Here is a 40,476-nt window from a genome sequence, read left to right as displayed (position 1 = left end):
CGCGGGCGCGCGCCGGGGCGGCCGGCGGCGCCCCCCCCCCGGCGCCCGCCCCCCCCCCCCCCCCCCCCCCCCCCCCCCCCCCCCCCCCCCCCCCCCCCCCCCCGCGGCGCTGCGGCGCGAAGGGGGTGAGGGCCGTCAGGCACCGCGCCTCCGAAGCAGCCAGAAGCCGCCGACACCTCCCGCGACCAGCGCGAGACCGCCGGCCAGCTCCGCCGGGTCCTCCACGACCGAGCCGCCGAGGCCGGTCTGCACGGCACCGTGCGGGGCGACCTGCTGGCTGCCGGCGCCGGACTGCCCGAGCGAGCCGGCCCACTCCCCCGCCGCCTTGCCCCAGTCGCCGAGGCTCTTGTCGGGAGTGGTGGTGGCGGCGACGGTGGTGACCGTCACGGTGGTGGAGAAGGCGCCGCCGTCCGGGCAGGTGCCGTCGACCTTGCTGTCCCCGGAGTGCTGGGAGGCCAGCCGGGCGGAGCCGGTGTGCTTGCCGTCGGAGCCCAGGGTGAGGGTCGCCGGGCCGCCCTCGAAGGCGGCGGAGCGGGCGGTGATGGTCTTGGCGTCGGGCTTGTCCGACTTCTCGCAGGAGACCGTGACCGTCACGGTCTGGCCCGGTGCGGCCTGGGACGGGCTGACCGAGGCCGCGCCGTCCCTGGCGGAAGCGAGGGGGGCCGTCAGGCCGGTCAGCGCCGTCGCGCCGATCAGGGCGGCGGCGGCCGTACGCAAGGGGCGCATGCCGGAACCTCCGGGATTCTCGGGCGCAGCCGGGGACTCCCATGTCCACGTAGTCGATCAACTGCACCCGGTCATTCACCGACGGTAGGCACGCGCCCCGCGATCAGCCAGCGCTCAGGACCGTTCGGGTTACGGCCCGTCTACCCGGGGTCACCGGCGACGGGCCCCCGGGCACGGCTCGGCGGCTGACTCATCCGGTGCCACTCAGCCGGCTGACTCATCCGCGCGGCTCACAGGTCGAGGTCCACCACGACCGGCGCGTGGTCCGAGGTGCCCTTGCCCTTGCGGGCCTCGCGGTCGACGTAGCTGTCGGTGACGGCGTCGGCGAAGGCCTTGTTGGCGTAGGTGAGGTCGATCCGCATGCCCCGGTTCTTGGGGAAGGCCAGCTGGCGGTAGTCCCAGTAGGTGTAGGGGTGGTCGTACTTCAGCGGGCGCGGCACCACGTCCTGCAGGCCGATCTCGCCGAGGGCCTCCAGCGCGGCGCGCTCGACCGGGGTGACGTGGGTGAGGCCCTCGAAGGCGGCGACGTCGAAGACGTCCTCGTCGGCCGGGGCGATGTTGAAGTCGCCGAGGACGGCGAACGGACGGGGGCCGGCGGCGTCCTCGACGGAGGCCTTGCGCAGCGCCTCCAGCCACTCCAGCTTGTAGTGGTAGTGCGCGTGGCCGACCTCGCGGCCGTTGGGCACGTAGACCGACCAGACCCGGACCGGGCCGCAGGTGGCGGCGATGGCGCGCGGCTCGACATCGGGCAGCAGGGCGCCGTCGGCGAGGTAGCCGGGCTGGCCGGGCAGGTCGCGCACGACGTCCTCCAGGCCGAGCCGGGAGACGATGGCGACGCCGTTCCACCGGCCGGTGCCGTGCGCGGCCGTCTCGTAGCCGAGCTCGCGGACCTCGTCGTACGGGAAGGCGTCGGCCGCGCACTTGAGCTCCTGGAGGCAGAGCACGTCGGGCTTGGCGCTCTCCAGCCACTCCAGGAGCTTGGGCAGCCGCGCGGTGACGGAGTTGATGTTCCAGGTGGCGATGCGGACGGTCACGGCGGGCGGCCTTCCCGGTGGTTCGGTACGGACGGAGGTACGGACGGAGGTACTGGCGGAGGTACGGACGGGGCGGGCCGACCCTCGTGAGGGAGGCCCACCCCGAACATACCGCCCGCCACTGACAATCCGGACGGCTCAGCACACGGGCGCCGACCCGGTCAGCACACGGGCGCCGACCGGGTCAGCGTGCGGACCGGACCACCGCCGCCGCGCCGCCGCCGCGCCGCACGGGTTCGGCGGCGGCCACCCAGCGTCCGTCCGGCAGCCGTTCCACGCCGGTGGCGGCGCCGATCTCGGCCACACCGGTGAAGGCGTGTCCGAGTGCCTCCAACTCGGCCCGCTCGGGCAGTGCCAGGAAGGCGGGCTCGGCCTGGGTCGCGGCGGTGTTGCGCTGACTGGCGCGCGGCGCGGCGATCGCCTGTTCCAGGCTCAGGCCGCGGTCCAGCCGTCCGAGCAGCACCTGCAGCGTGGTGGTGATGATAGTCGCGCCACCGGGGCTGCCGGTGGCGAGGAAGGGCTCGCCGTCGCGCAGCACGACGGTCGGGGACATCGAGGAGCGCGGCCGCTTGCCCGGGCCTGGCAGGTTGGGGTCGGGAACGCCGGGGGCGAGCGGGGCGAAGTCGAAGTCGGTCAGCTCGTTGTTGAGCAGGAAGCCCCGGCCGGGAACGGTGATTCCGCTGCCGCCGGTCTGCTCGATGGTGAGCGTGTAGGAGACGATGTTGCCCCAGCGGTCGGCGACCGTCAGGTGGGTGGTGTTGGGGCCCTCGTACGGCTCGGCGACGGCCTGGCCGGTGTCGGCGCAGTCCGCCGGGTGGCGCGGGTCGCCGGAGGCGAGCGGGCTGGTGAGCGCGTGGTCGGGGCTGATCAGGCAGGCCCGGGAGGCGGCGTAGCGCTCGGAGAGCAGTTGCTTGGTGGGCACGTCGACGGCGGCCGGGTCGCCGACCCAGCGGTTGCGGTCGGCGAAGGAGATCCGGGAGGCCTCCAGGAAGTGGTGGTAGTACTGCGTGCTGCTGTAGGCGGAGACGTCGCCGCCGTCCTCCAGGATGTTGAGCGCCTCGCCGACGGTGGTGCCGCCGGAGCTGGAGGGGGCCATCGAGTAGACGTCGTAGGCGCCGTGGGCGACGTGCGTGGGCGCCTGGTCGCGGACCCGGTAGGCCGCGAGGTCGGCGGTGTCGACCCTGCCGGGGCGGGCGTTGCGGCCGGAGGCCGGGTCGACCGGCGGGTGCTGCAGGGTGTTGACGATGTCCTCGGCCAACGTGCCCCGGTAGAAGGCCTTCACGCCGTCCTTGGCGAGCAGCCGGTAGGTCGCGGCGAGGTCCGGGTTGCGCAGGACGCTGCCGACCTCGGGGGGCTTGCCGCCGGGCAGGTAGAGCTTGGCGGTGGCCGGGAAGTCCTTGAACCTGGCCTGGTTGTCGGCGGTCTGGCTGCGGAAGGTGTCGTCCACGACGAAGCCGCTGTCGGCGATCCGCTCGGCGGGTTCGAGGGTCTGGGCGAGCGAGCGGGTGCCCCACTGGCGGAGTGCGGCGTCCCAGGTGGCCGGGGTGCCGGGGACGCCCACGGAGAGGCCGCTGGTGACGGCGTCGGCGAAGGGCAGCGGTTTGCCGTCCTCCAGGAACAGCCCGGCGTCGGCGCCGCGGGCGGCGGTCTCGCGGCCGTCGATGGTGTGCACCCGGCCGGTGGCGTGGTCGTAGTAGACGAAGTACCCGCCGCCGCCGATGCCGGAGGAGTACGGCTCGGTGACCCCGAGGGCCGCCGCGGCGGCGACCGCCGCGTCCACGGCGTTGCCGCCCTTGCGCAGTACCTCGATCCCGGCGGCGGTGGCGTCCGCGTCGACGGTGGCCACCGCTCCGCCCCAGCCCACCGCCTCGGGCGCCTTCGGTGGCGGGGCCGCGGCCCCGGCCGGCAGCGCGGTGGACCAGATCAGTGCGGTGCTGAGCAGCAGTGGTGGTGCCAGACGGGTCAGAACCCTCATCCGAGCCCTCCTGAGTCGACGTCAACTCAGTTGTTCCACAGGCGGGGATGATCCGACAACCACACCATGCTGCTACCGGCGGGTAGTTGACGGGGCAGCGGAGAAGGATCCGGCTTCCGGCCTTTCGGCAGGTCACATTCCGGATGCGATCGTGGTCGATGAGATGAACAGTCGTTCATGCGACGGATAGGTTGCGCGGGAGCCTCACGACTTCCTCACAAAAAGGACCAGCCCCCTCCGTGTATCCGGCCCCGGCATCCCCGCACCCTGTCGCCGCCCCCGCCCGACGCCCCTGGTGGCAGCGGCGCGGCGTGCTCATCGCCAGCTTCCTCGTCTTCCCGTTCGCGGCGTTCCTGATCGCGTGGAGCCGGCCGAGGGCGCTCTGGAAGAAACTCCTCAGCACCGCGGTGGCCGCGGTCTGCTGCCTGGCCTGGATCGGCGCCTTGACCGACCCCAAGCCCGCTTCGCACACCCCCGCCCCGGCCGCGGCCACCGCAACGGCGATGGCGACGGCCGAACCGACCCCCACCACGGCCTCGCCCCCGACCACTCCGACGCCGACGCCGACGCCCACGGAGACGCCGTCCGCCGCCCCGACACCCACGCCCGAGCCCCCGGCTCCCACGCCCGCCGCCACCGTCCAGCAGCCCGGGACCGCCGCCCCTGCCCCGAAGCCCCCGAAGTCCGACCCGCCTGCCGCAACCCGACCGGCCGACGGCGGGTCCTCCACCACCGGCGGCACCTCGACCGGCGGGGGGTCGGCCACCGGCGGCGGCAGCAGCAGCGGTGGCGGTTCCTCGAGCAGCGGCGGATCCGGCACGGGCGGCAGCGCCGGAACCGTACACCCGGGCTCGTTCTGTTCCCCGGCCGGCGCCACCGGCGTCACCAGCAAGGGCACGCCGATGGTCTGCGGCGCCGGCAGCGACGGCCGCGACCGCTGGAAGGCCGCGGGCTGACACCGCAGAGCGAACAACTGCCAAGCGACAGCCGACAGCCGACAGAGTTCAGAAAACAGATGACGAAATCTGTTCGCTGAACTCTGTCGGCTGAAAGTTGTGCCCCCCTTACAGTGCGGTGCGCTCCACCCGGCGCCGCTTGATGGTGCGGAAGCGCCGGGCGACCTGGCGGGCGAGGTCGGCTGCGCCGACCAGGCCGGCGTCGTTGCCGAGGGCGGCGTGCACGATGGCGGCCTCGGGCCGGAAGCCGCGGCCGGTGAGGGTGCGGCGGAAGGTGTCGCGGGCCGGGCCGAGCAGCAGGTCGCCGGCCTCGGAGACGCCGCCGCCGATGACGAAGCGGCCCGGGTCCAGCCCTGCGGCCAGGTTGGCGATGCCGACGCCCAGCCAGGTGCCGACCTCGTACAGCAGCTCGATGGCGATCGGGTCGCCCTCCTGCGCGGCCTCGGTGACCAGCGGGCCGGTGATGCCCTCGACCGTCCCGCCCGCCCGGGCCAGCAGCGGCTGCACGACCGGGGATTCCTCGGCGACCAGCTCACGCGCGTCGCGCACCAGCGCGTTGCCGGAGGAGTACTGCTCCCAGCAGCCGCGGTTGCCGCACGGGCAGCGGTGGCCGCCGGGCAGGACCTGCATGTGCCCGAACTCGCCCGCCAGCCCGTACTTGCCGCGGTCGACGTAGCCGTCGCGCACCACGGCGCCGCCGATGCCGGTGCCCAGGGTGAGCATCACCATGTGGTCCTCGCCGCGCCCGGCGCCGAAGCGCCACTCGGCCCAGGCGGCCGCGTTGGCGTCGTTCTCCACGATCACCGGGAAGCGCAGCCGCGCACTGAGCACCTCCCGGAGCGGCTCGTTGCGCCAGTTGAGGTGCGGGGCGAACAGCACCCGGGAGCGGTCGGCGTCGACCCAGCCGGCCGCGCCGATGCCGACCGCGTGGACGTCGTGCCGGTCGGCGAGCTGCAGCACCAGCTCGACGATGACGTCCTCGACCACCTTCGGACTCTTGCTCTTGTCCGGTGTGTCGGTGCGCAGCTTCTCCAGCACCTTGCCCTCGCCGTCGACCACCCCGGCGACCACCTTGGTGCCGCCGATGTCGACGCCGATGGTGGGCAGTCGCAGTATCCCCGCGGGCAGGGCGCGGCGGCGGCGTTCGGCGCGCGGGCCGAGGCCGAGCAGGGTGGGCAGGACGGGCGGCCGGCTGCTGCCTTGAGGGCTGGTCACGACTGCGGGGGCTCCTCACGGGAGACGGGTGCGGAGGGACGGGCCAGCTCGTGTGACAGCTCGGCGAGGTCGGAGCCGCCGGCCATCTCGGTGGTGAGCTGTTCCAGGCTGATCTCGGCGCGCGGGTGGCTGCCCGCCATCCGGCCGCGCTTGAGCAGGGTGAAGTGGTCGCCGACCAGGTACGCGTGGTGCGGGTTGTGGGTGATGAGCACGACTCCGAGTCCGGCGTCGCGGGCGGCGGTGACGTACTTGAGCACCACCCCGGACTGCTTGACACCGAGCGCTGCGGTGGGCTCGTCCAGGATCAGTGCCTTGGCGCCGAAGTGCACCGCGCGGGCGATCGCCACGCACTGGCGCTGGCCGCCGGACAGGGTGCCGATGGGCCGGTCGACGTCGTGCAGGTCGATGCCCATCTTGGCGAGCGCCTCGCGGGTGGTGGCACGCATGCTCTCGGCGTCCAGCCGCAGGCCGCCCCAGCGGCGCATGCCCTGTTCGGAGCCGAGGAAGAAGTTGCGCCAGACCGGCATCAGCGGGACGACGGCGAGGTCCTGGTAGACGGTGGCGATGCCGCGGTCCAGGGCCTGGCGCGGGGAGTCCAGGCGGACCTCCTCGCCGCCGACGGTGTAGCTGCCCTCGTCGTGCCGGTGCAGCCCCGAGATGATCTTGATCAGGGTGGACTTGCCGGCGCCGTTGTCGCCGAGCACGCAGCTGATCTCGCCGGCCCGCAGGGTCAGCGAGACGTCCTGGAGGGCCCGGACGGTGCCGTAGCTCTTGCCGACGCCCTCGAGGGAGAGGAGTTCCTCGTTCATCGGAACCTCGCTCATCGGAACCTCGGTCCTCGAATCCCCGGTGCTCATCGCGGCCCCCGCTCGGCCCGGTGCTTGACGTAGGCGTTCAGCAGCGCGGCCAGCAGCAGCATCGCGCCGAGGAAGAACTTGAACCAGTCCGGGTTCCACTGGGCGTAGATGATGCCCTTGCTGGCCATGCCGAAGATCAGCGCGCCGAGCGCGGAGCCGACCACCGAGCCGTAGCCGCCGGTGATCAGGCAGCCGCCGATGACGGCCGCGACGATGTAGATCAGCTCGTTGCCGACGCCCTCGCCGGACTGCACGGTGTCGAAGGAGAACAGCAGGTGCTGGCCGAGCACCCAGGCGCCGAAGCCGACGCCCAGGTAGAGGAGGGTCTTGGTCCGGGCGACCGGCACGCCGACGGCGCGGGCGGCTTCCGCGTCACCGCCGACGGCGAAGATCCAGTTGCCGAAGCGGGTGCGCAGCAGCACCCAGCTGCCCACCACCAGCAGGCCGAGCCACCACCAGACGGTCGCCTTGATCGTCAGCCCGCCGACCGTGACCTCGGAGGCGAACAGTCGGCGGCAGGTCTCGAAGCCCTCCATGTCGGCGATCGACTTGGTGGAGACGGTGCCGGAGATCGCCTTGGTGACGCCCAGGTTGGCGCCGGTCAGCATCAGGAACGTGCCGAGGGTGACGATGAAGCTGGGCAGCTTGGTGCGGCCGAGCATCCAGCCGTTGAACCAGCCGATGGCCAGCGTGGTCGCGAGCGAGACCAGCACACCGACCCAGGTCACCGCGGTGAACTGGTAGGAGACCATCGAGGAGGTCAGCGCGGCGGTGGTGACCATCACACCGGCCGAGAGGTCGAACTCGCCGCCGATCATCAGCAGCGAGACCGGCACCGCCATGATCCCGATGGTGGACGCCGCGTAGAGCACGGTGCCCAGCGAGGAGAGCCGCAGGAAGGGCTCGGCGACGGCGGCGAAGACCACGAAGACCGCGACGGCGGCGATCAGCGAACCCAGCTCCGGGCGGGCGAGGAGCCGCCGCAGGGCCGCCGGACGGTCCTGGACGAGGCCGTCCTGGGCGAGGAGGTCCGAGCTCACCGGGTCCCCCTCGCCACGTACTCGGCGAGCGCGTCGGCGTTGTCCTTGGTCAGGATCTGCGGGCCGGTCTCGACCGGCTTGCCGCCGCCGAGCATGTCCAGGTTGGACTTGTAGAGCCAGAGCAGGTCGACGCCCTCGTAGCCCTGGAGGTAGGGCTGCTGGTCGACGGCGAAGCCGACGCTGCCGGACTTGAGCCCGGCCACCACCTGCGGGCCGAGGTCGAAGGTGTCCAGCTCCGCCGGGCGGTGGGTGTCCTGGATGGCCTGCAGCCCGGTGGCGGCCATCGAGCCGGAGAGGGTGAGCACGGTGTCGATGGCCGGGTCGGCCTGGAGCTTGGCGGAGATCGCGGCGCGGGCGTCGGGCATGTCGACGCCGTTGACGTAGAGCACCTGGAAGGACCCGCCGGCCTTGGACTGGGCGCCGGAGCAGCGCTGCTCCTGGCCGACGTTGCCCTGCTCGTGGATGACGCAGAGCACGTTCTTGCGGCCGCGGCCGGCCAGCTCGGTACCGGCCGCCTGGCCGGCGGTGGACTCGTCCTGGCCGATGTGGGTGAGCGCGCCGAACTTCTGCGAGTAGTCCTGGCCGGAGTTGACGGTGATCACGGGGATGCCCGCCGCCTTGGCCTTGGCGAGGACGTCGGCCATGGCGTCGCCCTTGGCGAGCGTGACCAGCAGGCCGTCGACCTTCTGGTCGATGGCGGCCTGGACGAGCTGGACCTGGTTCTGGGTCTGCGCGTCGTTCGAGTACAGGAAGGTGATGTTGTCCTTGGCCGCGGCCTGCTCGGCGCCCTTGCGCACGGTGTCCCAGAAGGCGTCGCCGGGGCCGGAGTGGGTCACCATGGCGACCTTCCAGCGCGGGGTGGTGACGGCACTGCCGGCCGCGGTCGCGGCCTTGGCGCGGGCCTCCTCGGCGCGTCTGCCTCCGGTACTGCTGCATCCGGCCGCGGTGACCGCGAGGGCCAGGACGGCGCACACGGGCCAGAGGCGTCGGGACGGGCGAAAGCGGGTGATGCTCATCCCCATAGTCTCCCTGGCGGGGTCTCGCGCATTCGCACCGCCTCGCCCGGCGGCGCGAACGCCCCGGGAGGTAAGGTGCCGCGGGGGACCTTTCCTGGAAGTTCGCTGAACATCTGGCCCGGACGACCTCCGTCCGAGTGACAGACTGGGCGCCGATCCGAAGGGGGATCATCACGAGAACGTGATGTTCCTCTCAGGTTCCGCACAGATTCGGACGGCAACCGATCACCGGTTATCGGCCGTCTGATGCCATTGACGTGCGTTCGGGCGAATGGGACCCGGGCGGCGAGCGACCCGGATACGAGAACTTGATGGAACTGACAGGTACGCCATTCTTCATCCTCACCGTCATCCTTGTGCCGGTGTCCATCACAGTGGCGTTGCTGTTCTGGGGGAAGGTCGGCGGCCCTCAGCCGGTGAAGACCCTCACCCGGATCGTCATGATCATGTTCTGCCAGATCACGGCCGTCCTGATGGTCTTCGTGATGGTCAACAACGCCAACCTGATCTACGGCAACTGGGACGACCTGCTCGGCACCGGCAACCACGTCCGCGCGGTGCCCCCGGTGCCCCCGGCGGACGGGGCCGGCAACCCGGGCGGTGACGCCGCCAAGGAGGCGCCGAAGGTCAAGCAGAGCTTCGGCGGCGTGAACGACCCGGCGGTCCCCAACGACGTGCAGAAGACCGAGCTCAAGGGCCAGGTCTCCGGCGTCGACGGCGAGGTGCTGGTCTGGCTGCCGCCGCAGTACAACGAGCCGGCGTACAAGGACAAGAAGTTCCCCGTGGTCGAGCTGATCCCGGGCTTCCCGGGCTCCTCCTCCACCTGGTACGGCACGCTCAAGGTCTCCGAGCAGCTCAAGCCGCTGATGCAGCAGGGCAAGGTCGCCCCGTTCATCCTGGTCTCGCCGCGCACCCTGCTGCTCGGCAGCAACCAGGACGCCGGCTGCACCGACATCCCCGGGAAGGTCAACGCCGACGCCTGGATCACCCGGGACGTCCCGCAGATGGTGCTGGACAACTTCCGCGCCGACCCGTCCGCCGACCGCTGGGCGATCGCCGGCTACTCGGCCGGCGCGCACTGCGCGGCCAAGCTGTCGCTGGCCCACCCCAACCGGTACCGGGCCGCCATCGCGATGTCCGGCTACAACGACCCCGCGAACGAGAAGGACTCGCTGGTCGGCAAGGACCCCAAGCTGCGCGAGGCCAACAACCCGGTCACCATCCTGAAGTCCGCCCCGCAGCCGCCGAAGGTCGCCATGCTCGTCAGCGGCTCGAAGGGCGACGGCTACGAGGACGGCGAGGCCATCCGCGCCGCCGCCAAGGCCCCGACCACCGTCCAGGTCGAGGAGGGCACCGGCCCGCACACCACCGAGCAGTGGAAGAAGGCGGTCCCGAGCGCCTTCCAGTGGCTGACCTCGATCATCCCGGCGCAGTAGCCGACCCGGGTACCCCGGTACGACGAGGGCCCGCCGCGATCACGTCGCGGCGGGCCCTTCCGTTTGCCTGAGGCCGTGTGCCACCGTACGTCGAAGCCCCCGTGCCGGAGCCCGCCGGCCGAACGACCCGTCAGGCCAGTTCGAGCGCCAGGTAGAAGTCCACCCGGTCCTCCAGCCGGGAGAGGTCACGCCCGGTCAGCTCCTCGATCCGGCCGATCCGGTAGCGCAGGGTGTTCACGTGGACGTGCAGCTGCGCGGCGCAGCGGGTCCAGGAGCCGTCCGAGCGCAGGAAGGCCTCCAGGGTGCGGACCAGGTCCGCCTGGTGCTCGATGTCGTACGCGATCACCTTGTCGAGCAGCCTGCTGCGGAAAGCGCGGCGGACCTCGTCCGGGACGGCGGCCAGCAGCAGGACGTGCGAGGCGAGTTCCTCGGGGCCCGCGACGCAGACCCGGCCGACCCGGGAGGCGGCGATCCGGCGGGCGTGCCGGGCCTCCTCCAGGGCGCCGCGCAGGCCGCCGGCCTCGGAGGCGGGGGCGGAGACGCCGAGGGTGATCCGGCCCTCGGAGCCGAGCCCGGCCTCCAGCGGGGCGAGCAGGTCGCGCATGGTGTCGGCGGGCACCGGGCTGTCCAGGGCGGGCAGCACCACGACGGCGCCATTGCCCGTCCCGGCGACCAGGGCGCGGTCGCTGGTGACGCCGAGCGCCTCCTCCAGGACGGCCCGGACGGCGCCCTCGGGCAGGCCGGTGCCCTCGGCGCTGATCACCAGCCAGGAGCCTTCCTCGGCCCGGGTCTTGGGCTCGGGGAGCTCGTAGCGGGCGGCCATCGCCGAGGAGGCGTACAGGGTGCGGCTGATCTCGGCCGGGTCGGCGTCGCGGCGCAGCAGGGCGAGCACCTCGTCGGCGAGGCGGCGGCGCAGCCGGCGGCCCTCGTCGCGGCGGTGGCGCTCGGCGGCGACCAGGCGGGCCAGGTTCTCGGCGAGCTGCTGGCGCTTGGTGGTCCACTCGGTGATGTCGCCGGCCACCGCGAGCATCCAGTCGGCGAGCGACACCTCTTGCTCGGCGGAGGCCACGGCGGGCAGCAGGGAGTAGGAGCCGGCGGCCAGGCGGGCCCGGTGCGGGGGGCGGCGGCGCTGGCGCTGGGCGGCGAGGTGGGCGCGGACCAGCTGGTCGCGGTCCTCGGCGGAGAGCCGGTCGGCGGGGCCGGCGATCACCGCACCGGTGGGGGCGAGCACCCAGCAGTCCAGGTCGAGGTCGCCGCCGAGCAGGTCGAGCACCGCGTCCAGGCCGCCGCCGCCGGCCGCCGAGACCAGCAGCCGGTGCCGGTCGACGAGGGCGGCGAGGTCGGCGGCGCGGTCGGCGGAGACCTGGCGGCCGATGAACTCGGTGACGGTGCCGAAGGCGATGTCGTCGGGGACGGCCAGCAGCGGCATCCGGTGCCGGCGGCAGGCCTCGACCAGGTCCGCGGGCACCGGGCCGACCTCGGCCTCGCCGGCCGCGAGGGCGACCGCGCCGCCGGCCGCGAGGGTCCGCACGAAGCGCTCGGAGTCGGCCGGGACGGTGCGCCAGAGCATGCCGGTGAGCACCAGTTCGCCACCGTGGAGGTAGCGGCCGGGGTCCTGCAGGTCCGTGGTCATCACGCCGCTGACCTGCCGGTCCAGCTCTTCCTCGGCCGCGAGCAGGCGCAGTCTCGGGGCGCCGGGGGCGAGCAGGTCACGAACGCGCATCCGCGGACTCCTTGGGGGACGGGATCGGGGGCCGGATCGGGGCCGGATCAGGGGGCTGAACCGGGGGTCTGAATCGGGGGGCTGGATCGGGGCTGGGCGGGGCCGGATCGGGGAAACGGAGGGGTGGGGGGGTGACCGGTCCTTCGGTCCGGGGGTCACAGTGTGCCCGAACATCCGTGCTCGGCGTTACGCACCAGCGGGCGCTCGGATCACGGGGCCGTAGCCCGTCCGTCACGGCCGGATTACGGTCGTAGGTAGCACTCGGCGGAGACCTGGGCTGCGAAATTCTGCTCCTTAGAGGAACGTACAGGATGCCGGGCGGGACCACAGCCGGGGCTTCATGCCATCGGTGACTGCCAGTGGGCCGCGTCACAGGAGTTCACTGGGCGACACGCCGCCGGACACCCGGCAGGCGACGACTTGAGGAGACACCCGCATGGAGTTCCTTCGGCCCGCCACCTGGGACGAGGCACTCGCGGCGAAGGCTGAGTACCCGACCGCGCTGCCCATCTCGGGTGGTACGGACGTCATGGTCGAGATGAACTTCGACGTGCACCGGCCATCCGCGATTCTCGACCTGAACCGCATCACCGAGCTCACCGAATGGTCCAACGACGGCAGCGTCGTCAAGCTCGGCGCCTCGGTCCCGTACACCCGGATCATCGACGAGCTGTCCGGGCCGCTGCCCGGGCTCGCCCTGGCGGCCCACACCGTCGGCTCGCCGCAGATCCGCAACCGCGGCGGGGTCGGCGGCAACCTCGGCGGGGCCTCCCCGGCCGGTGACGCGCACCCCGCGCTGCTGGCGGCCGGGCGGGACGTGTTCGTGGAGGCGGCCTCGGTGCGCGGCACCCGGATGATCCCGATCGACGAGTTCTACCTCGGCGTGAAGCGCAACAGTCTGGCGGCCGACGAGCTGATCCGGGCGGTGCACATCCCGGTGGCGGACGGCCCGCAGCAGTTCTCGAAGATCGGCACCCGCAACGCCATGGTGATCGCGGTCTGCGCGTTCGGCTTCGCCCTCCACCCGAAGAACGGGACCGTCGGCACCGGGATCGGTTCGGCTGCCCCCACGCCGCGCCGCGCCGTCGAGGCCGAGGAGTACCTGCAGGGCGTGCTCGCCGAGCGCGGGCTCTGGGAGTCCGGCGACCTGCTGGGCGCCGAGGTGATCCAGCGGTTCGGCGAGCTGGTGAAGGCCGCGGCCTCGCCGATCGACGACGTCCGGGGCACCGCCGACTACCGGCGCCACTCCCTGGCCGTGATGGCCCGCCGCACCCTCACCTGGTGTTGGAACGACTACAGCAAGCAGATCAGGAGTGCGGCATGAGGGTCACTTTCACCGCCAACGGCAAGCCGGTCGAGGCCGACGACGTGTGGGAGGGCGAGAGCCTGCTCTACGTGCTGCGCGAGCGGGTCGGCCTGCCGGGCTCGAAGAACGCCTGCGAGCAGGGCGAGTGCGGCTCCTGCACGGTCTACCTGGACGGCGTCCCGGTCTGCTCCTGCCTGGTCGCGGCCGGCCAGGTGCAGGACCGCGAAGTCCGCACGGTCGAGGGGCTGAGCGAGGAGAACGGCGAACTGGGCCTGGTCCAGCAGGCGTTCATCGACGCCGGCGCCGTCCAGTGCGGCTTCTGCACCCCCGGCCTGCTGGTGCAGACCGACGCCCTGCTGGAGCGCGACGCCCAGCCGAGCGACAACGACATCCGCGAGGCCCTGTCCGGCAACCTGTGCCGCTGCACCGGCTACGAGAAGATCATGGACGCGGTGCGGCTCGCCTCGGCCCGCAAGTGCTCCGGAAAGGCCGTGACGGAATGAGCGCTCGTACGATCCAGGGCCAGAAGAACCTGCAGAACATCCACCAGGCGTCCAAGGACGGCATCGGCGGCTCGCCGCTGCGCCCGGACGGCAACCTGAAGGTCAAGGGCGAGTTCGCCTACTCGTCGGACATGTGGCACGAGGACATGCTGTGGGGTATGGCGCTGCGCTCGCCGCACCCCCGCGCCAACATCCTCTCGGTGGACATCTCCGAGGCGCTCAAGGTGCCCGGCGTGTACGCGGTGCTGACCCACGAGGACATCCCCGGCGCCAAGTACTACGGACTGGAGATCAAGGACCAGCCGGCCCTGGCCATCGACAAGATCCGGTACCACGGCGAGGCGATCGCGCTGGTCGCCGCCGACCACCCGGAGACCGCCCGCCGCGCGGTGAAGAAGATCGTGGTCGAGTACGAGGTGCTCACCCCGATCGTCACCGAGGAGCAGTGCCTCGACCCGCAGACGCACGGCTACGTCCACGAGCCGCACGAGTACAAGTCGCACGCCTACGGCAACATCTGCCACGAGCAGAAGCTGGTCTCCGGCCTCGGCGTGACGGACGAGGTACGGGCGCTGGCGGACGTCATCGTCAGCGGCGACTACGAGGTCGGCATGCAGGACCAGGCCTTCCTCGGCCCCGAGTCCGGCCTGGCGGTGCCCGCCGAGGACGGCGGCATCGACCTCTACATCGCCACCCAGTGGCTGCACGTGGACCGCGAGCAGATGGCCCCGGTGCTCGACCTGCCCGAGGAGAAGGTCCGGCTGACGCTGGCCGGCGTCGGCGGCGCCTTCGGCGGCCGCGAGGACATCTCGATGCAGATCCACGCCTGCCTGCTGGCCCAGCACACCGGCAAGCCGGTCAAAATCGTCTACGCCCGGGACGAGTCCTTCTACGGCCACGTGCACCGCCACCCGGCGCGGATGCACTACGAGCACGGTGCCACCCGCGACGGCAAGCTGGTCTTCGCCGACTGCCGGATCGTGCTGGACGGCGGCGCGTACGCCTCCGCCTCGCCGGCCGTGGTCGGCAACGCGGCCTCGCTCGGGCACGGCCCGTACGTGATCCCGAACGTCAAGATGCACGCCATCGCGCTCTACAGCAACAACCCGTCCTGCGGGGCGATGCGCGGCTTCGGCGCGGTGCAGGCCGCGTTCGGCTACGAGTCGCAGATGGACAAGCTGGCGGTCGAACTGGGCATGGACCCGGTGGAGTTGAGGCAGCTGAACGCGATGTCGGAGGGCGACTTCATGCCCACCGGCCAGCAGATCGACTCGCCCGCGCCGGTGGCCGACCTGCTGCGCCGGGCCAAGGAGATGCCGCTGCCGCCGCCGCTGGACACCGAGCACCTGGACGTGCGCCAGCTGCCGGGCGCGCTGTCCAACACCTCGCACGGCGAGGGGATCGTACGCGGCGTCGGCTACTCCGTCGGCATCAAGAACGTCGGCTTCTCCGAGGGCTTCGACGACTACTCCACCGCCCGGGTGAGGCTCGAGGTGATCGGCGGCGAGCCGGTCGCCATGGTGCACACCGCGATGGCCGAGGTCGGCCAGGGCGGCGTCACCGTGCACGCCCAGATCGCCCGCACCGAGCTCGGCGTCGAGCAGGTCACCATCCACCCGGCCAACACCGAGGTGGGATCGGCCGGTTCGACCTCGGCCTCGCGCCAGACGTACATGACCGGCGGCGCGGTGAAGCTGGCCGCCGAGGCGGTCCGGCGGGAGCTGATCGAGAAGGGCCGCCGGCGCTACGGCTGGGCCCACAAGGACATCACGCTGGCCGGCGGCAAGGTCGTCTCGGAGAGCGCCGGCGTCCTGGTCTCCATGGTGGACGTGCTCGGCGACGAGGCCATCGACCTCACCCGCGAGCACCACCACCGGCCCACCCAGGCCTTCGACAAGGAGACCGGCCAGGGCTTCGGCCACGTCCAGTACACCTTCTGCGCCAACCGCGCGGTGGTGGACGTGGACGTGGAGCTGGGCCTGGTCAAGGTGGTCGAGCTCACCGCCGTCCAGGACGTCGGCAAGGCGCTCAACCCGCTCTCCGTGGTCGGCCAGATCCAGGGCGGCTGCACCCAGGCGCTCGGCCTCGCCGTGATGGAGGAGATCATCGTGCGGGACGGCAAGGTCCGCAACGCCTCCTTCACCGACTACCTGATCCCCACCATCCTGGACACCCCGCCGATCCCGGTGGAGATCCTCGAACTTCCCGACCCCAACGCGCCGTACGGGCTGCGCGGGGTCGGCGAGGCGCCGACCGTCTCGGCGACGCCGTCCATCGTGGCCGCCATCCGCAACGCCACCGGTCTCGCGCTCACCCGGATCCCGGTCCGGCCGGAGCACCTGACCACCGAACAGCCCGGCTGACGCCGGCGGTTCACGCTTCCCCGGGGCGGCGACAGTCTTCCCCGCCGCCCCGGGGGCACCACCCCCACACCCGCTGCCCCGCCCTCGCCGGGGTTGCGCAGCGGTGCGCACCACCACCCTCAAATGCACCGTGGGCACTCCCCCCTTTCGAGTGCCCCCACAGTGAGTCGATACGTCCCCCTATGCCGCTCATGCGCCGGTAGTCAGGTCGGCTCGCCCACCCCAACCCCCTTTGACACTTGGGAGTGGACATGCCCAGGATCCCCACGGAACCCGGCACCACCGAAGACAGACCCACCGAGGACGACACCCACCCGTCGACCCCGGACCCACGCCCGAAGAGCGCGCTGGACGCCTACTTCAAGATCTCGGCCCGGGGCTCGACGCTCGCCAACGAACTGCGCGGTGGTCTCACCACCTTCATGGCGATGGCGTACATCATCCTGCTCAACCCGCTCATCCTGAGCGGCGCGGACGTCACCGGCGTCAAGCTGGACCACGCGGCACTGACCACCGCCACCGCGCTGGCGGCGGCCGTCACCACCATCCTGATGGGCGTCGTCGGCAACGTACCGCTCGCCCTCGCCGCGGGCCTCTCGGTCTCCGGCGCGGTCTCCGCGCTGGTCGTCCCCCACACCACCTGGGCGCAGGCCATGGGCCTGTGCGTGATCTACGGCCTGCTGATCGTGCTGCTGGTGGTCTCCGGGCTGCGCGAGAAGATCATGAACGGCATCCCACTGCCGCTCAAGCACGCCATCACCATCGGCATCGGCCTGTTCGTCACCGTGATCGGCCTCTACAAGGCCGGGTTCATGCACACCGGCGGCCCCACCCCGCTGTCGCTCGGCCCGACCGGAGAGCTGGCCGGCTGGCCGGTCCTGATCTTCTGCCTCACGCTACTGGCGATCTTCGTGCTGATGGCCCGCGGCATCCGCGGCGCGATCCTGATCGGCATCGCCGGCGGCACCGTGCTCGCGGTGATCGTCAACAAGGTCGCGGACGTGCCCGCCACCGCCTGGAAGAACTCCGTCCCGGTGTGGCCCGGCAGTCCCGTCTCCGCGCCCGACTTCGGCCTCTTCGGCCACGTCGACCTGTTCGGCGCCTTCGGCGGCAAGGGCATGGGCGCGATCAGCGCCTCGGTCGCGGTGTTCACCCTGGTGCTGGCCGGCTTCTTCGACGCGATGGCCACCATCATCGGCGTCGGCACCGAGGCCGGACTCGCCGACAAACAGGGCCGGATGCCCGGGCTGTCCAAGGCCCTGTTCATCGACGGCGCCGGCGGCGCGGTCGGCGGCCTGGCGGGCGCCTCCGGGCAGACCGTCTTCGTCGAATCGGCGACCGGCGTCGGCGACGGCGCCCGGACCGGGCTCGCCTCCGCCGTCACCGGCGCAATGTTCGCCCTGATGCTCTTCTTCTCGCCGATCGCCGGCATCGTCCCGGTCGAGGTGGCCTCCGCCGCCCTGGTCGTGATCGGCTCGATGATGATGAGCCAGGCCCGGCACATCGACTGGTCCGACCGCGAGGTGGCCATCCCGGCCTTCCTCACCTGCACGCTGATGCCGTTCACGTACAGCATCACCGCGGGCGTCGCGGCCGGCGTCATCTCGTACACGGTCATCAAGGCCGGGGTCGGACGCTGGCGCGAACCCGGGGTCCTGATGTGGATCCTCACCGGCGTGTTCGTCCTGTACTTCGCGCTCACGCCGATCAAGTCCTGGCTCGGCGTGCACTAGCCGGACCCGGGGGGTCGCTACCGCCCCCTCCCTGCGACACCGCCGCCGTACGGGATCGTTTCCCGTACGGCGGCGTCCCCGCTACTGTCGAAACCGTGTAAGGAGCCTCCGCCATGCAGGACATCGCCGAACAGCTGCAGGCCTGGCACGCGGCCGGGCGCGCCTTCGCCGTGGCCACCGTGGTCGGCGTCTCCGGCAGCGCTCCCCGCGACCCCGGCGCGGCGCTCGCCGTCGACGCGCACGGCGAGGCGATCGGCAGCGTCTCCGGCGGCTGCGTCGAAGGCGCGGTGTACGAGCTGTGCCAGGCCGCGATCGAGAGCGGCGAGCCGGTCCTGGAACGCTTCGGGTACAGCGACGAGGACGCCTTCGCGGTCGGGTTGACCTGCGGCGGGATCCTCGACGTGTTCGTCCAGCCGGTCGTGCCGGGGGCCGACGCCGGGCTCGACACCGGAATCGCGCACATCGCCGCCGGCACGCCCGTGGCACTGGTGCGGGTCATCGCCGGGCCGGGCGGACTCCTCGGCGCCACCCTCGCCGTCACCGCCGACGACGCCACCGGAGCACTCTCCGTGAAGCCGTCCACCGTCGGCGGACTGGAACGGGCGATCATCGCCGAGTCGCGGGCCATGCTGGAGGCCGGACGCACCGGCCGGCTCGTCCTCGGCCTGGACGGACGCCCCTGCGACGAACACGAGCAGGGCACCGTCACCTGCTTCGTCGAGTCCTACGTGCCCGCGCCGCGGATGCTCGTGTTCGGGGCGATCGACTTCGCGGCCGCGGTCGTACGGATCGGCAAGTTCCTCGGCTACCGCGTCACCGTCTGCGACGCCCGGCCCGTCTTCGCCACCACCCGCCGCTTCCCCGAGGCCGACGAGGTCGTGGTCGACTGGCCGCACCGCTACCTGGACTCCCAACTCGGCCGGATCGACGGACGCACCGTGCTCTGCGTGCTCACCCACGACGCCAAGTTCGACATCCCCCTGCTGGAACGCGCCCTGCGGCTGCCGGTCGGCTACGTCGGCGCGATGGGCTCGCGCCGCACCCACCGGGACCGCCAGGCCAAGCTGCGCGACGCCGGGCTCACCGAGACCGAACTCGCCCGGCTGCGCTCCCCCATCGGCCTCGACCTCGGCTCGCGCACCCCCGAGGAGACCGCGGTCTCCGTCGCCGCCGAGATCATCGCCCACGGCCGCGGCGGCAGCTGCCTGCCACTGAGCACCGGAGACGGGCCGATCCACCACGACGTGTCCGCCGTTTCGGAGGAACCGGCCGGAAGCGGTTCACCGCACGCGGCGTGACCGCCTCACCGCACCACGCGGTAGGCCTCGAAGACCTCGGCGGAGTGCCACTCACCGGACCCCGAGCGGGCGACCTGATCAGTCGGACAGCACCAGCCTGACGCCGAACCCCACCACCACCACACCGGTCACCCGGTCCATCAGCCTGCGCGCGGCCGGCCGGCGCAGCCAACCGCGCAGCACCCGGGCGAAGCCCACCAGGATCGTCGACCAGAGCAGGCCCTCCACGACGTGGACGCAGGTCAGCGCCACGCCGGCGGCGAAGTGCGGCACGCCGGCCGGGATGAACTGCGGCAGCACGGCCACGTAGAAGACCCCGACCTTGGGGTTCAGCAGATTGGTCAGCGTGCCCCGCCGCCAGCCGTGCCCGAACCCGCCCTCCTCCGGCTCCTCCTCGGCCGCCTGGGCACCCCGGTCGCGCAGCATCCCGATGCCCATCCACACCAGGTACGCGGCGCCCGCCCAGCGCAGCACCTCGTACGCCAGCTGCGAGGCGGTCAGCAGCGCCGTCACCCCGGCCGAGGTCAGCGTCCCCCAGATCAGCGTCCCGGTCTGGATCCCGAGCACGACCCCCCACGCCTGCCGCCGCCGCCCCAACGCGGACGTCCGCAGGACCAGCGCGGTGTCGAGCCCCGGCGTCAGCGTGAGCAGCCCCACGACGAGGGCGAAGGACCACAGGGCGGTTGTCATCTCCATGGGCCTGGATGCTCTCACAGGCCCATGGACGGCCGCCTGGCCCGTTCCGGCGACGTTCCCCGGTCAGGTGACGTGGAGGCGGTCAGGTGACGTTGAGCCGGGCGGCGAGGCGGAGGAGGCCGGGGCTGAGGCGGGAGAGGAAGCGGGCGGCCTTGGCCTCGGGGGTGACGGGGACGACGGGCTTGCCGGTGCGGACGGCGGCGAGGATGGCGGTGGCGACCTTCTCCGGGGGGAAGCCGCGGCGGGCGTAGAGCTTGGCGGCGCGGGCCCGCTTGGCGCTCTGTTCGGCGACGGTGGTGGCGGAGAAGGTGGAGGTGCGGGTGATGTTGGTGTTGACGATGCCCGGGCAGATGGTGGAGACCCCGATGCCGTGGCCCACGAACTCGGCGCGCAGGCAGTCGGAGAGCATGAACACCGCGGCCTTGCTGGTGGCGTAGGCGGTGAGCGCCTTGGAGGGCAGGTAGGCGGCGGCCGAGGAGATGTTGACGATGTGGCCGCCCTGGCCGCGGTCGGCCATCAGGGTGCCGAAGGCGCGGCAACCGTGGATCACGCCCCAGAGGTTGACGTCCAGGACGCGCTGCCACTCCTTCTCGGTGGTCTGCAGGAACGTCCCGGAGTGACCGATTCCGGCGTTGTTGACCACCACGTCGGGCACCCCGTGCTCGGCGGCGACGGCCCGCGCGAAGGCGTCCACCGCCGCGCCGTCGGAGACGTCCACCCGGTAGGCGTGCGCCGCCGGGCCGATCAGCGAGGCGAGTTCGGCGGTGCGCTCGGCGGCGGCGAGGTCCAGGTCGCAGACCACCACCCGGGCGCCCTCCTCGGCGAAGGCCAGCGCGGTGGCCCGACCGATGCCGCTGCCGCCGCCGGTGACGACCACCAAGCGGCCGTCGTCCAGGGCGGGTTGGGCCTGACCGGCCTGTCCGGCCTGGTCCGCCTGCCCGGCCTGCGCGGCCTGCGCGGCCTGCCCGGCCTCGATGCGGGCGGTGAACTGGCGGATCATGCCGGCCACGGTGGCTCCCTTCTCCAGCAGTGCCGACCAGTGGCCGGCGTGCAGCGTCCTGCGGGTCAGCTTGGGCACCCAGCGCTCCAGGCCCTCGGAGAGGTAGGTGCCGACGTAGCGGTCCCGGGTGAGGGTGATCAGCTGGACCGGCACCTCGGTCGGCCGCTCACGCGGACGGCCCATGGTGGGACGGAAGTTGGCCCGGTAGAGCTCGATGCCGCGCACCGCGTCGCGGCGCAGGGTGCGCTGCGGGTGGCCGGCGCGCGGGGTGACGTGCTCCAGGTCGCGCAGCACCCGCGGCCAGGCCCGGGCGAGGCCGAGGCGCCAGACGCCGGGGGCGAGGTAGGGCAGGTGGAAGGCGGTGATGTACCAGGAGTGCAGGCCCTGGTGGAGCAGCTGCTTCAGGTGGCGGGGGGTGGGGCGGCGCAGCCGGTGGCGCAGCCAGTACCCCATGTGGTCCAGGCTGGGGCCGGACATCGTGGTGTACGACGCGATCCGGTGCTCGGCGCCGGGCGCGGTGACGGCCTCCCAGGACTGGACCGAGCCCCAGTCGTGGGCGACCAGGTGGACCGGGCGGTCCGGGCTGACCGCGTCGGCGACGGCGAACAGGTCCTCGGCCAGCCGCTCCAGCCGGTAGCCGTCGCGGTCCTCCGGGACGCCGGACTCGCCGGCGCCGCGCACGTCGTAGCGGACCACGTGGTGGTCGCGGGCGAGGTCGGCGGCGATGTCGTCCCAGACGGTGTGGGTGTCGGGGTAGCCGTGGACGAGGAGGACGGTGGGGGCGTCCGGGTCGCCCTGCTCGAAGACGGCGAGCGGCAGGCCGCCGGAGTGGACGGTCCGGCGGCGGGTAGGGGTCGTCATCGGGTGGCCTCCAGGGCGGTCGGCTCGGCAGTCTTCTCGAGGGTGGTGGCCTCGGTGGCCGTGGTGGCCGCCGTGACCGTGGTGGCCTCGGTGGCCGTGGTGGCCTCGGTGTTCCAGCGGCGGACGTGGGGCAGGTCGTCGTCGAGCCAGTAGGCGTCGTCCTCGGTGACCACCAGCAGTTCCTCGAACTTGATACCCACACCGCGGAAGCCGATGTGCGGCTCGACCGCCCACAGGCCCGGGGTGGGCGCGTGCCGGGACGACCGGCCGTCCGCCCAGAGCGGTGAACGGCCGTGCAGCCGCTCGGAGATGAGCTCGCGGCCGAGGGTCTGCAGGGTGCGCACGCCGAAGCCGAAGACGTTCACCCCGGCCGGTCCTCGGGTGACGGTGCGGGTGACCTGGTGGCCGATCACCCGGCCCGGGTAGACCTGGTGGCGGTTGTCGTAGCCGTGCGCGGCGAGCTGCGCGTCCACCGCCGCGTACACCTCGTCGAGGGGCTTGCGGGCCCGCACCTCCGCGAGGATGAGCCCGCGGTAGACCTCGAGGTCGGCGGCGAGCTTGTCCCAGACCCGGTTCTCGCCCACCTTGCCGCCGTAGCCGATGTCGGCGGTGTAGCCGTCCACGACGGGGGCGCAGTCCAGGACGTACGGCATGCCCTCCTCGAGGCGCCGGTTTCCGGCGAAGAACTGCAGCGGGGTGTGGAAGTGCCGGAACGCCGTACGGTCGCCGAACCAGGCGAAGGGGACGTGGAAGAAGTCCTGCACCCCGGCGGCGACCAGGCGGCGGCGCAGCTCGGCGGTGGCCTGCCGCTCGGTGACGCCGGGCTCGATCCAGGCGGCGACCTGCTCGGCACAGTGGTAGGCGAGTTGCTGGGTCTCACGGAAGCGGGCGAGGTCGCGCTCGGTGTAGCGGAAGGCGGGGGTCGCTTTCGCCATGGCAAGGGCTCCTTCTAGAGGTCGAGCACGAGGGTCTCACCCTCGGCGGCCCGGGAGACACAGGGCAGCAGGGCGCCGTCGGCGCGCTGCTCGGGGGTGAGGCGGCGGTCCCGGTGGTCGGGCGCGCCGGCCAGCACACGGACCTCGCAGGTGCCGCAGAAGCCCTGGTGGCAGGAGTACGGGAGGTCCGGGCGGGCCTCGCGCAGCACGTCCAGGGCGGACCGGTCGGCGGGGACGTCGAGGGTCGGGCCGTCGGCGCCGACGCGGACGGCGAAGGGCGCGCCGTCGGTGACCGGGGCGGCACCGAAGCGCTCGAAGTGCAGGGCGGTGGCCTGGGATCCGTCCAGGGCCCGCTGCACGGCGGCGAGCATCGGGGCCGGGCCGCAGCAGTAGACGGCGGCGCCGCGCGGGGCGTGGGCGAGCAGGTCGGCGCCGGTGGGCACGCCGCCGTGCTCGTCGTCGGTGCGCAGCACCAGCCGGTGCGGGTCGAGGGCGCGCAGCTCGTCCGCGTACGGGAGGGTGTCGGCGCTGCGGCCGACGTGCACCAGGCGCCAGTCCAGGCCGTGCCGCTGCGCCTCGCGGGCCATCGGGAGCAGCGGGGTGATGCCGATGCCGCCGGCCAGCAGGAGGACGGCGGGCTCGGCGCAGAAGGCGAAGCCGTTGCGCGGTCGGCGGGCGGTGAGGCGGGCGCCGGGGTACAGGGTGTCGTGGACCTCGACGGACCCGCCGCCGCCCTCGGGCAGCCGCCGGACGGCGATGCGGTAGGCCACGCGGTCGGCCGGGTCGCCGCTGAGGGAGTAGTGGCGCTCGCGGCCGGAGGGCAGGGCGAGGCGCAGGTGGGCGCCGGGCTGCCAGGCCGGCAGCGGGCCGCCGGAGGGGTCGGCGAGCTGCAACTCGACGACGTCGGCGGCGAGTTCACGCCGAGCGGTGACCACCAGCTGGAGCGGCGGGAGGGGGCGGCTGTACGGGCGGCGGGGGTTGCGCCGCAGCAGGGGGCCGCCGAGGGCCGGGGAGTAGCGGTCGCCGAAGGCCGTGAGCCGGCGCATGAAGGCGTCGGCGCGCGGGCGGCCGTAGAGGTCGGGAGGCGGGGTGAGCTGGTCCATCCGGCGGGGTCCTTGGCGTCGGGAGAGGAGGGCGGGTGACAGCTGACGGATTCGGGCTTCGGACTTCGGCGAACGGACGACGGATGACAACCGACGGATGACAGCAGACAGATAACAGATGACGTCTTCTGTTTGCTGAAATCCGTTCGCCCAACCCCGTCCGCCGAAGCCCGTCGACCGTCAGCCGCTCGCGGCGGCCGCGCGGGCGGCCGGGGAGGTGGCGAGGTAGCCCAGCGCCTGGCTGGAGGAGCCCTCCTGGGTCGGGTGGTAGCCCGGCCGCAGGTACCGAAGCCCGGAGCGGAGGGACCCGAGCGGGTCCGGCAGCAGGCCGCGCTTCGCGATCCGCCCGGCCTCGCGCCAGCTGGGCTTGAGCCGCCCCGCCAGGGTCGGGTCGGCGGCCAACAGGAAGCGTGCGCCGCGCACCCAGAGGTGGACCAGCAGCGGCCCGGACACCGCCATCCCGCGGATCCGCCGGAGGTAGCCCGGGTCCAGGTGGACCATCAGGTCGAAGGCGACGCTGCGGTGCTCGACCTCCTCGGCACCGTGCCAGCGCAGCAGGTCGAGCATCGTCGGGTCGGCCTTGGCCCGGTCCAGGCCCGGGGAGTTGAGGATCCAGTTGCCGAGGAAGGCAGTGAAGTGCTCGATGGCCGCGACGAAGGCGACCCGCTCGATGACGTTCTCCCGCCGCCGCGCCGGCGTCAGCCCCGGCTTGTCGCCCAGGACCCGCCGGAACAGCCAGGAGACCTGCCGGACGTACGGCCGCGGGTCGAGCCCCTGGCCGAGCAGGTGGTCGAGGACCTCCTGGTGCGCCTCGGCGTGGATGGCCTCCTGGCCGATGAACCCGAGGACCTCCTCGCGCAGTTGCTCGTCCCGGATGAGCGGCAGTGCCTCCTTGAACACCTTGACGAACCAGCGCTCACCCTCGGGCAGCAGCAGGTGCAGCACGTTGATGACGTGGGTGGCCATCGGCTCGTCCGGGATCCAGTGCAGCGGCAGCTGGGCCCAGTCGAAGCGGACGTCCCGGGGCTCCAGGACGAGGCTGTCGTGCACGCGCGCGGCGGGGGCGGCGAGGGCGGGGACGGGGGTGGGACGGGGCATGGCAGGCCCTCCTGACCTGGGGCGGCGGCTCGGCTCAGGGAAACGTACTCGCGGGTAGTGATGGGGACAAGGGTTTCGGCGGCCCTTATCGACATCGAGTCTAATAAGTGATGTGCACCGGTGAACACCACGGGAAACGCGGGAAGCCCCACCGGTTTCCCGGCAGGGCTTCCTCGAACTCATGCACGCGACGACTCATGCACGCAACGACTCAGGAACGCGACGACTCAGGGGCGCGGCGAACTCAAGCACGCGGCGAACTCACCGACGCGACCGCCGCCCCGCCGTCAGACCGCCATCGCCAGCATCAACGGCGCCGCCCGGGCCGCCAGGAGCTCGGCCGCGGCCTTCAGCTTGTGGACGTTGCCCACCGGCATCGAGGTGGCCAGGCAGCCGACCGTACTGCCCGCCGTGATCGGCACGGCCGCGCACACCGTGCCCAGCGCGTACTCCTGGATGTCCAGCACCGGTACGGTGGCCGGCTGCCGCTCCAACCGGTGCATCAGCTGGTCGGCGTCGGTGACCGTACGCGAGGTGAGCCGGGCGACCGGGTGCCGGGAGAGGTGGTCGCGCCGGGCGTCCGCGTCCAGTTGGCCGAGCAGGCACTTGCCGATCGCGCTGGCGTGCGCGGTGGCCCGGAAGTCCACCCACTCCTGCACCGCCGGCGCGTAGTCGGCCGCCGAGACCGCCTCCACCGACAACTCGCCGTCGTGGTACCGGGTGAAGTACACCGCGGCGCCCAACTCGTCCCGGAGTTCGGCGAGTTTGCGGTCGAGCCGGGCCTTGACCAGCTGCTCCCGGTTCTGCTGGCCGAGCAGGGCGAAGGTGCCGCCGAGCACCCAACCGCCGTCCTGACACTGGAGGTAGCCCTCGATCTCCAGGATCTCCGCGAGCCGCCGCACGGTCGGCAGCCCGAGCGAGGTCTCCCGCGCGAGGCCCACCAGGGTGGCGCCGTCGGGGTGGCGGTCGACCGCCTCCAGCAGTCTGAGGGCGTGCTGCAGGGAGGTGAACTGGCCGGTCAGGCCCTGGTCCAGCGCGGCGTGACGACCCGGGGCTGGTGTCGACATGTCGTCCCCTTCCGATGTCCCCCCACGGAGCGACCGCGGGCACGCACCAGCCTATCGACCCGGTGGCTCCGGCGACTGCCGTCCGTGAATATCCGTGAACATTCCGTGCAGCAACCTCCGGTCGACCTGGGACTTCTCGGCCGGGCGATCACGCAGTGGAAGCCATGGCCGACCCGCCCGACCCGGGAACCGCGACCCGGCGGAAACCGCGACGGGCCCCTCCCCCACTGCCCGGAGGGAGGGGCCCGTCGTACGGCGGCCGGGTGCGGGCCCGGCGGCCGTGAGGGTGGTGGTGCGGATGAAGGGGGTCGGTCGGTGACTGTCGGTCAGCTCTCGTCGCCCGAGCGCAGCTTGGCGACGGCCGCCGCCAGGCGGGCGCCGTACTCCTCGTCCGCGGCGTGGAAGTGGGCGAGGTTCTTCTCGACGATGTCGTCGCGGGTCACCTGCGCCAGGAAGCCGGCGATGTTGGCGATCAGGCGACCCTTCTCCCCGTCCGACATGAGCCGGTAGAGCTCACCGGCCTGGAAGAAGTCATCGTCCTTGCTGTGAGCCGGCGTGGTGTAGGTGCCGGTGTGGCCATCGACCTTGACCGGCGCGGCGAGCGCGTTGTCGGTCTGGGCCGGGCCGTCGTACGAGTTGGGCTCGTAGTTCCTGCCACGGCCGGCCGCGTTGGTGGCCATCAGGCCGTCGCGGCCGTAGTTGGCGGCCACGGTGGCGCGCGGGGCGTTCACCGGCAGCAGGGTGTGGTTGACGCCGAGGCGGTAGCGCTGGGCGTCCGCGTAGGCGAACAGCCGGCCCTGGAGCATCTTGTCCGGGGACGGGCCGATGCCGGGCACGAAGTTGTTCGGCGAGAACGCGGACTGCTCGACGTCGGCGAAGACGTTCTCCGGGTTCCTGTTGAGCACCAGGCGACCGACCTTGACCAGCGGGTAGTCGGCGTGCGGCCACACCTTGGTGAGGTCGAAGGGGTTGAAGCGGTAGTCCGCCGCCTCGGCGACCGGCATCAGCTGGACGTAGAGGGTCCAGGACGGGAACACCCCGCGCTCGATGGCCTGGTGCAGGTCGCGCTGGTGCGAGTCGGCGTCGGCGCCGGCCACCTCGGCGGCCTGGTCGCCGTCCAGGGAGCGGACGCCCTGGTTGGTCTTGAAGTGGTACTTCACCCAGTAGGCGTCGCCATTGGCATTGACCCACTGGTAGGTGTGCGAGCCGTAGCCGTTCATGTGGCGGTACGAGGCCGGGATGCCGCGGTCGCCGAACAGCCAGGTGATCTGGTGGGTCGAGGCGGGCGAGTGGGCCCAGAAGTCCCAGACGTTGTCCGCCTCCTGCACGCCGGTGTACGGGTCGCGCTTCTGCGAGTGGATGAAGTCGGGGAACTTGATCGGGTCCTTGATGAAGAACACCGGGGTGTTGTTGCCGACGAGGTCGTAGTTGCCCTCCTCGGTGTAGAACTTCAGCGCGAAGCCGCGCGGGTCGCGCACCGCGTCGCTGGCGCCCAGGTTGCCGGCCACGGTGGAGAAGCGCAGGAAGACCTCGGTGCGCTTGCCGACCTCGGCGAGGAAGTCCGCCCGGGTGTACTGCGACACCTCGTCGGTGACCTCGAAGTAGCCGTACGCGCCGGAGCCGCGGGCGTGCACGACGCGCTCCGGGATGCGCTCGCGGTTGAACCGGGCCAGCTTCTCCAGCAGCTGCTGGTCCTGGATCAGCAGCGGGCCGTACTCGCCGGCCGAGGCCGAGTTCTGGTTGTCGGCGATGGGGGCGCCGGACTCCGTGGTCAGGATCTTGGACATGGAGGGTCCTTCAGGTGTCGATAAGAGCGGTGCGTGGAGAGTGGACTGGCGGGCCGTCACACTTCAGTGGGTGGGCGCTTCAGGCGCCGAGCAGGCGCCAGACGGCCGAGCGGCGGCGGGAGGAGCGCTCGCCGTCGGGGCCGTCGCCCGGCTGGAGCACCGCGACGGCGGCGCCGGCCGCGGCCGGGTCCGCCAGCGGGCGGGCGGCGGTCAGCGCGGCGGCCTCGTCGGCGGTCAGCCCGGCCTCGGTGAGGGCCGTGGCGGCCTCGGCAGCCGGGACGGCGTTGAACCAGCGCAGCGCGAGGGCCGCGCGGCCGGCCTCGGTGAGGCGGCCGGTGAGCCGGAGGCGGGCGAGCCCGCCGTCCGGGTAGACGTTGATGCGCACATGGGTCACCGGGCGTCCGGTGTCGAGCCGGAAGCGGTGCCGGGTGTCGGGCTGCAGGCGGGTGCGGGGCAGGAGTTCGAACCACTCGCCGGCGGCCGGGTCGGCTCCGGTCGAGGCGTCGAAGCCGATCAGGTCGGCCCAGCCGGGGGCATTGGCGACGAAGTGGGTGGTGTCCACCTCGGCGGCCAGGACCTCACCACCCCCGGCCAGGGCGATCTGCACCCAGTCGTTGGCCTTGTCGCGCCGACGCCGGGTCTCCCAGCCCTCGCCCATGACGGAGGCGCGACCGGGAGCGTTCAGGTTGTGCGGGGAGGAGAAGTAGCGGTCGGACGCCGCCTCGGCCATGCCGCCGTACTCCTGGGCGGCCAGGTCGAAGGTGAGGCCGTCCAGCTCACGCGGGTCGGGCAGCACCTCGCCGTGCACGCGCAGCCGGGCGATGCCGCCGTCCGGGTACATGTTCAGCCGCACGTGGGTGTAGCGGGTGCCGTCCTCGACGGCGAACTCGTGGGCGGTGTCGCCCCGCAGCGGGGTGCGCGGCACGATCGTGGTCCACTCGGCGTCCCCGAGTTCCTCGGGCGAGGGGTGGCCGGGTACGGACGCGGCCTCGACGGACCCGGATTCCGGGTAGTTGCCGGTGAAGTGGGCGGTGTCCACGATCACGCCGCGGATCACGCCGCCGGCGCCGAGCCGGACGATCGCCCAGTCGTGGTCCTGGTCGGTGGGGTGCGGCTGCTCGGCGGAGACGCCGCGGCGGCGCTTGGACTCCCAGCCGTCCATGATCTGGCCCTTGTGGCCGAAGGTGTGCGGGCGGAACTCGGCCGGCTTGGCGACCAGCAGGTTCTCGGCGTCCGCGAAGGTGTCCTCGTTGGTGGCGACGACGCCCGCGCCGAGCAGCCGGGAGGCCAGGTTGACCAGCTCGGTGAAGGGAGCACTCGGGGTGTCGGCAGTGGTCACTGACTCTCCTCTGTAGGCGCGTTCGGTTTCAGGCGCGATCGGACGGGGTGGTGGAACGGGTGGTGGTCCGCGCGGTGGCCCGGGCGGTGGTACGGGGGGTGGCAGGGGCGGCGGGCCGGGCGAGCTGCCGGCCGAAGGGCCGGGCTCCGGTGTCCACCATGCGGCCGCGCAGCCAGGCGCCGCGCACCGCGCCGGTGAGGGTCCGGCCCGCGTACGGGGTCACCGGGTTGCGGTGGTGCAGGCCGCTCGCGTGGACGGCGAACTCGCCGTCGGGGTCGAAGGCGACCAGGTCGGCGTCGTGGCCGGGCGCGATGGCGCCCTTGGTGCCGGTGAGGCCGACCAGTTCGGCCGGTCCGGCGGACATCCAGCGCACGACGTCGGACAGGGTGTGGCCGCGGCGGCGGGCCTCGGTCCAGACGGCCGGCAGGCCGAGCTGCAGCGAGGCGATGCCGCCCCAGGCGGCCGCGAAGTCCCCGTTGCCGCCGTACTCGGGCAGCAGCTTGAGGTCGGGGGTGGACGGCGAGTGGTCGGAGACGACGGCGATGAACTCGCCGTTCGCCAGGGCCTCCCAGAGCGCGTCCCGGTTGGACTCGTCGCGGATCGGCGGGCAGCACTTGAAGGCGGTGTCGCCGTCGGGCACCTGCTCGGCCGCGAGGGTCAGGTAGTGCGGGCAGGTCTCGGCGGTCACCCGGACGCCGTCCTCGCGCGCCTGGCGCAGCAGCGGCAGGACGGCGGCGGAGGAGACGTGCAGGATGTGCACCCGGGCGCCGGTGCGCCGGGCGGTGTCCAGCAGGTGGGCGACGGCCGCGGTCTCCGCGTCGGCGGGGCGGGAGGCCAGGAAGTCCCGGTAGTGGACGCCGGGTTGCTGCGGGGCGGCGGCGAGGACGGTCGGGTCCTCGGCGTGGATGATCGCCAGCGCCCCGATCCGGGCCTGCTCGGCCAGGGCGGCCTCCAGGTCGGCGGCCTCGACGTGCGGGAACTCGTCCACGCCGGAGGGGGCGAGGAAGCTCTTGAAGCCGAACACGCCCTCGCGGTGCAGGGGTTCGAGATCCGCGACGTTGCCGGGGACGGCACCGCCCCAGAAGCCGAGGTCGACCCAGGCCTGGCCCTCGGCGGTCTTCCGCTTGGCCAGCAGCCCCTCCACCGTGGTGGTGGGCGGGATCGAGTTGAGCGGCATGTCGATGATCGTGGTGACGCCGCCGGCCGCGGCGGCCCGGGTGGCGGTGGCGAAGCCCTCCCACTCGGTGCGGCCGGGCTCGTTGACGTGCACGTGGGTGTCGACCAGGCCGGGCAGCAGGGCGGTGTCGCCGAGGTCGGCGAGCTCGCGGTCGCCGACCGTGAGCGAGCCGTGCGCGACGATCTGCTCGATCTTCCCGTCCCGGATCAGCACGTCCGCGGGGCGCTCGCCGTCGGGCAGGACGACCCGTCGGGAGCGGATCACCGTCGGCTGGCTGAAAGGCATGGGAGACCTCCGAAACCTGGGAGTTGGGGGGTGGTTTGGGGGCGGGTGGAGAGGTGTCCGAGGGTGCTTCTCTGGTGGTTCTCGGGTGCTTCTCGGGTGCTTCTCGGGTGGTTCGAGGGTGGTCGAACGCGGGAGGAGGCGAGGGATTGCCGGGAGCCTAGGCCCGCCTTCAACAAAACGTCAATGGATGAACGTACGAGGGTTCAGCGCGCCAGTAGCTCGCCGGCCAGCTTCTCCCCCGCGACTTCGGCCAGCTCGGCGGCCCTGGTCATGCTGTCCCCCGGCTGTTCGGCCAGGTCGGTCAGCGCGATCGCGGCGGTAAAGCCGGCCGCCCGCCACTGGGGCTCGGCGAGTTCCAGTCGACCTGCCACGGCGGCCACCCGAACCCCCGCCCGGGCGGCCGCCGCGGCAACTCCGGCGGGGGCCTTGCCGTGGAGCGTCTGAGCGTCCAGGCAGCCCTCGCCGGTCACGACGAGGCGTGCCCCACGCACGGCCTCGTCGAAGCCCAGCAGGTCGAGCAGCAGCTCGATGCCGGGTCGCATGGTGGCGCCGAGCAGGGCGAGGGCCGCGAAGCCCACCCCGCCCGCGGCGCCGGCGCCGGGGGCCTCCCGGACGTCCCGTCCGGTGGCTTCGGCGACCAGGTCGGCGAACCGGGTCAGTCCTTCCTCCAGGACCACCAGGTCGTCGCCGTCGGCGCCCTTCTGCGGGCCGTACACGGCGGTGGCGCCGCGCGGCCCGAGCAGCGGGTTGTCCACGTCGCAGGCCACCACGATCTCGACGCCGCGCAGGCCGTCGGCCAGCGGGCCCGGGTCGATCTCCGCAAGCCTGCGCAACGCGGCTCCGCCGGGCGGGAGTTCGGCGCCTTCGGCGTCGCGCAGACGCACTCCGAGTGCCTGCACCATGCCCGCCCCGCCGTCCGTGCAGGCGCTGCCGCCGAGGCCCAGCACGATCCGCTTGACGCCGAGCGAGACGGCCCGGGCGATCAGCTGGCCGACCCCGTAGGACCCGGCCGCGAGCGGGGCGGTCCGGCCGCCGGGCAGCCGGGCGAGCCCGGAGGACTGCGCCAGTTCGACCACGGCGGTGTCGCCCCGGACGGCGAGCGCGGCGTCCACCGGCAGGCCGGTCGGGCCGGCCACCTTGGCCGGGACGCGGTCGAACCCCGCCGCGAGCGCGGCGGCCAGGGTGCCCTCGCCGCCGTCGGCGACGGGCAGCTCGCGCACCTCGGTGCCGGGCGCGGCGCGCCGGATGCCGGCGGCGATCCGGGCGGCGACCTCGGCACCCTCCAGGGTGCCCTTGAACTTGTCGGGGGCGACGACCACATGGCCCTGGCGGGGGGTGGGCGGCATGATGCGGTCCTCGCTTCCGTACGGGTGTGGCGGTGGTACTGCGACGTGCGTCAAGCATGTGCCCGGGGGTCCGGGGGTGCGACCCCCTCGGCCGTTCCGGCCCGGGAGGGTCCGGAGGCCCCGGGAGGGCCTGGTCGGCCTGGGAGGGGCCGGAGACCCCGGGAGGGTGCGACCCCCTCCCCGCCGTTCCCCTCGTCCCGCTTCCGACGTACGAGAGGCTCCCCTCGGCGGGGAAGGGGCCAGGCGACGCGCAGGCACGACCGAAGTGCCCCCTGGAAGGGAGTACGCATCACCGGCTGGATCGACCGGCGGGCGGGCGGATGAGCCCCAGCCCGCACGCCGGTCGGGTCAAACCTCCTGGCGACGCGGGCACGACCGGATGGGTACACGCCGCCAGGAGGAGCTTCGGGCCGGGGGCTCCGCACGGGAGCCCCCGGGGGTGTTACTTGACCTCGCGGCCGGAGAGCCGCTCGACGCCGCGCAGCAGCGCCGAGTGGTCGAGCGAGCCGTCGCCGTTGGCGCGGGCGGAGGCGACCAGCTGGGCCACCACGGCGCCGACCGGCAGCGCGGCGCCCACGGCGCGGGCGGCGTCGGTGACGATGCCCATGTCCTTGTGGTGCAGGTCGATCCGGAAGCCCGGGGCGAACTCGCGGTTCAGCATGTTCGCCTTCTTGCGGTTGAGCACGGTCGAGCCGGCCAGGCCGCCGCCGAGGACGTCCAGGGCCGCCTGCAGGTCGACGCCGGCGTTCTCGAGGAACACCACGGCCTCGGCGAGCACCTGGATGTTGACGGCGACGATCAGCTGGTTGGCGGCCTTGACGGTCTGGCCGGCGCCGGCCGGGCCGACGTGGATGATCGTGGTGCCCAGCACGTCGAACAGCGGCTTGGCCTCGGCGAAGTCCTCGGCGGCGCCGCCGACCATGATCGACAGAACGGCCTCGACGGCGCCGGCCTCGCCGCCGGAGACCGGGGCGTCCAGCGTCCGGACGCCCTTGGCCTTGGCGGCCGCCTCGACCTTGATCGAGGTCTGCGGGGTGATCGAGGACATGTCGATCACCAGGGTGCCGGGCTGGACGTTCTCCAGTACGCCGCCCTCGCCCAGGATGGCCTGCTCGACGTGCGGGTCGGCCGGGACCATGGTGATGACGACCTCGGCGTCCTTCACCGCGTCCGCGATGGAGGTGGCGCCGTGGCCGCCGGCCGCGACCAGGGCGTCGATCTGCGGCTGGGTGAGGTTGAAGCCGGTGACGTGGTGGCCGGCCTTGACCAGGTTGGCGGCCATCGGGCTGCCCATGATGCCGAGGCCGATGAAGGCGATCTTGCGGCTCATCGCGTCGAGTTCCTTACGTGTGCGGGTGGGAGGTCGGGTGGGTCGGCCGAGAGCCGAGTGGCGCTACTCGGCGGCGCGCAGCTCGCGCGGCAGCCACCCGAAGCTGTCGGCGCTGACGCCGGTGGAGGGGCGGTACTCCAGGCCGATCGGGCCCGTGTAGCCGGCGGCGGTGAGCCGGGCGAACAGGTCCTCGAAGTCCAGTCCGCCGGTGCCGGGCTCGTTGCGGCCCGGGTTGTCGGCGATCTGCACGTGGCCGATGCGGTCGGCGTAGGTCTCGATGACCTGCGCCAGGTCCTCGCCGTTCTTGGCCAGGTGGTACAGGTCGCACAGGAACCGGGCGTTGCCCAGGCCGGTGGCGGCGTTGACCCTGTCGACCACCTCGACGGCGGCGGCGGCCGAGACCAACGGGTAGTCCGGGGACTCGGCCTGGTTCAGGGCCTCGATCAGCAGGATCGCGCCGACCTCGTGCGCGGCCTTCGCGGCGAGCACCAGGTTGTCCAGTGCGAGCGCGTCCTGCTCGGCCGCCTCGACGCCCTCGACCCGGTTGCCGTACAGCGCGTTGAGCGCCTTGGTGCCGAGCGAGCCGGCGAGCTCCGCGGCGACCGGGACGTTGGCCCGGAAGCGGTCCCGCTCGGAGGGAACCGAGACGGTACCGCGGGCGCCCTTGCTCAGGTCGTCCAGGAAGTTGAGGCCGGTGAGCCGTACCCCGGCGTCGGTGAACGCCTTGCGGAGTGCGTCGAGCTCGGCCTCGGAGGGGTTGTGCTCCTCCCCGAAGGGCCACCAGAGCTCGGCGGCGGTGAAGCCGGCCGCGGCTGCCGCGGCGGGGCGCTCCAGGAGCGGCAGCTCGCCGAACAGGATCGACAGGTTGACCGTGTAGTGGTGCTTGGCAGCGGCCGTCACGTCAATCACCTCTCATCTCTCTTCCGTCATCCGCAACTTCCACGATCCGGAAGAGGGATTCTGTGTGGTGGAAGCATCTCCGGCCGATGAAGCGAGTGTCAAGGGCGTCGCAACATTTTGTTGAAGACGCTCGGAGGGTGCTCCGCCGCTGGTACCGCGACTGTTCGATCGCCCAGCCCCTGCCCGCCCGCACCCTCGCTGGATACAGTGATCCCGTGCGATTGATGGTGGAGTTCACGACAGAACCGTTCGAACTGGACACGTTCCCGGAGCACGCCGCGGCGGCCCGCAGGGCCGTCGACGACGCCGGCCTGGCCGTGTCGGTCGGCCCCTTCGGGACCGGCGCCGAGGGCGAGGCCGAACAGGTCCTCGCCGCGGTGACCAAGCTGCTCCGGGAGACCTTGGACGCCGGGGCAACCCGGATCTCCGTCCAGGTCAGCGTCCTGGACGAGGAGGGCGGTACGCCGTGACCGAGCATGTGGAACACCCGCTCGCCGCGGCGATGAAGCCGCTGCTGGACGCGGTCGGCGCGACGCCCGTCCCGCTGGACGAGGCCAAGACCGAGGACGTCGTCCTGGAGTGGGAGGGCACGCCGGCGCTGGCCGTCCGGCTGCCGCACCTGAGCAGCGCGCTGGACCGACTGCTGGCCGAGATGACCCGCCAGTTCGACGGCCGCCCGCTGGCCGAGCTGGACCGGCTGGAGAAGCAGCGGGTCGTCGCCCTCCTGGAGGAGCGCGGCGCCTTCACCGTCCGCCACGGCGTCGAGACGGTCGCCTCGGCCCTGGGCGTCAGCCGCTTCACGGTGTACAACTACCTGAACCGCCAGGACGGCTCGAAGCCCTCCTGACCGACGGGACTTTCCGAACGGGTGACCCCGCCGGTACGGCCAGTCTGGATCGGCCCGCGGCGGGGCACACTTGGCGAATCGCACACGAAAGGGCCCGGCATCCCGGGCCGGTTCAAAACGTAACCACCAACCGTTCAACAAAGTGTTGACGCCCGGGTGGGGTCGATCTAGCTTTTGCGGGTGGCACCACTCTTCAGGAGGTCCACTCGTGACCAACCACCCCCACGCCCTTGACGCCCTGGCCGCGGCCGATGCCGCGGAGCTGGAGGCGATCCTGCTGGAGGTATGCTCCAGCCCCCGCTGGGCCGCCGCGGTCGCGGAGGCCAAGCCCTGGTCCGACCGCGAGGCCCTGCTCGCCGCCAACGCGGCGGCCATGGCGTCGCTGACGGCCGAGGACCTGCGCGACGCGATGGCCGGCCACGCCCGGATCGGCAAGCCCAAGACGGGCGACGCCACCTCCGAGCGCGAGCAGGCCGGAATCCAGGGCGTGGACCAAGCGGTCCTCGACGAACTGCGCGAGGCCAACACCGCCTACGAGGCGAAGTTCGGCCACGTGTTCCTGATCTGCGCGACCGGCCGCACCGCGGTCGGCATGCTCGCCGCCCTGCGCGAGCGCCACCCCAACGACGCCGCCACCGAGGCGGAGATCGTCCGCGGGGAGCTGCGCAAGATCAACGACATCCGCCTCAACCGCCTGATCGACGGCCCCTGACCGCACTTCTGACGTACCGTCATGAACAAAGTCGTCGCTCACGCGCCCGGCCAGGTCGCTCGGGAACTGGCGCACCATCACATCTGCCATCAGTAAGGTCACTTCACCCATGACTGGCATCTCCACCCACGTGCTCGACACCAGCCTCGGCCGCCCGGCCGAGGGTGTCCCGGTCGAGCTCGCACTGCACACCGAGGGTGGCTGGCAGGTGCTCGGCACCTCCGCCACGGACTCCGACGGCCGGGTCAAGGACCTGCCGGCCGTGGAGGCGGGCTCGGTCGTCCGGCTGCTCTTCGACACCGGCGCCCACTACGCGCTCAAGTCGTCGGAGCCGCCGTTCTTCCCCGAGGTCTCGATCGTCTTCACGGTCGCGCCCGAACAGCACCACTACCACGTGCCGCTGCTGCTCAACCCGTTCGGATACTCGGTCTACCGCGGAAGCTAGTAGACCGACCTGGAAGCTTTAGGAGCCACGTCATGGCCCACGTGCTCGGTCAGAACCAGTACGGCAAGGCGGAGAACCGCATCGTCCGGGTCTCCCGCGACTCCACCCGGCACGAGATCAAGGACCTGAACGTCTCGGTCTCCCTCCAGGGCGAGTTCGAGGACGTCCACCTCACCGGGTCCAACGCCAACTGCCTCCCCACCGACACCACCAAGAACACCGTCTACGCCTTCGCCAAGGAGTACGGCATCGAGTCGGCCGAGGCCTTCGGCATCATCCTGGCGCGCCACTTCGTCGACAACACCGAGCGCGGCGTCGTGCACGGCGCCCGGATCCGGATCGAGGAGTACACCTGGGACCGGATCAAGACGCCGGACAGCTCGGCCCGCTTCATCGGCTCGGAGGAGGTCGGCCACTCCTTCGTCCGCAGCGGCCAGGAGGTCCGCACCACCGAGATCTTCTACGACGGTGAGTCCGTCCAGGTCATCTCCGGCCTGAAGGACCTCGTGGTGATGAACTCCACCAACTCGGAGTTCTGGGGCTACATCAAGGACAAGTACACCACCCTGCAGGAGGCGTACGACCGCATCCTCGCCACCCAGGTGACCGCCCGCTGGAAGTACGGCTACAGCGGCAAGGACGGCGAGGCCCAGCCCAACTGGAACCGCTCCTACGCCCACGTGAAGCGCCACATGCTGGAGGCGTTCGCCGAGACCTACTCCTACTCGCTGCAGCAGACCCTGCACGCGATGGGCACCCGGGTCCTCAACAACCGCGCCGAGGTGGACGAGGTACGCCTCGAGCTGCCCAACAAGCACCACTTCCTCGTCGACCTGGAGCCCTTCGGCCTCAAGAACGACAACGAGGTCTACTACGCCGCGGACCGCATGTACGGCCTGATCGAGGGCACCGTGCACCGCGAGGGCGTCGTCCCGGTCATCCCGGTCGCCTGACCTCCCCCACCACCGTGGACACCGCCCGGAATCGCCGCACCCGCCGGCCCCCTCAGGCCGGTCGAGTCCGGGCGGGCCGGTCCATCCGCACCACCGGCAGCACCTGCGCTATCCGTATCACCCGCACCACCAGTTTCTCCACCCCCACCCACCGGAGTTCGTGTCTGCCTCGCGGCGGCCGGCCCGGGGCACTGGAGAGGCCGGCCGAGGAATCCTTGCACCGCCGTCCCGTCCTCGGCCACATCACCACCAGCCGCACTCCAGCGCCACGGGCGCGCCGGGAGCCACGGGCACAAGAGGGGCTCGACATGGCACCCAGCAACACCAGTACAGACGGCGGTTCCACCCCGGCAGGACCCCCTGGCCCGGACACCTCCACCAGCCTCCCCGGCGAGGAGTCCGGGCCCGGGACCCACCCCGTGGACGAGTTGCTGCCCCCGGTGAAACTGTTCTCCACCGGACTCCAGCACGTCGCCGCGATGTACGCGGGGGTCGTCGCACCCCCGCTCATCGTCGGCGCCGGCGTCGGGCTCTCGCCCGCCGAACTCGCCCTGCTCATATCGGCCAGCCTGTTCACCGCCGGACTGGCCACCCTCCTCCAGACCCTCGGGGTCTGGAAGATCGGCGCGCGACTGCCGTTCGTGAACGGCGTCTCCTTCGCGGGGGTCGCGCCCATGATCGCCATCGCCAACGAACACGGACCGAAGAACGCCCTCCCGGTGATCTTCGGAGCGGTGATCGTCGCGGGGGCCCTGTGCTTCCTCGCGGCGCCGTACTTCTGCAAGCTCATCCGGTTCTTCCCCCCGGTCGTCCAAGGCACCGTGATCACCCTCATCGGGGTGTCCCTGCTTCCGGTGGCGGTCAACTGGGCTCGCGGCGGCTCGCCGAGCGCCCCCGGGTACGGCTCCATGCGGGCCATCGGCCTCGCCGCGATCACCCTCGCCGCGGTGGTGCTCTGCAACCGGCTGCTGCGCGGCTTCTGGCAGCAGCTGTCCCTGCTCGTCGGCCTGGCGTTCGGCACCCTGATCGCCTTCCCGCTGGGGCTGGCCGACTTCGGCGCGGTCCGGGACGCGAAGGTCTTCGCGCTCCCCTCCCCGTTCCACTTCGGCGCGCCCATGTTCGACGCGGCCGCGATCGTCTCGCTCTGCATCGTCATGGTGGTCTCGATGACCGAGTCCACCGCCGACATGCTCGCGCTCGGCAAGATCGTCGACCGCGAGGCCGACGAAACCACCCTCGCCGCCGGCCTGCGGGCCGACGGCCTGGCCACCGCGCTCAGCCCCGTCTTCAACGGCTTCGCCGCCAGCGCCTTCGCCCAGAACATCGGGCTGGTCGCGCTGACGAAGATCCGCAGCCGCTTCGTGGTCGCGGCCGGCGGCGGCATCCTGGTCCTGCTGGGGCTCTTCCCCGTGCTGGGCTCGGTCGTCTCCCTGGTACCGCAGCCCGTTCTCGGCGGCGCCGGGATCGTGCTCTTCGGCACGGTCGCGGCCAGCGGCATCCGCACCCTCGCGGAGGCCGGCATGGAGTCCAGCTCCCACACCATCCTGGTGTCGGTCTCGCTCGGTGTCGGCATCGTCCCGATCGCCGCGCCGACGTTCTACGACTCCTTCCCGGAGGCCGTAAGGACCCTGATGCACTCGGGGATCTCGGCCGGCTGCGTGATGGCCGTCCTGCTCAACCTGCTCTTCCACCACGTCGGAGCCGCCCGCCGGTCCAGATCCGGCGAGGGCTCCGGCGCGACGGTGCCGACGGCGACACCGTCCTGACCGGTCCGGGAGGAGCGCGCCTCGCCCCGACGCGCCCTCCTCCCGGCCCTCCCCCACTAGGAGACACCATGGCAGTCCAGCCCCCGCCCGCCGACCAGCGGATCGTGATCGAGAACGTCGCGATCGCCACCGTCGACGCCAACGACACCGAGTACGCCCGCGGCCACGTGGTCATCCTCGGCAACACGATCGAGTCGGTCGGCGACGGCGCCGCCCCGGCGTGGCTGGACAACGTGGTGCGCCGCATCAACGGCGAAGGCCACCTGATCACCCCCGGCCTGGTCAACACCCACCACCACTTCTACCAGTGGATCACCCGCGGCCTCGCCCAGGACAACATCCTGTTCGACTGGCTGGTCGCCCTCTACCCGACCTGGGCCCGGATCGACGAGAAGCTCGTCCACGCCGCCAGCCAGGGCTCCGCCGCCGCGCTGCTCAAGTCCGGCTGCACCACCGCCTCCGACCACCACTACGTCTTCCCCCAGGACGGCGGCGACGTCCTCGGCGCCTCCATCGAGGCCGTCCAGGAGCTCGGCCTGCGGTTCACCGCGCTGCGCGGCTCGATGGACCGCAGCAAGAAGGACGGCGGCCTGCCGCCGGACCACGCCGTCGAGGAGCTGGACGACATCCTGGCCGCCTCCGAGGCCGCCGTCGACCGGTACCACGACTCCTCCTTCGGCTCGATGCTGCACGTCGCCATCGCGCCCTGCTCGCCCTTCTCGGTCTCCACCGACCTGCTCCGCCAGTCCGCCGAACTCGCCCGCCGCAAGGGCGTCCGGCTGCACACCCACGGCTCGGAGACCGCCGAGGAGGAGCAGTTCTGCAAGGAGCTGTTCGGCATGGGCCCGACCGACTACTTCGAGTCGGTCGGCTGGCTCGGCGAGGACGTCTGGATGGCCCACTGCGTCCACATGAACGACTCCGACATCGCCAAGTTCGCCGAGACCGGCACCGGCGTCGCCCACTGCCCCTCCTCCAACGCCCGCCTCGCCGCCGGCATCGCCCGGGTACCCGACATGCTCCGGGCCGGAGTCCCGGTCGGCCTCGGCGTGGACGGCACCGCCTCCAACGAGTCCGGCGAACTCGGCACCGAGCTGCGCAACGCCCTGCTGATCAACCGGCTGCACGGCTCCCCCACCGCCCTCACCGGACGCCAGGCGCTGCGCCTCGGCACCATGGGCGGCGCCCGGGTGCTCGGCCGGCAGAACGAGATCGGCTCGATCGAGGTCGGCAAGCTCGCCGACCTGGCGCTGTGGAAGATCGACGGGGTCATGCACTCCTCCATCGCCGACCCGATCGCCGCGCTCACCTTCGGCGCCCTGCCGCCGCTGTCAGCGCTGTTCGTCAACGGCAACGCGGTGGTCGAGAAGGGGCAGCTGACCACCGTCAACGAGGACCGGATCGCGCGCGACTGCGCCCGCGCCGCCCGGGAGCTGGCGGCCCGACCGGTCTGACACCCCTCGGACTCCGAGGGCACCCAGGGACGGTGTGCCCCCGGACTCCGCGCACCCCACAGCGGGTGCGCGGACCGCGGCCCCGGACCCACGGCGAGGGTCCGGGGCCGCGGCGTGCCCGGCGCCGACCCGCCCCCACCCCGGCGAGCTCGGGGGCGAACTCCGGGCGGGGAGCCTCAGCGAACAGATGACAG

General features: G+C 72.4%; 33 protein-coding genes and 1 pseudogene. 14 read left to right on the top strand and 20 right to left on the bottom strand.

Annotation, left to right across the window (positions count from 1 at the left end):
- Window positions 1–135: 135 nt before the first annotated feature.
- The 3 genes from ACZ51D_RS13395 to ggt all read right to left on the bottom strand — a co-directional run bounded on the left by ACZ51D_RS13395 (window position 136) and on the right by ggt (window position 3,735).
- Complete coding sequence (locus ACZ51D_RS13395) at window positions 136–726, bottom strand: hypothetical protein (protein ID WP_465619792.1); 591 nt, start codon at window positions 724–726, stop codon at window positions 136–138.
- A gap of 230 nt (window positions 727–956) precedes the next feature.
- The gene (locus ACZ51D_RS13390; protein WP_360489957.1) at window positions 957–1,760 is read right to left on the bottom strand and encodes an exodeoxyribonuclease III; all 804 of its coding nucleotides are present in this window, start codon (window positions 1,758–1,760) and stop codon (window positions 957–959) included.
- 184 nt (window positions 1,761–1,944) lie between these two features.
- Window positions 1,945–3,735, bottom strand: coding sequence for a gamma-glutamyltransferase (gene ggt, locus ACZ51D_RS13385; protein ID WP_465662307.1), 1,791 nt, complete (start codon window positions 3,733–3,735; stop codon window positions 1,945–1,947).
- A gap of 311 nt (window positions 3,736–4,046) precedes the next feature.
- Between ggt and ACZ51D_RS13380 the strand changes: the two genes are divergently transcribed.
- On the top strand, window positions 4,047–4,691 hold the full coding sequence (locus tag ACZ51D_RS13380; protein WP_465662305.1) for a hypothetical protein: 645 nt from the start codon (window positions 4,047–4,049) through the stop codon (window positions 4,689–4,691).
- A gap of 108 nt (window positions 4,692–4,799) precedes the next feature.
- On the opposite strand, the gene ACZ51D_RS13375 is transcribed toward ACZ51D_RS13380, so the two are convergent.
- The 4 genes from ACZ51D_RS13375 to ACZ51D_RS13360 are packed head-to-tail and all read right to left on the bottom strand — an operon-like array spanning window position 4,800 to window position 8,825.
- Window positions 4,800–5,906: an ROK family glucokinase gene (locus ACZ51D_RS13375; protein WP_360489963.1), complete on the bottom strand. Its 1,107-nt coding sequence runs from the start codon at window positions 5,904–5,906 to the stop codon at window positions 4,800–4,802.
- Window positions 5,903–6,730 carry an ATP-binding cassette domain-containing protein gene (locus ACZ51D_RS13370; RefSeq protein WP_465662303.1) on the bottom strand — a complete coding sequence of 276 codons (828 nt, stop codon included), beginning with the start codon at window positions 6,728–6,730 and terminating at the stop codon, window positions 5,903–5,905. Before ACZ51D_RS13370 ends, ACZ51D_RS13375 begins: the two co-directional genes overlap by 4 nt.
- A gap of 29 nt (window positions 6,731–6,759) precedes the next feature.
- Window positions 6,760–7,803: an ABC transporter permease gene (locus ACZ51D_RS13365; RefSeq protein ID WP_360489967.1), complete on the bottom strand. Its 1,044-nt coding sequence runs from the start codon at window positions 7,801–7,803 to the stop codon at window positions 6,760–6,762.
- Window positions 7,800–8,825, bottom strand: coding sequence for a sugar ABC transporter substrate-binding protein (locus ACZ51D_RS13360; RefSeq protein ID WP_465619783.1), 1,026 nt, complete (start codon window positions 8,823–8,825; stop codon window positions 7,800–7,802). The genes ACZ51D_RS13365 and ACZ51D_RS13360 overlap by 4 nt, the downstream gene beginning before the upstream one ends.
- Before the next feature lie 356 nt (window positions 8,826–9,181).
- Between ACZ51D_RS13360 and ACZ51D_RS13355 the strand changes: the two genes are divergently transcribed.
- On the top strand, window positions 9,182–10,255 hold the full coding sequence (locus tag ACZ51D_RS13355) for an alpha/beta hydrolase (RefSeq protein WP_465619781.1): 1,074 nt from the start codon (window positions 9,182–9,184) through the stop codon (window positions 10,253–10,255).
- A gap of 130 nt (window positions 10,256–10,385) precedes the next feature.
- On the opposite strand, the gene ACZ51D_RS13350 is transcribed toward ACZ51D_RS13355, so the two are convergent.
- Window positions 10,386–11,978 carry a PucR family transcriptional regulator gene (locus ACZ51D_RS13350; protein WP_465619779.1) on the bottom strand — a complete coding sequence of 531 codons (1,593 nt, stop codon included), beginning with the start codon at window positions 11,976–11,978 and terminating at the stop codon, window positions 10,386–10,388.
- 436 nt (window positions 11,979–12,414) lie between these two features.
- On the opposite strand from ACZ51D_RS13350, the gene ACZ51D_RS13345 reads away from it, so the two are divergent.
- The 5 genes from ACZ51D_RS13345 (at window position 12,415) to ACZ51D_RS13325 (ending at window position 19,181) form a co-directional block, all read left to right on the top strand.
- Window positions 12,415–13,302, top strand: a complete 888-nt coding sequence (locus ACZ51D_RS13345) for an FAD binding domain-containing protein (RefSeq protein ID WP_465619777.1) — start codon at window positions 12,415–12,417, stop codon at window positions 13,300–13,302.
- Window positions 13,299–13,787 carry a (2Fe-2S)-binding protein gene (locus ACZ51D_RS13340; RefSeq protein ID WP_360489977.1) on the top strand — a complete coding sequence of 163 codons (489 nt, stop codon included), beginning with the start codon at window positions 13,299–13,301 and terminating at the stop codon, window positions 13,785–13,787. The genes ACZ51D_RS13345 and ACZ51D_RS13340 overlap by 4 nt, the downstream gene beginning before the upstream one ends.
- Window positions 13,784–16,150 (top strand): xanthine dehydrogenase subunit D, encoded by a 2,367-nt coding sequence (gene pucD / locus ACZ51D_RS13335; RefSeq protein ID WP_465662301.1) that lies wholly within the window; start codon window positions 13,784–13,786, stop codon window positions 16,148–16,150. Before ACZ51D_RS13340 ends, pucD begins: the two co-directional genes overlap by 4 nt.
- A gap of 251 nt (window positions 16,151–16,401) precedes the next feature.
- A complete protein-coding gene (locus tag ACZ51D_RS13330; protein WP_465619774.1) occupies window positions 16,402–17,883 on the top strand; it encodes an NCS2 family permease in 1,482 nt (493 codons plus the stop codon).
- Window positions 17,884–17,996: 113 nt separating this feature from the next.
- Window positions 17,997–19,181, top strand: coding sequence for an XdhC family protein (locus ACZ51D_RS13325; protein WP_465619772.1), 1,185 nt, complete (start codon window positions 17,997–17,999; stop codon window positions 19,179–19,181).
- Window positions 19,182–19,259: 78 nt separating this feature from the next.
- On the opposite strand, the gene ACZ51D_RS13320 is transcribed toward ACZ51D_RS13325, so the two are convergent.
- The 12 genes and pseudogenes from ACZ51D_RS13320 to ACZ51D_RS13265 form a co-directional block, all read right to left on the bottom strand.
- Window positions 19,260–19,877 carry a LysE family translocator gene (locus ACZ51D_RS13320; RefSeq protein WP_465619770.1) on the bottom strand — a complete coding sequence of 206 codons (618 nt, stop codon included), beginning with the start codon at window positions 19,875–19,877 and terminating at the stop codon, window positions 19,260–19,262.
- A gap of 82 nt (window positions 19,878–19,959) precedes the next feature.
- Window positions 19,960–21,738 (bottom strand): SDR family oxidoreductase, encoded by a 1,779-nt coding sequence (locus tag ACZ51D_RS13315; RefSeq protein ID WP_465662299.1) that lies wholly within the window; start codon window positions 21,736–21,738, stop codon window positions 19,960–19,962.
- Window positions 21,735–22,673 carry a M24 family metallopeptidase gene (locus ACZ51D_RS13310; protein ID WP_465662298.1) on the bottom strand — a complete coding sequence of 313 codons (939 nt, stop codon included), beginning with the start codon at window positions 22,671–22,673 and terminating at the stop codon, window positions 21,735–21,737. The genes ACZ51D_RS13315 and ACZ51D_RS13310 overlap by 4 nt, the downstream gene beginning before the upstream one ends.
- Window positions 22,674–22,687: 14 nt before the next feature.
- The gene (locus tag ACZ51D_RS13305; RefSeq protein ID WP_465619764.1) at window positions 22,688–23,776 is read right to left on the bottom strand and encodes a PDR/VanB family oxidoreductase; all 1,089 of its coding nucleotides are present in this window, start codon (window positions 23,774–23,776) and stop codon (window positions 22,688–22,690) included.
- Window positions 23,777–23,956: 180 nt separating this feature from the next.
- Window positions 23,957–24,874, bottom strand: a complete 918-nt coding sequence (locus tag ACZ51D_RS13300) for a metal-dependent hydrolase (protein WP_465619762.1) — start codon at window positions 24,872–24,874, stop codon at window positions 23,957–23,959.
- A 287-nt stretch (window positions 24,875–25,161) separates the two neighbouring features.
- Window positions 25,162–25,941: an IclR family transcriptional regulator gene (locus ACZ51D_RS13295; protein ID WP_360489997.1), complete on the bottom strand. Its 780-nt coding sequence runs from the start codon at window positions 25,939–25,941 to the stop codon at window positions 25,162–25,164.
- A gap of 326 nt (window positions 25,942–26,267) precedes the next feature.
- Entirely contained in the window at window positions 26,268–27,728 is a 1,461-nt protein-coding gene (locus ACZ51D_RS13290; RefSeq protein WP_465619759.1) for a catalase, read from the bottom strand.
- Between the two features lie 292 nt (window positions 27,729–28,020).
- Window positions 28,021–29,106: pseudogene (gene alc, locus ACZ51D_RS13285) on the bottom strand (allantoicase); the annotation flags it as partial.
- Window positions 29,096–30,529, bottom strand: a complete 1,434-nt coding sequence (allB, locus tag ACZ51D_RS13280; RefSeq protein WP_465662296.1) for an allantoinase AllB — start codon at window positions 30,527–30,529, stop codon at window positions 29,096–29,098. The gene allB and the pseudogene alc, both read right to left, overlap by 11 nt.
- 203 nt (window positions 30,530–30,732) lie before the next feature.
- A complete protein-coding gene (locus ACZ51D_RS13275) occupies window positions 30,733–31,875 on the bottom strand; it encodes a glycerate kinase (protein WP_465662294.1) in 1,143 nt (380 codons plus the stop codon).
- A gap of 442 nt (window positions 31,876–32,317) precedes the next feature.
- The gene (locus ACZ51D_RS13270; protein ID WP_465662292.1) at window positions 32,318–33,205 is read right to left on the bottom strand and encodes a 2-hydroxy-3-oxopropionate reductase; all 888 of its coding nucleotides are present in this window, start codon (window positions 33,203–33,205) and stop codon (window positions 32,318–32,320) included.
- Between the two features lie 63 nt (window positions 33,206–33,268).
- Window positions 33,269–34,114: a TIM barrel protein gene (locus ACZ51D_RS13265; protein WP_465619751.1), complete on the bottom strand. Its 846-nt coding sequence runs from the start codon at window positions 34,112–34,114 to the stop codon at window positions 33,269–33,271.
- A gap of 215 nt (window positions 34,115–34,329) precedes the next feature.
- Between ACZ51D_RS13265 and ACZ51D_RS13260 the strand changes: the two genes are divergently transcribed.
- From ACZ51D_RS13260 to ACZ51D_RS13230, 7 genes are all read left to right on the top strand, one after another.
- Window positions 34,330–34,575 (top strand): thiamine-binding protein, encoded by a 246-nt coding sequence (locus ACZ51D_RS13260; RefSeq protein ID WP_465620007.1) that lies wholly within the window; start codon window positions 34,330–34,332, stop codon window positions 34,573–34,575.
- Window positions 34,572–34,952: a helix-turn-helix domain-containing protein gene (locus tag ACZ51D_RS13255; protein WP_465619749.1), complete on the top strand. Its 381-nt coding sequence runs from the start codon at window positions 34,572–34,574 to the stop codon at window positions 34,950–34,952. The genes ACZ51D_RS13260 and ACZ51D_RS13255 overlap by 4 nt, the downstream gene beginning before the upstream one ends.
- Window positions 34,953–35,160: 208 nt before the next feature.
- Window positions 35,161–35,664: a 2-oxo-4-hydroxy-4-carboxy-5-ureidoimidazoline decarboxylase gene (uraD, locus tag ACZ51D_RS13250; RefSeq protein ID WP_465662291.1), complete on the top strand. Its 504-nt coding sequence runs from the start codon at window positions 35,161–35,163 to the stop codon at window positions 35,662–35,664.
- A 109-nt stretch (window positions 35,665–35,773) separates the two neighbouring features.
- On the top strand, window positions 35,774–36,109 hold the full coding sequence (uraH, locus tag ACZ51D_RS13245) for a hydroxyisourate hydrolase (protein WP_360490017.1): 336 nt from the start codon (window positions 35,774–35,776) through the stop codon (window positions 36,107–36,109).
- 32 nt (window positions 36,110–36,141) lie between these two features.
- Window positions 36,142–37,062, top strand: a complete 921-nt coding sequence (pucL, locus tag ACZ51D_RS13240; RefSeq protein ID WP_360490019.1) for a factor-independent urate hydroxylase — start codon at window positions 36,142–36,144, stop codon at window positions 37,060–37,062.
- A gap of 308 nt (window positions 37,063–37,370) precedes the next feature.
- Window positions 37,371–38,828, top strand: coding sequence for a nucleobase:cation symporter-2 family protein (locus ACZ51D_RS13235; RefSeq protein ID WP_360490021.1), 1,458 nt, complete (start codon window positions 37,371–37,373; stop codon window positions 38,826–38,828).
- 68 nt (window positions 38,829–38,896) lie between these two features.
- Entirely contained in the window at window positions 38,897–40,282 is a 1,386-nt protein-coding gene (locus tag ACZ51D_RS13230) for an 8-oxoguanine deaminase (protein WP_360490023.1), read from the top strand.
- Window positions 40,283–40,476: the final 194 nt, after the last annotated feature.

It is taken from the genome of Kitasatospora sp. NPDC033851, from assembly GCF_055576085.1.
Note: the sequence above shows the minus strand (reverse complement) of the source record. Positions and strands in the feature narration are given on the sequence as shown.

Coding starts and splice junctions, on each gene's coding strand:
- uraH (WP_360490017.1), top strand. CDS start 35,774: ATGACTGGCATCTCCACCCACGTGCTCGACACCAGCCTCGGCCGCCCG.
- ACZ51D_RS13230 (WP_360490023.1), top strand. CDS start 38,897: ATGGCAGTCCAGCCCCCGCCCGCCGACCAGCGGATCGTGATCGAGAAC.
- pucL (WP_360490019.1), top strand. CDS start 36,142: ATGGCCCACGTGCTCGGTCAGAACCAGTACGGCAAGGCGGAGAACCGC.
- pucD (WP_465662301.1), top strand. CDS start 13,784: ATGAGCGCTCGTACGATCCAGGGCCAGAAGAACCTGCAGAACATCCAC.
- ACZ51D_RS13350 (WP_465619779.1), bottom strand. CDS start 11,978: ATGCGCGTTCGTGACCTGCTCGCCCCCGGCGCCCCGAGACTGCGCCTG.
- ggt (WP_465662307.1), bottom strand. CDS start 3,735: ATGAGGGTTCTGACCCGTCTGGCACCACCACTGCTGCTCAGCACCGCA.
- ACZ51D_RS13295 (WP_360489997.1), bottom strand. CDS start 25,941: ATGTCGACACCAGCCCCGGGTCGTCACGCCGCGCTGGACCAGGGCCTG.
- ACZ51D_RS13270 (WP_465662292.1), bottom strand. CDS start 33,205: ATGAGCCGCAAGATCGCCTTCATCGGCCTCGGCATCATGGGCAGCCCG.
- ACZ51D_RS13235 (WP_360490021.1), top strand. CDS start 37,371: ATGGCACCCAGCAACACCAGTACAGACGGCGGTTCCACCCCGGCAGGA.
- ACZ51D_RS13320 (WP_465619770.1), bottom strand. CDS start 19,877: ATGGAGATGACAACCGCCCTGTGGTCCTTCGCCCTCGTCGTGGGGCTG.
- ACZ51D_RS13370 (WP_465662303.1), bottom strand. CDS start 6,730: ATGAGCGAGGTTCCGATGAACGAGGAACTCCTCTCCCTCGAGGGCGTC.
- ACZ51D_RS13275 (WP_465662294.1), bottom strand. CDS start 31,875: ATGCCGCCCACCCCCCGCCAGGGCCATGTGGTCGTCGCCCCCGACAAG.
- allB (WP_465662296.1), bottom strand. CDS start 30,529: ATGCCTTTCAGCCAGCCGACGGTGATCCGCTCCCGACGGGTCGTCCTG.
- ACZ51D_RS13340 (WP_360489977.1), top strand. CDS start 13,299: ATGAGGGTCACTTTCACCGCCAACGGCAAGCCGGTCGAGGCCGACGAC.
- ACZ51D_RS13360 (WP_465619783.1), bottom strand. CDS start 8,825: ATGGGGATGAGCATCACCCGCTTTCGCCCGTCCCGACGCCTCTGGCCC.
- ACZ51D_RS13315 (WP_465662299.1), bottom strand. CDS start 21,738: ATGACGACCCCTACCCGCCGCCGGACCGTCCACTCCGGCGGCCTGCCG.
- ACZ51D_RS13310 (WP_465662298.1), bottom strand. CDS start 22,673: ATGGCGAAAGCGACCCCCGCCTTCCGCTACACCGAGCGCGACCTCGCC.
- ACZ51D_RS13300 (WP_465619762.1), bottom strand. CDS start 24,874: ATGCCCCGTCCCACCCCCGTCCCCGCCCTCGCCGCCCCCGCCGCGCGC.
- ACZ51D_RS13260 (WP_465620007.1), top strand. CDS start 34,330: ATGGTGGAGTTCACGACAGAACCGTTCGAACTGGACACGTTCCCGGAG.
- ACZ51D_RS13325 (WP_465619772.1), top strand. CDS start 17,997: ATGCAGGACATCGCCGAACAGCTGCAGGCCTGGCACGCGGCCGGGCGC.
- ACZ51D_RS13395 (WP_465619792.1), bottom strand. CDS start 726: ATGCGCCCCTTGCGTACGGCCGCCGCCGCCCTGATCGGCGCGACGGCG.
- ACZ51D_RS13345 (WP_465619777.1), top strand. CDS start 12,415: ATGGAGTTCCTTCGGCCCGCCACCTGGGACGAGGCACTCGCGGCGAAG.
- ACZ51D_RS13290 (WP_465619759.1), bottom strand. CDS start 27,728: ATGTCCAAGATCCTGACCACGGAGTCCGGCGCCCCCATCGCCGACAAC.
- ACZ51D_RS13330 (WP_465619774.1), top strand. CDS start 16,402: ATGCCCAGGATCCCCACGGAACCCGGCACCACCGAAGACAGACCCACC.
- ACZ51D_RS13305 (WP_465619764.1), bottom strand. CDS start 23,776: ATGGACCAGCTCACCCCGCCTCCCGACCTCTACGGCCGCCCGCGCGCC.